Raw genomic sequence first — 56,346 nt, forward strand, 5'->3', positions numbered from 1 at the left:
AAACCCCCCACCGGATCTCCAGCGGTGGGGGGTTTCGCGACTGTGGACTCCTGGCGCACCCCTCCAGCGCCGGGATTCCGCCCCCGGTGGAAGAGTGGGCCGGGGACCTTCAAGAAATCTCAAAGGACCGTGACAGCGCGGCCGGTCGGCCGAATCCACGTGGAACCGCCCACCTCGCGCACGCCCACCTGGAACCATCCCGGTCATGGTCCACCCGGTGAAACCGCGGCGCGTCGCCCTGCTCCTCGGCGTGATCGCCTCCCTGATCGGCCTGGGCCTCCTGCTGTCGCGCACGCCTGCTGCGGAGTCCTCCGAACCTCCGCTGGGAAGCCCTCCCGCCGACCGCGGGAGCGCGGGCCCGGACTGGGTCGCCCAGCAGGTGCCGTGCACGCCGGGGCAGGGCTGGGAGTTCAGCACCAGAGGTCTCGAAGATCCGGTCTTCCCGCTGGTCGACGCCGTGCGGGGCGTCGCGGGGTGGGCGAGGGTGAACCCCGGTCACACCTTCGTCGTCGGACCGAACAGCACCTCGGAGGGCTACTACGAGTACACGGTCGACTTCTTGGACACCGCGGGGAGCGGGCAGTTCCGGGTCCTCCGAGGGCCGTTCGAGGGCACGCCGGTCGCGGTGGCGGACCACGAGGCCAACGCCACGGGTGACTGCGCCCCGGCTCGGAGGCTGGTCCGGCCCGACGGGACCGTGCTCCAGCTCTACCCCGTCCACTCCAGCGAGCCCTTCGCGTCGTTGACCCAGACGATCCGGGTCTACACGCCGGGAGGAATGCGCTACGAGGTGGAGATGCGCAACTTCGGCGCGAGCGCCTTGAACGGCACCATGACCCGGAAGTACAGCCGCGTCGGACCCGGCCGCGAGACCCTGCCGCTGGACGAGCGCCGGTTCGCCGAGGCGGGGATCGCGTTCGCCGAGGCGGTTCCTCACGCTCGCCCGACCTGACGACGTGGCACGATGACGGGCGTGACCGTGCCGAACGTCGAAGTGTCCGAGGTCCCCGTCGAGCTGCCCGAGGGCAAGGTGCTGCTCGACGTGCGCGAAGCCGACGAGTGGGAGGCCGGGCACGCGCCCGACGCCCTGCACATCCCGATGAGCGAGCTGGCAAGCAGGCTCGGGGAGCTGCCCGCCGACAGCGAGCTGTACGTGATCTGCCGCTCGGGCGGCCGGTCCGCCCGCGTCACCCAGTACCTCAACGCGAACGGCTGGGACGCCGTGAACGTCGACGGCGGCATGCAGCACTGGTCCGCCCAGGACCGCCCGCTCGTGGGCGGCGTCGGCGGCGCGGACCCCGAGGTCATCTGATCATGCAGCCGTTGCAGCCGATGCGCGTGGACTGGGTGGCGACCCCGCCTCCCGGTGCCTACCAGCGCAGGCTGCGGCGGTTCACGCCCCGCTACCAGGGGCCGCCGTCGTACCCCGTGCCGCCGAGGTGGGGTTTCCCGCTGCTCGCGTGGCGCTGGCCGACGTCGGTCATGGGCGACGCGGCGGTCCCCGTCTCGGTCGACCAGGTCCGCACCCGCGCCCGCGCCGCCGCGAACGCGCTGAGCCTCGCCGCCCTCACGGCCATCTGGGCCGCGGGCAGCGAGGTCTGGCGGTACGTGCTGCTCGCGCTCAGCCGGTACGGCGCCCTGTCACCCACCACCGTCGGCCTGTCCGACGCCATGGTCGTCTCGTCGGCCGTCGTGTCCTGGGTCGCGTCGGCGCTGGCCATCGTGCTCACGCTGCTGTGGCTGCGCCGGGCCAGGGACGCCGCGGCCGACGCGGCGGGCTACGCCCCGTCCCGCTCGGACCTGCACGTCATCATCGGCCTGGTGGTGCCCGGCGTGAACCTCGTCGTGCCCGGATCGGTCGCGGCCGAACTGGAGCACGCCGCCCTCCGCGAACCGGCCGACCGCCGCCCCAACCCGTCCAGGCTCCTGCGGATCTGGTGGGGCCTGTGGGTCATCACCGGCCTGTTCGTCGCCTTCACCCTGGTCTGGACGTTCCGCTCCAGCGTGCAGGCGCTGGCCGACGGCGTGCTGCTGCACGCGTTCGCCGACCTGCTCGCCGCCGCCGTCGCGATCACGACGATCCTGGTCGTCCGCCGCATCACCACGCTGCTGCTGCCGGTCGACCCGTCGGCGGTGCGGTTCATGCGCGTGGTCGGCGTCAAGGACGCGCCCGAACCGCCGCTGCGCGCCGAGCGCTACGCCGGTTCGGCCCGCTAGACCACCTCGTTCTCCCAGTCGTCGGGCGCCCACAGCACGTCCACCGGGACCATCCGCGAGTAGTGCCGGACCGCCCGCTCGACCGAGTCGTGCACCCCGAACATCGTCTTGCGCGTCTCCGGATCACGCCGGTACACGACGACGTCGGTCTCGTCGCCCTCGGTGATCCGCATGCCGAACGCGAACAGGGTGGCCTCATCGGTCACCAACGCGAAAAGGGTTGCCTCCATGAGGCCATCGTCCACTCGGGACATCCACTCGATCCGGTGAAGGAAAGTGGAAATCCCGCTTCTGGATTTCCCGTGGCCATACTCGGGTGATGCCGACGCGACCGCCGTTTCGCCGCCGCCGACTCGGGGCTCGACTCCAGGCGATGCGGGTCAGGGCGCGGATGACCCTCGACGACGCGGCGGCGGCCCTGGACAAGACGCGCAGCACCCTGCACCGCGTCGAGCAGGGCGAAACCCGCGCCGACATCCACCTGGTCCGCTCGATGATGGACCTCTACGACCAGTACGAACCCGACCTGGTCGAGCAGACCCGCCGCGCCGCGAAACCGGGCTGGTGGGTGTCGTACGGCTTGCAGGACACGGGGTACATCGACGTGGAAACCGAGGCATCGCACGTGCGGGAGTTCTGCCTGAGCTATGTCCCAGGTCTTCTCCAGACCGATGCGTACATGCGTGCCGTGTTCGAGGCACACCACCTCCAGCGCTCGGACCGGGAATTCGAGAACCAGGTCAAGGTGCGGCTGATCCGGCAGTTGCGGCTCACCGACTCGGAGGATTCGCTGGAACTGGTAGCACTGATCGATGAGGGGGTGCTGCGCAAGGAAGTCGGCGGAGTCAGCGTGATGCGCGGCCAGTTGCACCACCTACTGCTGGCAAGCCGGTTGGCTTCAGTGACCCTTCGGGTGTTGCCTGATCGCCTGGGCGCCCATCACGGCATGAACGGCGCGTTCATCGTGCTGGGGTTTCCCGAGTCAGATCCCGAGGTCCTCTACACCGAGTACGTCACCGGGTCACTGCACATCGAGGCAGACGCAGAGGTCAACGCTGCTAAACTTTTGTTCGAACACCTGCTATCCAAGGCGCTGGATCCCGACAAGTCGGTCGCGCTGATCGAACGGGTGCTTGCCGAGCGCTTCGGCCCCGAGTGAAAGAGGTGATCACAGTGTCTACTGTGGACTTCACCGGTGCGGTGTGGCGCAAGAGCAGTCGGAGCAGCGGTGCCAACAACAGCGCTTGTGTCGAAGTGACCTGGCGCAAGAGCAGCCGGAGCAACGGCGGCAACAACGGCAACTGCGTCGAGGTCGCGTTCACCGGTCCCATGGTCGCCGTTCGGGATTCCAAGAACATCGCTACTGGTGTCCTGGCGTTCCCCGAGTCCTCCTGGTCGGCGTTCCTCAAGCACATCTAGCGTCCAACTCGCGGATACCCCGCGGCCACCTCGGTCTGCCACGGTGGGTCCATGCGGGCACTCGTGGCGGCTGTCGTGATCGGTTTGCTGGTTCCCGGCGTCGCGGACGCCCACGGGCGTTCGTTCGACCTCCAGGCCCACCGGGGTGGGATCGGGTTGACCGTCGAGAGCACGTTGGCGGCGTTCGACAAGGCGCTTGGCGTCGGTGTGACGACGCTGGAGCTGGACATCCAGATCACCTCCGACGGCCGCGAAGTCGTGACGCACGACCGGAAGACCAACCCGGCGAAGTGCGTCGACACGGCGCCCGCCACGCCCGGTGACCCGGCGTTCCCGTACGCGGGCAAGTACGTGCGGGACCTGACGTTCGCGCAGGTCCGCACGCTCGACTGCGGGTCCCGCCGCTGGGAGCAGTACCCGGACCAGGAGCTGTCGCCCGGCGCGAGGATGCCGACGCTGCGGGAGGTCTTCGACCTCGCGCGCCGCCACCACGCGCGTGACATCCGCTTCAACATCGAGACCAAGGTCGAAGCCGCCGCACCGCAGGAAACCGCGCCGCGGGAGCAGTTCGTCCAGGTGGCCGCCCGCGAGATCCGGCGTTCCGGCTACCTGCGCAACGTCACCGTGCAGAGCTTCGACTGGGGCGCCCTGATGCGGATGCGCCAGGTGGAACCCCGCATCGCGCTGGTGGCCCTGACCCAGCCGGAGTTCCTGCGCCCCGGCTCGCCGTGGCTCGGCGGCCTCGACCTAGCCGATTTCGGCGGCAGTCCCGTCAAAGCCGTGAAGAGCTTCGGTGCCAGCGCTCTCTCGCCGGTCCACGGCAACCCGCAGGGCGGCAAGGTCGGCGACCCGGACTACGTCCCGTTCACCACGAAGGCCCTCGTCGACGAGGCCCACCGCGCCCACCTCGAGGTGATCCCGTGGACCGTCAACGACCCGGCGACGATGAACAAGCTGATCGACGACGGCGTGGACGGCCTGATCACCGACTACCCGGACCGCCTCCGCGAAGTCCTGTCCGATCGGGGCTTCAGGCTCCCGCGCCGGTACCCGTGAGCCGCAGCTCGTGCAGGCCGCGGATGACGAACTCCGCGCGCCTGCGCGGTTCGGCGGCCAGTTCCGCGCCGGGTAGCTTGCGCGCCAACGCGCTCAGCGCGGCCTCGACCTCGATGCGGGCCAGCGGCGCGCCGAGGCAGTAGTGGATGCCGGCGCCGAAACCCAGGTGCTGGTTGGGGAAGCGGCCGATGTCGAGCGTCTCGGGCTTGGCGAACACCAGCGGGTCGTGGGCGGCGGCGCCGAGCAGTGCGGCGATCTTGTCGCCCTCCCGCAACCGGTACCCGGCGATCTCGACGTCGGCGGTCGCGGTGCGCTCGAAGAGCTGCAACGGCGAGTCGAAGCGGATCAGCTCCTCGGCAGCGGTGGGCATCAGCGACGGGTCGGCGAGGAGCCTGCGCCACTGGTCGGGGTGGTGCATGAGGGCCAGGACGCCGTTGCCGACGACGTTCACGGTGGCCTCGTGGCCCGCCATGAGCAGCAGCACGGCGGTGGCGACCAGCTCGTCCTCGGTCAGCTTGCCGCCGTCGGTGTCGGTCACCGCGACGAGGTCGCTGACCAGGTCGGCGCCGGGGCTCCTGCGGCGCAGGGCGATCAGCTCGCGCAGGTAGGCGACGAACTCGGTGGACGCGCGTTCGGCGGCGTCCTTCCTGTCCTGCGGCAGGTCGAACTCGTACATCTTGACGATCGCGTTCGACCACGGCTGGAGCAGCGACCGCTCGGACGTGGGCACGCCCAGCAGTTCCGCGATCACCTCGACCGGCAGCGGCGCGGCGACGTGGGCCAGCAGGTCCGCCGAGCCCTCGTCCTCGACCTGCGCGCACAGCTCGTCGACCAGCCGGTCGGCCAGGTCGGCGATCCACGGTCTCAGCCGCTCCACGTGACCGCGGCCGAACGCGGCGGCGACCAGCCTGCGCAGCCTGCCGTGGGTCGGGGGCTCGTTCTCCAGCAGCGAGTTCCGGTGCAGGAGGTTGAACGAGGTGAACGCCTCGACGGGCTTCACGTCCGACCAGACGCGGCCGAGCGAGCGGTGGCGCAGCACGGCCGAACCGGCGGCGTGCGACACGGTGACCGCGATGCCCATGTCCTCGTGCCAGTGCACCTCGCCGCGCTCGCGCAGGGCGGCGAACACGGGGTAGGGGTCGGCGATGAACGCCGGGTCCCGCTGGTCGAATACGACACTGGTCACGACCGGAACGCTATGTCGTCGACCTGCGATAGTCCACGCGATGTGCTTGTCAGCTCAAATAGTTATCGTCCGGTTCACCTGCTACGAGTTGACCGCGAGCCGCAGGTCACGGACAGTTTCTCCTCGTGTCACCTCTCGTCGTCGCGCACCGCGGCGCCTCAGCGCACAGGGCCGAGCTCACGTTGGCGGCCTACGAACTAGCGATCGAGCAGGGTGCGGACGGGATCGAGTGCGACGTCCGGCTCACCGCCGACGGCCACCTGGTCTGCATCCACGACGACGTCGTGGACCGCACCTCCTCCGGCACCGGCCGGGTCAGCGAGATGACCCTGGCGCAACTGTCCGAACTGGACTTCGGGAGCTGGTACGACAACGAGCCGCAGCGCGTGCTGACGTTCGACGCGCTGCTCGACCTGGTGACGTCCTCGCGCCCGGACCTGAAGCTGTTCGTGGAGTCGAAGCACCCCGCGCGCTTCCCCGGCCGGATCGAGTGGAAGGTCGCCGCGACGCTGGGCAGGTACGGGCTGTCGAAGCCCGAGACCAAGGACGACGCGCGGGTGGTGATGATGTCGTTCTCCACGCTGGCCGTGCGCAAGCTGCGCGAGTACGCGCCGCGCCTGCCGACCGTGCAGCTCATCGAGAACATGGGGAAGCAGGGCCGGGACGGCTGGCTGCCGCCGTGGGCCGACTACGCGGGGCCCGGCGTGGACCTGGTGCGCGCCGATCCGGGTTACGTGGAGCGCTGCCGCGCCCAGGGGCACGACACGTACGTCTGGACGGTCGACGCGCCGGAGGACGTCGAGCTGTGCCGCGACCTCGGGGTGCGGTTCCTGGCCACGAACTCGCCCATCAAGACCCGTGAGCACCTCGCGGGCGAGGGGGAAAGCTCCGCCCAACTCGGATGAGCAGGTCGCGGTCGGATAACTTTGCGCACTGAACTGCGAGCGCGAGGAGGGCCAACGGTGGCCAAGCGGACGGCCGTGAAGAACGCTGCGAAGCCGACTGACGGGGTCAACCCCCGCCAGCCGTGCCCGTGCGGCTCCGGCAAGAGGTACAAGGCCTGCCACGGCTCCGAAGGCGGCCCCGGCGACGTGATGGTGTCCCGTCCGTTCGAGGGACTGGCCTCGGAGTGCGAGCTCATCGCGCTGCGCGAGTTCGTGCCCGCGGCGACGGTGAAGCTGCCGCTCGTCAAGGGCGACCGCGAGATCACCCTCGCCACGGTGCTGCCGATGGCGGCGGCCGGTCTGGTGCGCGGCGACGGCACGGCGTTCGTCGGCCTCCAGGTGCAGATCAGGTCCGGCGACATCAGCCGCGACCTGGCCCGCGCCATCCAGTGGGCCGAGGCCGCCGAGGTCGGTGAGGCGCTGTCCGTCGTCGGCCCCGACAACGGCGAGAACCCCGGCCGCCTCCAGGACATCCTGGACGTCGACGCCGAGCTGAGCCCCGAGCTGCACGACGACTTCGCCTGGTGGATGCCGCCGGACAACCAGCCCACCGGCGAGGTGGCGCTGTCGCTGGAGCGGGCGAACTCGGCGATCCTGCCGACCGCGCGCGTCGACGCCCCCGGCGTGAAGGCGGCCTACTGGGTCGACGCGGGCGACAAGGCGCACCTGCGCTGGGTCCGCCCGGAGGCCGAGGAGAAGCTGCTCAACGCGATGGCGCGCCTGCACGTGCGCGGCGAGCTGGACCTGGGCGAGGGCTCCCGCTACGCGGGCTCGTTCCGCGCGCACGGCCTGGTCGTGCCGGTGTGGGACCTGGACCGAGAGCTGCACTCCTCCGAGTGGGCCGGTCCCGCCGAGGCGCTGGGCAAGCGCCTGCTCGACGCGCTGGCCAGCGTGGAGGCCGAGCCGATCACCGACGCCGAGCGGCGGGCCCGCGAGGGTCTGCGCGGCCGTCAGATCACCCTTCGCTAGCCGACACCTCGGGGAGCGGTCCATGCTCCCCGAGGTTGTCCACAACGTTGTCCACAGGGGGTGTGGATAAGTGATCCTGCACATCACCAGCGTGGCCGAGTGGGCCACCAGCCGCGAGCGCGGCGAGGTCCGTCCGGACTCGCTCGCCACCGTCGGCTTCGTGCACTGCTCCGACCCCGGCAGCGTCCACCTGCCCGCGAACCTCCTCTTCGCGGGCCGCACGGACCTGCTGCTGCTGGTCGTCGACCCCGCCGGCCTGCCGGTGAAGTGGGAACCCGGCGAACCCGAGCACTCGACCGGCATCTGGTTCCCGCACGTCCACGGGCCGATCCCGGTGGATTCCGTGGTCCGCGTCCTCGACTTCGCGCCCGGCCCCGACGGCGAGTTCGTGCCGCCGACGTCGATCTGACGGTCCGAGGCAACCAAGGACGTTCCACACGCGTGCAGGTTGCGTGCCATTCGCCGACCCGTGCGTGATTTCCGACTTGCCCCGACACTGGCAACCGGTGCGGCTCCTCAGGCGTGTGCCTTCCGTTGGCAGTCGTGGGGGCTGTCGGGGAGGGGGGCGTGCGGTGTTCGCACCAGTGCACGTCGGGGTCGCGGGGCACGGCGTCGGAGTGACCGCCGAGTTCAGCGGAGAGAGAGCGGTGGTGGAGGACTTCGCTGAGTTCGTCCGTGTGTCGTTGCCCGGTCTGCTCCGGTACGGCCACGCGCTGACCGGCAACCCGCACGACGCGGCGGACCTCGTCCAGGGGGTGCTGGAGAAGGTCGGCTCCCGCTGGCAGTCCGTGCTCGGGAAAGGGCCCGACCCGCTCGCCTACGTGCGGCGGGCGATGGCCAACGGGCACGTCAGCCGGTGGCGGAGGCTGCGCAGGGAGAATCTCGTCGCGGACTTCCCCGACTCGCCCGCGCAGGCCGAGGTCGACCGGCTGGAGCACGAACCGCTGTGGCAGGCCATGCGCGAACTGCCGCCGAGGCAGCGCGCGGTCGTCGTCCTGCGGTTCTACGAGGGCCTGTCGGAAGCGGAGATCGCCGACTCGCTCGGGGTCACGAAGGGCACTGTCAAGAGCCAGAACAGCAAGGCGATGGCTACGTTGCGGACGAAGCTCGGGTGGCTCGTGGAAAGGAGGGAATGACCGTGGACCTCGACGACGAGCTGCGCAGGCTGTTCCAGGACCAGAGGTTGGACATCCCGGTCAAACCGGGTGCGGACGACGCCGTCGTGACCGGCGCGCGCCGGGTGCGGCGCAGGCGCAGGGCGCTGGCCAGTGCCGGCAGCGCGTTCGCGGTGGCCGCGCTGGTGGCGGGAGGTGTCGCGCTCGCCGGTCTCGGCGGGCCTACGTCCATGCCCCCCGCGGGCCCGGCCCCGTCCACGGTCACCAAGACCGTCTCGGTGGAGCCGAGCACCCCCGTGAGCGGCTCCGTCGGCTACGGGGTGCTCAAGCTGGGGATGGCCGAGGCGGACGCGGTCTCGACCGGGTTCCTCACCAGGGGGCCGGACGACTCGCTGGGCTGCCACACGTACTTCACCCAGGGGCACCCGGACGCGGTGGGCGCGGTGGTCATCAGCCCGACGGCGGGCGTCGTCCGGATCACCCTCCCGGACGACGCGAAGACGTCGATGGGCATCAGCGTCGGCGCGAGCGTGGCGGATCTGAAAGCGCGGTACCCCAAGGCCGTCGAACACGACTTCGGATTCACCGTCACCGCGAACGGCACGCCTTCATGGGTCTACGTCTTCCTCGTCGAGTCCGAAGCGGTGACGAGGATAAGAATGCAGCTCGACACGCGGGAATGCTTTCTCACCTGACGGGGCAACCGGTTTACCCCCTCGTGCGTGTACTGGACGTCCGACATCGCACGGGGGAGAAACATGAAGTTCGAACGCAAGTCCGCGACAATCATTTCAGGGGCCGCACTGGTGCTGGTCGCCGCGATCGGCGGTGGAATCGCGATCGGCGGGGGGAACGACAGCCCGGTCGCGGCGACCACCCCGGTCACGACGACCGCGAACACCACTGGCGCGTCGTCGTCCGTCCCACCGTCCAGGTCGGAGTCGACGCCCGCTCCGGTCACGCCCGCGGCGATCGAGACGGCGGCTCCGGTCGTGCAGGCCGTCAAGCACGATCAGGCGGGCAAGGCTGAGGCGACGGGCGAACTCCGACTGGGCATGAGCGAGGAGGAAGCCCTGGCGACCGGACTGCTCACGACCCGCGGGAGCGACGACTACCTGGGCTGCCACACCTACTCCACCACGACCTTCCCGGACACGGAGAGGGCCGTGGTGATCAGCCCGACGAGCGGGCTCGCGCGCATCACGCATCCCAGCTCGTACCGCACGCTCGAAGGGATCGGCGTCGGCTCGACCGCGGGCGACATCCGGGACACCTACGTCAAGGCGAGTGAGAACCGGCTCGGGTTCACCCTCTTCCCGTCCAACGAGTCGACGGGGTACTTCGTCTTCCTGCTCGGCGGCGAAGGCAGCCCGTTCCTCGACACCGACGTGGTCCAGCGGGTGCGGACGCAGCTCCTGGGCGCGGAGTGCTTCCTCGACTGACGCCCAACCGGCGCCCGCCCCGACCTCGGGACGGGCGCCGGCCGCAGGCGCTCAGGTGGGCGGGTGGAACGTCAGAGAGCCCCGCCCGCGGCGCGGGGAGCGTTGGAGTCGCCGTCCTCGCCGACGGACTCGCGGACGAGGAAGTTCTCCACGTGGAACAGGTTGCCCTCGGCGCGGTCGACCACGGTGAGCAGCGTGCTCATCGACGCGACCTCCTCGACCTGCTCCTTGAGGAACCACTGGAGGAACTGCTCACCGATGTAGTCGCCCTCGTCGCGGGCGGTCTTCGCCAGCACCACGATCTGCTCGGTGACGTCCTTCTCCTGCTGGAGCGCGAGCGCGACGGGCTCGCGGGCGGCGGCGAACTCGGTGCGGACGTCGTCCACGCCCGGAATGGTCACCGGGAGGCCGTTGTCCATCAGGTACTGCACGATCATCATGGCGTGGTTGCGCTCTTCGAGGGCCTGCTTGTAGAAGTGCGACGCCAGGCGGGGCAGGTCCGCGTTGTCGTACCAGACCGCGACGGCGATGTACTGCTGCGAGGCGGTGAACTCGTTGCGCACCTGGGCTTGCAGGAGGTCGTGGAACTTGTTGGTCTTCGTGCCGATTTTCTTCACGTTGAGAGCCATGCTGCGACGGTAACCCAATGGTGGTAAGAATGCATTGCAGGTAAGGCTACTGTTCGTTTGGCGAGGTTATCCAAACAAAGCTTAGGCAAACCTACGAATCACCTCGGACAAACGTTTGCGCGCGGTGTGGACCGAATGTCGCAATGCGATCCGCACCGCGCGCTGTGATGACGATCTCAGACCAGCGCGGCCCGGTCGATCGGGCACGACATGCAGCGCGGCCCACCGCGGCCGGACCCGAGTTCGGAGCCGCTGATCCGCAGCACCTCGACCCCCGCGTCCTCCAGTCGGGCGTTGGTCTCCACGTTCCGCTCGTACGCGACGACCAGGCCGGGCGCGACGGCGAGCGTGTTGTTCCCGTCGTCCCACTGCTCGCGCTCCGCGGTCACCGGGTCGAGACCGGTGTCGATCACCCGCAGCCGGTCGATGCCCATCGCCTCGGCCGCCGCCTCCAGGAACGGCACCGGGCCGTCCACGACCACGCCACCGCTGCCGTCGGCGCGGACCGGGAAGGCGGACAGCGTGTTGCGCACCGCCGGGTACATGACCACGGCGTCGCGGTCGACCATCGTGCACACGGTGTCCAGGTGCATGGTCGCGCGCTCCTGCACGATCGGCACGGCCAGCACGGTGTGCGCCAGGCCGTCGGCCAGCGCGGACCGGGCGAACGACTCCGCGCCCGCCGGGGTGGTCCGCTCGCCGACGCCGATCGCGAGCACGCCGGGCGCGAGCAGCAGCACGTCACCGCCCTCGACGGGCGCCGAGTGCGCGCCGTACGCGCGGCCGGTCTTGCGGAAGCGCGAGTGGTACGCGTAGATCAGGTCCGTCAGCGCCGTCTCGCGGTCGCGCGCGGGCAGCGCCAGCGACGTGATCGCGACCCGGTCGCCCACCCACACCGACGAGTCGCGGGTGAACAGCAGGTTCGGCAGCGGGTCGACCGCGAAGTCGATCGGGTGGTGCATCTTGCGCACCAGCGACGCGCCCTCGGCGGCGGGCAGCTCCTCGAACGTCATGCCGGTCATCAACGCCTGCGCCAGCGGCTCCGGGGCCAGGGTCGACAGGTGCGAGCGCAACGCGTCCGCCAGGTCGATGCCAAGGCGCCGCTCGTTGACCGCGCTGCGGATGCCCGCGATCCGCGCCCGCTGGTCGGTCAGCGCCTCCTCCAGCAGGTCCGACAGCAGCAGCACCTCGGCGCCGCGCGAGGTCAGCACCTCGGCGAACGCGTCGTGCTCCTCCTGCGCGCGGGCCAGCCACGGCACGCCGTCGAACAGCAACTGGTCGTTGTTGCGCGGCGTGAGCCTCTTGAGCTCGTTGCCGGGGCGGTGCAGCAGCACCGTGCGCAGCGGCCCGACCTCGCTCTCCACCCTGGGGGCGGGGTGCGGTGAACCGTCGATGGCTTCCGTCTCAGCGATGTGCGCAGTCACATTTCGGAGGGTAACCCGTTCGCGAAGAAATAATCTGCGCCAAGTGGCCCAGATTGCGTGAAGTCGATCGTAAGAACGCCTGCAAGTAGTGAATTGTTCAGCAGATCGGGGTTTGGGCAAGCGAATCGTTGTTCGAGTGCTAGGGCAGCCAGGACACGTGGCCGCGGAGCACCGAGTAACCGACGAAAGCCACCACGTCGAGGATCGTGTGCGCCAGGACCAGCACCCACAGCCGGTTCGTCCGCTGCCACACCCGGCCGAACACCAGACCCATCACCACGTTGCCGACGAAACCGCCGAACCCCTGGTACAGGTGGTACGAGCCGCGCAGGACCGAACTCGCCAGCAGCGCCTTGTTCTCCGACCAGCCGAACTGCCGGAACCGGGTCAGCAGGTAGCCGACGACCAGCGCCTCCTCGGCCCACGCGTTGCCCGCGGCCGCGAGGATCAGCACGACGGGCCGCCACCACGTGTCGTCCAGCGTCGACGGCTGCACGGCGAGGTTGAAGCCCAGGTTGTAGGAGACCAGGTAGAACACCAGGCCGGGGATGCCGATGACCGCGGCCAGCCCGAGGCTGCCCAGCGCGTCCGGCCCGATCCGGGTCCGGTCCAGGCCGATCATCCCGAGCTTGATGCCGCCGCGCCACAGCAGGTAGAGGCCGAGCCCGCCCCACGCGGCCAGTTGCAGCACGCTGAGGAGCTGCGCGAGCAGGTCCAGCAGGTCGAACCGCGCCTGCTGCACGTTCAGCGCGACCGACTGCTGGCTCAGCGGGATCGGTCGCAGCAGGCTGTCCAGCAGCCGGACCAGGCTCCGGAGCCCGGACAGGCCGAGGGTCACGCTGAAGACGATCAGCAGCTCGACCTGGTAGCCGCGGTGCTGCTCCTTCGGGAGCACTTCGGGGAACGCGGGGCGTTCGGGTGACAGCCAGTTCACCTGTGCAAGCTAGCCGCGTCCGCGTTCTCGTGCTGTCGTCGCAGGTCAGGCCGTGCCGGTCTGGGCCAGGAACGGGCAGCCGACCAGGCGGCGCAGCTCGACCGAGAGCTCCTTCGACGACTCGACCGGGCGGGAGAACGCGATCCGCACGTCGTGGTCCGTGTCCGCGGCCTCCACCCGCAGCCGCAACCCGAACCGGTCGAGGCCCAGCGGGCGGACGTGGCCACCGCGCAACTCCTCCGGCAGGTGCTTCGCGAGCATCGACACCACGTCCCGGTGCGACAGCTCCAGGTGCCGCAGCCAGTGGTCCTCGTGCGCGCAGAACGGGTCCGGCGTCGCCGCAGCGAACTGCTCGGGCCGCAGCGAACTCGTGCCCTCGGCGTCGGCGATCACCATGGACGCCGGGCTCAGCCGCAGCACCGTGGCGCCGTGACCGGCGTCCAGCAGGCGGGGGTCCGCCTTCTGGTCGGCGACCGCGAGCACCTCGTCCCGCGCCTCCTGGCCGTCCAGCGCCCGGAGCCAGCCGGTGATCCACAGCAGGCCGCGGACCGGTTCGCGCAACTGCACGGGCGCGTGGTCGGCGACCTCCAGCATCGCCGTCACCTCGGCGCGGGGCGCCTGCCACGCCGACGCGACCAGCGGGTGGTCGTCGGGCATCAGCAGCGTCGCGGTGCCGTTCGCGTGCACGTGGTGCAGCAGCGGGCTGATCCGCACGCCGTCGGTGGTGTCGCCCGCGGAGGGCAGCACGGCGGCTCGGCCGCCACGGGCGGCGATCGTGCGGGCGCGCTCGGCCGCGTGGGGGGCAGGCGGACGTCGGTGCTCGGTCACCGTTCACCTCCAAAAGTTAGGTGAGCCTAACTTGGAGTTGCCTGGAGACGGAAGACCTTCACCCGTCGTAACCTCTTCGTCGTCAGGCGGAGGTGGCCTGTGGCTGTGCCGAACAAGCCGTCCACCGAAGGTGCGGCCCGATACGACAAGTGGACCCGACGCTGCCTGGAACGCGCCAGTCGAAAGGCGCTGACCTGGTCCTTCATCGGCGTGCTCGCCTTCGTCGCCCAGTTGCTGCTCGTCTACCAGGTGGGCACGGCGTCGATCCTGCCCGTGTTCCTGCTGGTCGCGTCGGCCGTCGTCTTCGTCTTCATCCTCCGAAGACGTCCACCCGTTGGGATGATCCTCGGGAACGAGCCGTGGAACCAGGTCCAGGTCCGCTGGGAGGGCCGCTACCTCGTCGTCGCGGGCACCAGACCCGTCGTCCTCGCCGTCCAGGGCGTCGGCCCGCTCCTCCGCGGCCGGGTCCGCCGCCACCGCCGGGCTTGGCTGGTCGACCCGGACCAGGAGGGCCGCACGGTGGTCGCGTTCCGCGGGGTCCCGAAGCTCTTCCCGGCCAAGGTGCTGACACGGGTGTTTGGTTGATCATCTCGATGGGGTATCTGTAGAGGTGACATGAGCACCGCGGAGACGATCAGCGACGAGTGGACCGCGCGGTGCCTGGCGCGCGCGGACCACCGGGCCCTCGGCTACCTGTCCCTGGCGATCGGCACCGCCCTCCTCGTCGTCGCGCTGTGGATGGCGCTCGACTCCAAGTGGGTCCTGATCCTCTTCCCCCTGTGCGTGGAACTGGCCGTCCCCGGCCTGCGCCACTTCATCGACCGCCCCAAGGTCAAGCGCCTCGTCCGCGACCACACCTGGCACGCCGTCAACGCCCGCTTCGTCCCCGGCCGCGCCCGCATCGGCAGGCAGGCGTTCCTGGAGATCGCGGGCTCCGACCGCAGCTACCTCCGCGTCTCGGAGATGCCCGAGCGCGTCCGCGACCACGTCCGCACCACCGGCCGCCTGTGGATGGCGGGCCCGGACGACGGCGGCCGCACCGCCGTGATCACCGAACGGCACCTCTACCTGATCCTCGGCCGCATCGTGATCCGCTGAGGACTGAGGACCACGGAAAGGCAATCAGTGAACGAGATCGTGTTCCGCGTAGTCGACGACACGCTGACCGACACCCAGCTCGACGAGGCCCTGCACAAGCTGCTCGACGACCTCCTCGAACTCCACCTCGACGCCACCCGCCTGCGCACCGGCCAACCGCCCGTCGGCGCGGAGAAGGTCGAGGTCGGGATGGTGGTCGTGCAGGCCGTGACGGAGGCCGACGTCGCCAACCAGGTGGCCGAACGCGTCCGCGCGTGGTTCGCGGGCACCGGGGTGCAGCAGGTCGTCATCGAGGTCGGCGACACCTCCCTGGCGCTCGTCCAGGGCACCGACGACCAGCAGGAGCGGCTCGTCACGCACTTCAGCGGCGTGACCGCCCGCTGAGTCTCGCGCTGCACTTGCCCAATCCTTCCGCCACTTTGGGCCATGACTGAACTCCAGGCCCACGACCGCGGTGCGAACCCGCCGACGTGCTCGACCCCGAGCCGTCGGCGGGTCGGCCGCGGGGTCGCTACCGGCCGACCGCGATGCCCGACTGCTCGGCCCAGGTCGCCACGTCCTCCCTCCGCAGCGCTGTCGCCAGCAGGTCTGGGAAGCGGTCCGGGGTGCAGGCGAACGCGGGAGCGCCAAGGTCGGAGAGCTTCGCGGCCAGTTCGTGGTCGTAGGCGGGCGTGCCGCTGTCGGAGAGCGCGAGCAGCACGACGACGGTGACGCCGCCCGCGACCAGTTCCCGCACCCGGCGCTGGAGTTCGTGCGCCACGCCGCCCTCGTACAGGTCGCTGATCAGCACCAGGACGGTGTCCGTCGGTCTGCGCACCAGCGATTGGCCGTACGCGACGGCGCGGTTGATGTCCGTGCCGCCGCCCAACTGCGTGGAGAAGAGCAGGTCGACCGGGTCGTTCAGGGTCTCGGTCAGGTCGACTACCTCGGTGTCGAACACGACGAGCTTCGTGTCGATCGACTTCAGCGACGCCAGCGACGCGCCCATGACCGCCGAGTAGACGACCGAGTCGGCCATCGACCCCGACTGGTCGACCAGCAGGATCACGTCCCGCAGCGCCGCCGACCGGCTGCGGCGCTTGCGACCCGCCAGCGACTCCACGACGAGCGTGCGCTGATCCGGTTGGTAGTGCCGGAGGTTGGCCTTGATCGTGGTCGGCCAGTCCACGTCGGCGGGCCGAGGCCTGCGGGTGCGCTGCGAGTGGTCGACGGCCCCGTGCACCGCGGCCCTCAACCGGTCCGCCAGCCTGCGCTCGATGTCCTCGACCACCTTGCGCACCACCGCTCTCGCGGTCTCGCGGGTGCGGGCGGGGATCGCGGACGACAGCGACACCAGCGTGCCGACGAGACCCACGTCCGGCTCCACGCTGGACAGCAGTTCCGGCTCCAGCAGCAACTGGCGCAGGCCGAGCTTCTCCACCGCGTCCTTCTGCATCACCTGCACCACGGACGTCGGGAAGTACTTGCGGACGTCGCCCAGCCAGCGGTGCAGCACCGGTGCGCTGGACCCGAGCCCCGCGGTGCGCGTGCCGCCGTTCGGCGCGTCGCCGACGGTCCGCGCGCCCGCGCCGCCGCCGTACAGGCCGGTCAGCGCCGCGTCCCGCCGCTGGTCGTCCTCACCCAGCTCACCCATGCCCTCGGCGGCCGAGCCCAGCAGCAACCGCCACCGCCGCACCCGCTCCGCGTCCGTCGCCCCCGTCATGCGCCCCCGCCCCCTTCAACCGTGGTCCCGATCGTTCGCGGCACGCGTTTCACGCCGACACCCCCGCCAGCAGCGCACGGACGTGCGCCGCCAACCGTTCCGCCACGGCCTCGTCCCACTCGCCCGACACCACGCCCGAGGACGCCGACGAGCCCAGCACGCGGTCGCCCAGCAGCCTGCGCTCGGCCGGGCTGAAGTCGCTGATCGCCTTGCGCAACAACGGAAGCGCGTCGTCGAAGTCGGCGGGCGCCAGACCGGACAGCCACTCGTCGACCAGGTCGAACAGGCGGGCGTCCGCCGCCAGCAGCGACGCTGAACCCCGCAGGAAACCCGAGACGAACGCCGTCGCGCCGCTCGCCGTGCCGCCGTTCCACGACGTCGCCCGGTGCAGCCGGGCCGCCACCGCCGCGGTGTCCAGCTCACCCGCCTCCCACAGCAGGCGCGTCGCCCGCCCGGTCGGCAGGCCGTGCGCGTCCGGCATCCCCACCAGCGACCGCAGCGCTCGCCGCCACACCGCCTGGTGCTCCTCGTCGGCGGCCAGCCTGGCCGCGTCGTCCGCGCCGTTCACCGCGACCAGCGCGCGCTCGGCCGTCTCGTCGTCGACGCCCTTGCACGCCAACGGAAGGCCGACCGCGCCACGGGCCAGCAGGCCGTGCAGCGCGACCCGGAGCAGTTCGGGGTCCGTGCCGCGGACCGAGCCGTACCGCACGGTCGTCGCCAGGTCGGGCAGCGCGCCGAGCAGCTCCACGGCGTCCGTCGCGGCGGCCGCGCAGCGGTCCAGCGCGGACCGGGCCGCGAGCACCGCGATCGGCAGTTCGCAGCCCACCGCGGTGGACAGCACCTCGGCGGCGGGCGCCACCCGGTCCGCGTCCCGCGCCCGTTGGCACAGCACGCGATCCGCCGCGGCCTCCACCGTCGTGCCGTGCCGCGCGGCGCCGCCGAGCGCCACGGCGAAGCCCGGATCCCACCGGACCTGCCACATCTCGGCGAACGTGCCCAGGCTCGACGTCGTGTCCGGGCGGCCCCACGGCACACCCAGGACTTCCAGCCTGCGCAACAACTTCGACCGCTCCCGCTCGTTGTCCTTGCGCAGGTCCAGTCTGTACGGCTTGCCCTCCAGGCTCGGCGGGAACCTCAGCTTCCGCTGCCACCGGGCCACGTCCGCGGCCAGCGGCGACCGCGGCACGCCCTCGCCGACCTCGCCCAGCCGTTCGCCGATCACCAGCTTCTCGTGCACCAGCCTCAGCGGCACCTCGTCGCCGCCGCACAGCACGGCCAACGCGGCCTCGCTCACCTCCGACAGCCCCGGCGACGGCCTGCCGCGCAGCGCCGCGAGGGTGTCCGCCAGCCGCACCGCCTCGACCGCGCTCGCCGTCGACGCGGGCAGGTCTTCCGCCCGCAGCACCGACGCCGCCCGAGCGAACCAGCGCGGCACCGCGTCACCCCGCTCGGCGCACTCCCACAGGTGCGCGTACCAGCCGGGCGAGTCGACGCCCGCGCCGTAGCCCGACGACGACGCCAGCCGCCCGTGGCTCCACGGCACCCACGTGCCCGACACCTTGCGCTTCGGCAGGCCCTTCAGCAGCGCGGCGTCCGCCGTCGCGGGGGGCAGCGCCCCCAGCGCGGGCACGTGCCACGCCCCGCACACCACGACGACCGGCCCCTCGGTCTCCTTCAACGCCTTGCGCAGCGACTGCCGCATGTGCGCCTCGCGCCGCAGCGTCCGCTCGTCCACCTCGTCGGCGAACTCCTCGCGCAGCGCCGTCATCGCCTCCGCCACGGCACCGGCCAGCGCGCGCGGGTCGGCGCCCGCCGAGTGCTCGACCACGTCCTCCCACCACCGCTCGGGGTCGTCGAACCCGGCGGCTTCGGCCAGCACGCCCAGCGGGTCGACCACCGCCCGCGGCTCGGACGGCTCCGCACCGAGCGACGCGGCGGCGGGCAGGTCGAAGAACCGCGCGGGCACGGCGTTGGCGCGCGCCCACGTCAGCGCCCGCCACTCCGGCGAGAACTCCGCGAACGGCCAGAACGCGGCCGCCGACGGCTCCGCCTCGTCGTGCAGCAGCAGCGCCACCGGCGGGACCAGCGACGGCAGGTGCTCCAGCAGCGCGTCGCCCTCCGGCGGACCCTCGATCAGCACGACCTCGGGCCGCACGGCCTCCAGCGCGGCGGCGACCATGCGGGCCGAGCCGGGCCCGTGGTGCCGGATGCCGAGCAGCACCACCCGGTCCGGCAGTGCCCGGTCCCGTCCGACCGGGTCGCGAGGAGCCATCAGGCGCCGCTCACCGTGTAGCCGGACGTGTCCAGGTCCTGGCAGGCCCGGTACAGGTCGCGCCACTCGACGCGCTCCTTGATCACGGCCTCCAGGTACTCCTGCCACACCGCGCTGTCCGACACCCGGTCCTTCACCACCGCGCCGAGCAGGCCGGACGCCAGCTCGTCCGCGCCGAGCGAGCCGTCGCCGAAGTGACCGGCCTGCGCCATGCCGCCCGCGATCACCGAGATCGCCTCGGCCGTCGACAGGCTGCCGCTGGGCTTCTTGAGCTGCGTCCGCCCGTCCACCGTCGACCCGTTGCGCAGCTCGCGGAAGATCCGCACCACCCGGCGCACCTCGTCCAGCGCGGGTGGCTCGGTGGGCAGTTGCAGCGACCGGCCGAGCTGGGCGGCCCGCGCCGTCACGATCCGCACCTCGTCGTCCTCGGTCGCGGGCGGCGGCAGCACGACGGTGTTGAACCGGCGGGCCAGCGCCGACGACATCTGGTTCACGCCGCGGTCGCGGTCGTTCGCCGTCGCGATCACGGTGAAGCCCGGCACGGCTTGGACGTGCAGGTTCAGCTCCGGCACCGGCAGCGCCTTCTCGGACAGGATCGTGATGAACGAGTCCTGCACCTCCGCGGGCATCCGGCTCAGCTCCTCGACCCGCGCCACCGCGCCGGTCTGCATCGCCCGCAGCACCGGGCTCGGCACCAGCGCGGCCTCGCTCGGCCCCTCGGAGATCAGCCGCGCGTAGTTCCAGCCGTACCGCACCGACTCCTCGCTGGTGCCCGCCGTGCCCTGCACGACGAGCGTCGAGTCGCCGCTCACCGCCGCCGCCAGGTGCTCGGACAGCCACGACTTCGCGGTGCCCGGCACGCCGACCAGCAGCAGCGCCCGGTCCGTCACGAGCGTGCCGACGGCCACCTCCACCAGCCGCCTGCTGCCCACGTACTTCGGCGTGATCACCGTGCCGTCCGGCAGGGTGCCGCCCAGCACGTACGTCACCACCGCCTGCGGCGACATGCGCCACCGCGGCGGGCGGGGCCGGTCGTCCGCCGCGGCCAGCGCGGCCAGTTCGGCGGCGTACTGCTGTTCCGCGGCGGGCCGCAGCACGGTTTCGGTCGTCACTGGACGGGTTCCTTCCGGTCGAAAGCCTGACTGAGCCTCATGCGGAGCCGCAGCACCTCGAGTTCGATCGAGTGCTCCGGCCACCGCTCGGTGACGCGCGCCCAGTTCGCGCCGAGCACCTCCGCGTCGCCCCGCGCCAGCAGCACGGCGGGCGGGCGCCCGGCCCGCCACCTCGGGTCGCGCATCGCGGCGTAGCGGTCGAGCAGCGCCGCCGTCGACTCCGCCGACCACGGCGCGGGCAACTGCGAGCACGCGTGGTCGAGCAGGTCGTAGTTCCACTGGTGGGACACCGCGATCACCGTGCGCGCGGACAGCTCCGCGGGCAGCGACGCCAGCATCTCCAGTTGTTCCATGCCCGTCAGCGTCCGCGTCGCCGCGACCGCCCACGGGCTCGCGTCGACGGCCCGCGCCACCCGCTGCGCCACCCCGCGCAGCAGCGCCGCCGCCCACGGCCCCCGGCTCAGCACCTCGGCCGCGCCCTCGTCGTCGGTCGCCAGCCGGGCCGTCCAGTGCGCCGTCGGAACGCTCGCCGCGGCGGCCCGCAACCGGCCGGCGACGCCGACCTCGGACCCGTCGCGCAGCAGGTCCCGCGCCTCCTCCTGACCGGGCAGCGCCTCGGCCCACAGCTCGTCGGCCCGCACGTCGAACCCGCCGCCGACCAGGTGCAGACCCCGGTCCAGCCGCTCGGCCGCCCGCGCGGCCAGCGCCGACCCCGGCAGCAGCCGCAGCAGCCGCACCGCCTCGTCGTGCACGCCGATCGCCCGGTCGTCCAGCGCCGACTCCAGCAGCTCCTCGTCCTCGGGACCGAGCCCGGTCTCCAGCGCGCTCACCAGCGCCTGCCGGTCGACCGCCCGGCGCTGCGCCGCGAACTGCTCGACCAGGAACGCCCGCGTGCCCACCGGATCGGCCCGCCGAGCCCGCCGCAGCGCCGCCAGCCGCTGGGTGCCCGGCAGGTCGAGCACCTCGTCGAGGTCGACCAGGTCGGCCGACGCCCCAGAGCCGGTCGCCCACGCCCAGCCCGGCCGCGTCCCCGCCAGCCACCGGCCGCGCGACCCCAGCACGGCGGCCACCGCCGACCGCAGGCCGGGGTGGCTCGTGCCCAGCGCCAGCAGCTCCGGCAGCGACCGGTGCTCGGCCACCACCCCCGCCGCCCGCGCCTTGCCGCACCACTCGGTCAGCAGCACCTGGTCGTCCACCGCCGCGATCTGGGTGAACACCTCCCGAGCCGCCACGCCGACGACCCGCTCCTCCGTCCTCGGCGCGGGCTCGAGCCCGGCCACCTCGACGACCACCGGCAGCGCCGCGCCGAACGCGGCGAGCCCACCCGCCGCGCAGTCGTCCAGCAGCGCCTGCGGCTCCCCACCACCGCGGTGCGCGCCGACCAGCAGCGACCGCACCGCGTCCTCCCACGCCGCCTGAACGCTCACACCGCACGCCCCGGCGCGGCCACGGGCACGACCCGGCGCTCCCGGCCCACGAGCGTCCGACCGGTGCCGCGGGCGGGCACGCAGCGCCGCGACGGGACGGTCAGGAGGCCGCGGAGAACGTCGTCCCACACGGGCTGGCTGGTCACGGGGGTACCTCCGGTCGAGGGGTTCGGGTTGGTCACGCGACGACCTCCGGGGCCTTGCCGGGCTCCGCGACCGCGCCGAGGCGCAGGCCGTGGCCGTCCCAGACGCCCCAGGCGTCGAACGGTTCGCCGCCGGTCACGGCCAGCGCCCGGTCCAGGGCCACGTCGCCGCGCACCGGGAGACCACGACGGCCCGCGTCGACCAGGAAGCGGACGTCGGCGCTGGCCCGGACGGCGGCGCAGCCGAGCGGGTGCAGGCGCTGCCACGGGTCGGCGCGGAGGGCTGGTTCGAGGCCCGCCAGCGCGTCGCGCCACGTCGCGGGTACGGGGATCGCGTCCGCCGGGCGTTTGCCGACCAGTTCGCCCGCGGCCACGCGGCGCGGGGGGACACCGGGGTACGGGTGCAGCGTGCCCGTCACCTCGGAGCCGTGGGGGAGCAGCGGCGGCGGCTTCGCGCCGGTGCCGGAGTGCTTCACGCCGACGACCCACTCGGCCCGGTCCCTGGCCCAGATCCACTGCTGGACCGTGCGGAGCGGCCCGTCCTCGGTCTCCAGCCGCAGCAGCGCGACCCAGTGGTCCGACCAGGCGGGCGCCGACCGTGCCTGCTCCTCCGTCACGGAGAAGCCGAGCCGGGCCCGCACGACGTCGCTCAGCGGGCCTTCAGCGGTCTCGGAGAGCCGCGCCAGCAGGTGGAGGCCCCCGAGGCGATCCGCGGCGTCCACGGCCCACTGCGGGCCCCCTGCGGCCACGATGGCGTGCAGCTCGCCGATCGCCGTGGCGAGACCCTTCGCCTGGGCGTCGACCATCCGGGCGGTGATCGAGTGCCACCAGGCCGCGTCCCGCCCCGGCAGGCCCGCGATGCCGGAGCCCGCCAGGTCGCTCAGCCAGTCGCGCAACGCCAGCACGCCGCCGCGCACGGCCTCCTCGCGCTTGTGCGCCGTCTTCTCCTTGGCGCGCGCCCGCCGCTCCACGGCCTCCGGCGAGGTGTCGGCGGGCACCGCGACCGCGTGCCGCTTCGCCACCCACTCGGACACCCAGTCCGGCACCGCCTCCTCGACCGCGACCTCGCCGCGGGCGTGCAGGAGCTGCACCGCCACCGCGTGCTTGCACGGGAACTTCCGCGACGGGCACGAGCACTTCGTCGCCCGGTCGCCGAGGTCGACGCACACCCGGTACGGGTTCTTGCCGCTACCGGGGCACGAACCCCACAGGACCTGCGCGGTCCGACCGAGGCCCGCCCACCCCGCGGCCCCGGCCAACCGGGTGGCGCTGCTCGCCACCTGGCTGTCCGGCGCCAGCTCCAGCACTGCCTGCGCGTCCATGGTCGAGAAGTTATCGGCGAGCACCGACAAAAACAGGTCAATCCAGGTCGGGACCCCTTCGGGCCCAGGACCACGCGTACTTCGGGTCCTCGGTCGCCAGTGCGGCCTCACCCAGTTCCAGCGGGCGGAACGTGTCGACCATGACCGCCGTCTCGTCGAAGTACTCGACGCCCAGCGACGCCTCCACCGCGCCCGGCTGCGGCCCGTGCGTGCAGCCGGAGGGGTGCAGCGACAGCGACCCGATCCCGATGCCGGACCCCTTGCGGGCCTCGTAATCCCCGCCGACGTAGAACATCAGCTCGTCGGAGTCCACGTTGGCGTGGTTGTACGGCACCGGCACGGACAGCGGGTGGTAGTCGACCTTGCGCGGCACGAACGAGCACACCACGAAGTTCGGGCCCTCGAACGTCTGGTGCACCGGCGGCGGCTGGTGCACGCGCCCGGTGATCGGCTCGAAGTCGCGGATGTTGAACGCCCACGGGTACAGGCAGCCGTCCCAGCCGACCACGTCGAACGGGTGGTTCGCGTAGGTGAACCTGGTCAGGCCCGCGCGGTGCCGCACCAGCACGTCGACGTCCTCGCCGTCAACCAGCAGCGGCTCCACCGGGCCGCGCAGGTCGCGCTCGCAGAACGGCGAGTGCTCCAGGAACTGGCCCTTGCCGGACAGGTACCGCTTCGGCGGCCCGACGTGCCCGGTGGCCTCGAGGACCAGGATGTCCATCGGCTCGTCCGGAACCACCCGGTAGGTGCACGAAGTGGGGATCACGACGTAGTCGCCGTCGCCCACGGTGATCGCGCCGTAGATGGTCTCGACGGTCCCGCCGCCGCTGCGCACGTAGAGCAGCTCGTCGCCGGCGGCGTTGCGGTAGAGCGGGCTCGGCGCGGAAGCGACCACGAACCCGATCGTCACGTCGGGGTTGCCGAACAGCGTGCGCCTGCCGGTCACGGCGTCGGCGCCCCCGTCCGGCCAGGTCAGGTCCGGTGTCTTGAAGTGGCGCGGCTTGAGCGGCAGGTTCGGCGCGGTCGGCCCGCGGGTGTCCTCGACGGTCCGCGCGTCCACGATCGCGGTGGGCAGGAACCGGTGGTAGAGCAGTGCGGAGTCGGCGGAGAAGCCCTCCACGCCCATGAGCTCCTCCGCGTACAGCCCGCCCTCCGGATCGCGGAACTGGGTGTGGCGCTTTCGGGGGATCTCACCGACTTGGCGGTAGTACGCCATGATCACTCCGGGCGTTCGATAGTCGGACATCTTTGTTCATTGACCGATACGCCACTAGCGTGTCAGCCGTGTCAAGCGCCTTCGAACTCCGTGCGCCAGGTCCACGCGGTACTCCGCCCCTGCTGGCAAGGCTTGTCGACGATGCCGCGTTGTTCCCCCCGGGCAACGCGTCGATGCCCGACGCGGTGCGCGGGCACCTCGACGCGCGCGTCGGCGAGTGGGCGGGAGCGATCGGCCTGTTCCTGTGTCCAGCGTCACGTCTGGCTGAGTTGATCACCGAGTTGATCAAGGTCAAGCCGGTCAAGCCGATCGCCCTGTCGTTGGTCATCGACACCGGCCTCGGCGGTGTCCCCAAGGCCGTGTCGATCGTCGAGTCCCGCAGCGAGCTGCTCGCCCTGCGCATGGTCGAGATGCCCGCGCCGTCCGACGTGGACGAGGTGTGGCTCGAACGCGTGTCGGAGTTCGTGCCCGAGGACGTGATCCGCGTGGTCGAGCCGAGGCGCGGGGGCGCCGAGTGGCTCGACGGCGTGCGCCGCGTCATCGAGCACGGGAGCTGGCCCAAGCTGCGCTGCGGCGGCGTCAGCAAGGAGAACTTCCCCAGCGTCGACGAGGTCGCCGACTTCCTCGCCGTCGTCACCCACAGCGGGGTCGCCTTCAAGGCCACCGCCGGTCTGCACCACGCCGTGCGGCAGACCGACGAGGCCACCGGCGTCACCCACCACGGGTTCCTCAACCTGCTGGTCGCGACCGCCCGGTCCCTCTCGGGCGGCGACGTCCGGGAAGCGCTGGCCAGCACCGACGGCGCGGCCCTCGCGGCCGAGGCGAGCAAGCTGGCCGACCCGGCCGCGCACGCCGTCCGCGGCGTCTTCGCGTCCTACGGCTCGTGCTCGCTCGCGGACCCGATCGCCGACCTCGACGCGCTGGACCTGCTGTGACCTGGATCGACGACCCGGCCTTCACCGGCGACGAGCCGTTCGGCCCGCAGACGCTGCCGTACGGCGTCGTCGACGCGGGCGTCGCGGTGCGCGTGGGCGACCACGCCGTGCCGCTGCGCCCGCTCGCGGGCTTCCTCGGCGACCGGCTGGCCGACCTGGTCACCGCGCCAACGCTCGACCCGCTGCTGCGGGCCGGGCGGCCTGCGTGGAGCGAACTGCGCGCCCGGCTCGTGGAGATGGTCGCCCTGACGGCGGCCCCGCGCGGCGCGTCCCTCGTGCCGATCGACGGCGCCGTCCTGCCGTTCACGGTCGCCGACTACGTCGACTTCTACTCGTCGCGGCACCACGCGGAGAACGTCGGCAAGATCTTCCGACCGGACAACGCCGCCCTGCCGCCGAACTGGACGCACCTGCCGATCGGCTACCACGGCCGCGCGGGCACGGTCGTCGTGTCCGGCACGAACGTGGTCCGCCCGCACGGCCAGCGCCACGGCAAGCCGCACCCCGAGTTCGGGCCCAGCAGGCGGCTCGACGTCGAGGCCGAGGTCGGCTTCGTCTGCGGTGGCCCGGTCGCGTCCCGGCTGTCCACGTCCAGGGCGGTCGAGCACGTGTTCGGCGCGGTCCTGCTCAACGACTGGTCCGCCCGCGACGTCCAGGCCTGGGAGTACCAGCCGCTCGGCCCGTTCCTCGGCAAGTCCTTCGCCACCTCCGTCTCCGCGTGGATCACCCCGCTGGAGGCGTTCGCGGTCGCCAGGATCACCCCGCCGCCGCTGCCCAACCCGATCCACGACTACCTGGTCGAGGACCAGCCGTGGGGGCTCGACCTGAGCATCGAGGTCGAGTGGAACGGCACCGTCGTGTCCAGGCCCCCGTTCCGCGAGCAGTCGTGGACGTTCGCGCAGCAGCTCGCCCACCTGTCGGTCAACGGGGCCACCGTGCGGCCGGGCGACCTCATCGCGTCCGGCACGGTCTCCGGGCCCGAACGCGACGAGCGCGGCTCGTTCCTCGAACTGAGCTGGGGCGGCCAACACCCGGTCGCCCTGTCCGACGGCACCGAGCGGACCTTCCTGGAGGACGGCGACACGGTGCGCATCACCGCCACCGCCCCCGGCGAGGACGGCTCGCTCGTCGGCCTGGCCGAAGTGGTCGGCACGATCGAGCCCGCCGACGGGAAGTAGGGCACTTTGGTCAGACCGCAGTCGGACCCGCGGGGACGCCTCCCCGTGCCCACCACGGTGTCCAAGGAGAGCTCGCTGACCCTGGAACGGGGTCTGGCGCTGCTCCAGGCGGTCGCCGACGCGGAGACGGACGCGCCGAGCATCAGCGAACTCGCCGCCGCGATCGGCGCGAGCCGCGCCGCCGTCTACCGGCTGCTCGTACCGCTCCAGTCCAGGGGCCTGGTGCGGCGTGAAGGGTCGAAGGTGCGGCTGGGGCTGGGCGTGCTCAGGCTCGCGGCGAACGTGCTGCCGCAGTTGCGGATGGCCGCGCAGCCCGCGCTGCGCGAACTGGCCGACCAGGTCGGCGCGACCGCCCACCTCACCGTCGCCGACGGCAGCGAGGCCCAAGCGGTCGCCGTGGTCGAACCGTCGTGGACGGCGTTCCACGTCGCCTACCGCGTCGGCAGCAGGCACCCGGTCCACCGGGGCGCCGCGGGCAAGGCCATCGGCCTACCCCCGGACGTCCGCCAGTGGGTCCAGTCGACCGGCGAACTCCAACCGGGCGCGTACGGGGTCGCGTCGCCGGTGCGGGGAGTGCCCGGACTGCGGGCCAGCGTGGGCGTGGTGGCCCTGGAACGGCTCGACGGTGAGTCCATCGGCCCCCAGGTGCTGCGGGCCGCACAGGACGTCGCAGCGGCGTTGAAGTGACTGTGAGTCACCATTCCGGTTGCTCTGGGATATCTTTCGTGCTAGTAGACCCGTGAGACACTGATGGTGACGTGAGGAGTAGTTGTGACTGCGATGCCGGTACCGCACTTGTTCACCGTCGCCGAATATGCCGCCCTCGGTGAGATCGAGTCGGGCTACGCCGAATTGCAAGAAGGACATCTCCTCATGTCGCCTAGTCCGGCGGTGGACCACAACATCGCGTTCGGCGAGCTGTTCCTCCAGCTCGTCCCGCAGCTCCCCTCCGGTTTCCGGGCGATCCAGGACATCGATGTCGACCTTGAACTCGCGGAATCGGATCAGCCAGGGTTCGTTCGACGACCTGACCTGGTAGTCGTCCGGCGCGATGCGGTTCGCAGGGTCGCTGGTGGAAAGGGCTTGCTCAGGGCATCCGAGGTCGTGCTCGCTGTTGAGATCGTTTCGCCGGGGTCTCGACGAACGGATTACACGGTCAAACGGGCTGAGTACGCCGATGCCGGAATTCCGAACTACTGGATCATCGACTTGGAGCCACCCGTGTCGTTGGTCGCCTGCCACTTGGCAGGCGATTTCGGTTATCAGGACGCTTCTGCGGTGACCGGGGAATTCACCACCTCCGAGCCCTTCCCGCTCACCGTCCGCGTCGACCAGCTCGACTAGCCGAAGACCGCCGCCCACAGCGCGACGAGGGTGAACGCGGCGAACACGAAACCGGCCACCCGCTGGATCAGGTGCGTGGGGATGCGGCCCGCGATCTTCCGGCCGACGAGCACCGCGATCCCGGCGACGGCGGTCAGGGCCAGCCACGCGCCGAGGCCGACGGCGATCGGGGTGCCGTAGCGGGCGGTGAGACCCGCGGTCGCGAGCTGCGAGGCGTCGCCCCACTCGGCGGCGAACAGGACGCCGAACGACGTGAGCGCGGACCGCAGGAACGGGGTGGCGGCGGCTCCGGAGCGGGAGGCGTCGGTCTCGTCGTCGTCCGGCTTGGAGAAGCCCTCGCGGAGCAGCATGAACGCGCCGACGCCGAACAGGACCGCGACCACGGCGGCGACGAGCTGGTCGGGCAGCAGGGTGATGGCGCTGCCGAACGCGACGGCCACGACGCACTGCACGGCGAACGCGGAGACCACACCGACGAACACCGGCCAGGCGCGGTAGCGCGTCGTCAGCACGAGGGTGGCGACCATCGTCTTGTCCGGCAGCTCAGCCAGGAAGATGATGGCGAAGGTGGTCGCCAGGGCGATGAATGAGGTGGCCACGAGTCTCCAGTCCGCATCGGACCCGGACGGAGGCGCAACAGACCCCGACCGGGCGTGTTGCACTACCCGGCCGGAGGTCTCGTTCGCCCACACAAGGTGGGTGAGGGACCGGATCCCACGACTGGCGGATCAGTATGTCGATCACCTCGCCGCGCCACAGCCGTTGACGAGCGCTGGTGGCAGCGGGAACTACTCCCCTCTGGCACCACCCACGATACAGGTCGCATGCGCCACCGACGATGTCGACCACAGCACAGTCCTGGCCGGGCCGGGACCTAGGTCCTACCCGAACGGAGGACTGTCGCACCTGATCACGGCGGGTGCGGCGGACCTAGGTTCGAAGCGTGGAAGTACTGGATCTCGCGCGGTGGCAATTCGGCATCACCACCGTCTACCACTTCTTGATGGTGCCGCTGACGATTGGCCTCTCGCTGCTGGTGGCCTGCATGCAGACCGCCTGGGTGCGCACGGGCGACCGGCGCTACTACGCGATGACCAAGTTCTGGGGCAAGCTGCTGCTGATCAACTTCGCCATGGGCGTCGTGACCGGCATCGTGCAGGAGTTCCAGTTCGGGCTCACGTGGAGCGCGTACTCGCGGTTCGTGGGCGACGTGTTCGGCGCCCCGCTGGCGATGGAGGGCCTGGTCGCGTTCTTCGTCGAGTCGACCTTCCTCGGCCTGTGGATCTTCGGCTGGGACCGGCTGCCGAAGAAGGTCCACCTCGCCTGCGTGTGGGCGTTCTCGCTGGCCACCATCGCCTCCGCGTACTTCATCCTGGCCGCGAACTCGTGGATGCAGCACCCCGTCGGCGTCGAACTGGTCGACGGCCGCGCGCGCCTCACGTCGATCTGGGCCGTGCTGACCAACAACACCGTGCTGGCCGCGTTCCCGCACACGATCTTCGGCGCCTTCATGGTGGCCGCCGCGTTCCTGGTCGCCATCGCCGCCTGGCACCTGTGGCGCAAGTCCGACGAGGAGCCCGTGTGGCGCTCGTCGTTGAAGCTCGGCACGTGGGTCGGCGTGGTCGCGTTCGCGGGCGTCGCCGTCACCGGTGACTTCCAGGGCAAGCTGATGTTCGAGCAGCAGCCGATGAAGATGGCCGCCGCCGAAGCCCTGTGCCACACCGAACAACCGGCGAGCTTCTCGGTGTTCGCGATCGGCGACCTGACCCGCTCCGACTGCGAGAGCGTCAAGAACGTCACCGTCCCCGCGCTGCTGTCCTTCCTGGCGCACAACGACTTCACCAGCGAGGTCAAGGGCATCGACGAGCTCGTCCCGCTGTACCAGGAGAAGTACGGCACGAACTACCCGGTCGACCCGCAGCTCGGCGAGCTGTCCGGGAAGCCGATCGACTACGTGCCCGTGCTGCCCGTGACCTACTGGGGCTTCCGGCTGATGATCGGGTTCGGCGGCATCTCGGTGGCCACCGGCGTGCTCGCGCTGTGGCTCACCCGCGGCGGCCGGGTGCCGCGCGGCCGGTGGTTCCCGATCGCCGCGCTCGCGAGCGTCGCGACGCCGTTCCTGGCGAACAGCGCGGGCTGGATCTTCACCGAGATGGGCCGCCAGCCGTTCGTCGTCGTGCCCAACCCGTCCGGTGTGGACGGTGTCTGGATGTTCACCGCCAGAGCCGTGTCGTCGTCGACGGTGGGCGAGGTGCTCACGTCGCTGATCTCGTTGACGCTGGTCTACGGCGTGCTGGCGGTCGTCGAGGGGTTCCTGATCCGGCGCTACGTCCGGGCGGGCGTTGCGGGTGTGCTGCCACCCGCGCCACCGCCGGACGCCGAGAAGACCGACGCACTCGCCTTCGCCTACTGAGAGAGGGGACCGCCGTGGAAACGCTCTGGTTCTGCGTGATCGCCCTGCTCTGGCTGGGCTACTTCTTCCTGGAGGGCTTCGACTTCGGCGTCGGCATGCTCCTCCCCGTGCTGGGACGCGACGAGAAGGAACGTCGCGTCATGATCAACACCATCGGGCCGGTCTGGGACGGCAACGAGGTGTGGTTGATCGTCGCGATCGGTGCCACGTTCGCGGCGTTCCCCGGCTGGTACGCGTCGCTCATCAGCACGGTGTACCTGCCCGTGCTGGTGTTCCTGCTGGCGCTGATCGGCCGGGGAGTCGCTTTCGAATACCGCGGGAAGGTCGACTCGGCGCGCTGGCGCGCCCGGTGGGACAAGGCGATCGTGGTCTGCTCGTGGCTCGCGCCGCTGACCGTCGGGCTGCTGATCACGTCCACCGTGCTCGGCCTGCCCATCGACGCCGCGGGCAACCGGGTCGGCTCGCCGTTCGCGTCGCTGCGCTGGGACACCCTCCTCGGCGCCGCCGCGATCACCGGCTACGCCCTGGTGCACGGCGCGGTGTTCACCGCGCTGAAGACCGAGGGCGACATCCGGGTCCGGGCCCGCGCGCTGGCGCTGCGGATCGCCCCGTTCGCCCTGCTGCCGCTGCTGGTGCTGCTGCTCGTCGTGCAGGTGCGGTCCGGCTCGGTGTGGACGTGGGGCGCCGCGATCCTGGTCGCGCTGGCGGCGTTCGCGGCGATGGCCAGGCTCGCACTCGGCCGCGAGGGGCAGGCGTTCGCGCTGATGGGGCTGACCATCGTCGCCGCCATCACCGCGCTGTTCGGCGCGCTCTACCCGAACGTCCTGCCCTCCACCCTCGACCCGGCGTTCTCGCTGACGGTCGCGAACGCCGCCTCCAGCCCGTACACGCTCACGGTCATCACCTGGGTCGCCGCGTTCGGCACGCCCGCCGTGCTCGTCTACCAGGGGTGGACCTACTGGGTGTTCCGCAAGCGCATCGGCACCCGCCACATCCCGCCCGTGCACGTCCCGTCGTCGTGAAGGGGCCGCTCGGCGCGCTCCCCGCGCTATCCCGCTCGGCGAGGTGGGCGCTGGTCTGGTGCGCCGTGCTCGCCGCGGGCACCGCCGTCGCCACGGTCGTGCAGGCCGTGGCGCTCGCGACCGCCCTCACCGGCGGCTCGACGTGGGCGCTCCTGGCCTCGGCCGTCGTCGCGCGCGCCGTGCTGGCGTGGGTGACCGAGTCGGTCGCCGCCCGAGCCGCCGCGGGCGCGAAGGAGGAACTGCGGGCCGCGCTGCTCGACCGCTCGCTCGCACTGGGCCCGGACTGGATCACCGCCCGCGGCCCCGCCGAACTCGCCGTCCTCGCCACCAAGGGCCTCGACGCCCTCGACGCCTACTTCACCAGGTACCTGCCCGCACTGGTCACGACCGTCGTCGTCCCACCGCTCGTCGGCGCCTGGATCCTGCTCACCGACCCCACGTCCGCGCTGCTGATCGCCGCCACCATCCCGCTGATCCCGGTGTTCGCGATCCTCATCGGCCTGTTCACCCAACGGCAGGTCGCGCACGCCGCGGACGTCACCGAACGCCTCTCCGGCTACCTGCTGGAACTGGTCCGCGCCCTTCCGGTGCTGACCGCGTTCAAACGAGCCGCCGCCCAGGCCAAGGCCGTCCGCGACGTCGGCGACCGCCACCGCAGGGCCACGATGGGCACGCTGCGCGTCGCGTTCCTGTCGGCGCTGGTGCTGGAGATCGCCGCGTCGCTGTCGGTCGCACTGATCGCCGTCGGCATCGGCCTCAGACTGGTCTCCGGCGAACTGACCCTGCTCACCGGCCTGGTCGTCCTGATCCTCGCCCCGGAGTGCTACCTGCCGCTGAGAGCGGCGGGCGCGGCCCACCACGCCAGCGAGGACGGCCTCGAAGCCGTACGCCGGGTCGCGGAGATCACCGAGGAAACCCCAGTTCGGAAACCCTCGAACACCGCCCCTGGACCCACACAGCCCCCGCCCGCCACTGGGGGGCGTCCCAGCACCAGTCTATCGGCTTCACCCGGTCGGGAAGGGGATGTCGATCTTGCCTGTGGACAACTGTCAGACCTGTGGACAACCTGCGGCCAAACGGGTGATGTGGTCCTGGACGTCCGTGGCCTGCGCGTTCGCAGGCGGGACCGGGACGCGCCCGACGGCGTGAGCTTCACGGTCCGCGCGGGCGAGGTCCATCGGCTGGACGCGCCGAGCGGCGCGGGCAAGTCGACGACGATCGCGGTGCTGCTCGGTTTCGTTCGGCCGGACGCGGGGACGGTCCTGGTCTGCGGGAACGACCTGTCCACTGTGGATGCGGCGGCGTGGCGGCGGCACGTGGCCTGGGTGCCGCAGCGGCCCGCGTTCGCCGGGACCACGGTCGCCGACGAGCTGGAACTGGCGATCGGACGGCGGCCGGAACCGGCGGAACTGGCCGACGTCGCCGCCGACCACCTTTGTGACCGGCGGGTTAACGATCTGTCCACAGGCGAACGCCAGCGAGTAGCCGTGGCCAGGGCGCTGCTGAAGGTCCGCGCGGGGGCGCGGGTGCTGCTGCTCGACGAACCGACCGCGCACCTCGACCCGCCGACGGCGGCGCTGGTGATGGCCGCCGTCCACCGGGCCGCGGACGACGGGGTGGCGGTCGTGCTCGCCACGCACCGGGTGGTGGAGGCGGCGGACGAGCCGCGGCACCGGACGACCGTCCGAGCAGGAGCGGAGACGGCGGAGAACCGCACCAAGACGGGCAGGCTGCTGACCGCGCGAGCGCTTGCGGGCGCCTTGTTGGGCATCGCGGCACTGGGCAGCGGCGTGGCGCTGAGCGCGTTCGCCGCGTACCTGATCGCCCGCGCCGCCGAACAGCCGCCGATCCTGACGCTGTCGGTGCTCGTGGTCGGCGTCCGGACGTTCGCGCTGGCCAAGGGCGTGTTGCGCTACCTGGAACGGCTCGTGTCGCACGAGGCCGCGTTCCGGCTGGCGGGTGATCTGCGAACCAGGCTGTGGGAGGCGCTGGTCCGGCTCGGGCCCGCGCGGGTGCGGCGCGATACCCTCCAGCGGCTGGTCGACGACACGGACACGGTCCGCGACCTCGTGCCGCGCGTGCTGCTGCCGCCGATCGTGGCGGCAGGCGTCGGCGCGGGCGCGGTGGTGCTGTTCAGCCTGATCCTCCCCGCGGCCGGGGTGGCGCTGGCGGTCGCGCTGCTCGTCGGCGGACTGGCCGCGCCCGCGGTGGCGCTCGCGGTCGAACGGCGGGCCACCACCGTGCTCGCCACCGGCCGCCGACGACTCGGCGCGGACGTGTTCACCCTGCTCGACGCGGCGCCGGACCTCATCGCGTTCGGCGCGCACGAGCGCAAGCGCGCCGAGGTGGCGCGCCACGACGCCGAACTCGTCCGGCAGACCCGCAGGCAGGCGCTGGGCGCGGGGGCGGCCACCGCCGTCCTCCAGTTGACCACCGGTCTCGCCTCGCTGGTGTGCACGGTCCTCGCGGTCGGCACCGTCGACCCGCTGCTGGTCCCGGTGCTCGGACTCGTGCCGCTCGCGCTGGCCGAGGCGTTCGCCGGACTGCCCGCCGCCGCGCAGCAACGGGCCGCGCTGCGCCAGGCGCACCGGCGGCTGACCGAGGTGATCGACGGCGACGTCCAGCCCGAACGGGCGGACGGCATCGGCTGGCCGGGCGGCGAACCGGTGCTGGCGGACGTCGACCTCACCCTGCACGTGGGCTGGACGGCCGTCGTCGGACCGTCGGGCGCGGGCAAGTCGACGCTGTTCGCGCACCTGCTGGGGTTCCTCGGACGGCCCGCGGCGGCGGAGCGGATCGCGTGGTGCCCGCAGGAGCCGCAGCTCGTGTCCACGACCGTCCGGGAGAACCTGCGGATGGCCGACCCGCACGCCGACGACGACCGGCTGCGGGAAGCGCTGCTGCTCGCGGGCCTGCCGGAGTGGGTGGACCGGCTCGACACCCTCATCGGTAACGGTGTTTTGTCCGGTGGGGAGGCGCAACGGGTCGCGCTGGCCAGGACGTTGCTGCACGACGCCGACCTGGTGCTGCTCGACGAACCCACCGCGCACCTGGACGAGCCGACCGCGCGAGCGCTGCTCGACCGGCTGGAGGTCGCGCTGCGCGGCCGCACCGTCGTGCACATCACCCACCGGCCCGAGGAAGCGGCGCGAGCCGACCTGGTGCTGGACGTCGCCGACGGGCACGTGCGGGAGCGGGCCTACCGTTGAGCGTCGTGGACCCCAGGCAGGTGCTCGCCGCGTCGACCGAGATCACGTCAGCCGCGCTCGAGGGCGACGACCCCGACGCGGTGCTGCCGCTCGTCGTGCGCTCCGCCGCCGCGCTCACCGAAGCCGACCTCGGCCTGGCGATGCTCACGGCCGAGGACGGGCGGCTGGTCGTCGAGGCGTCCCACGGGTTCGGCTTCGACGGCGACCCCGTCGGCTCGGTGCTGTCCGCCCGCTCCGCCGCCGCCCGAGCCGCCAGGGGCGGGGTGCCGGTGGTCGCCGCCGACGTCACCACCGACCCGCGCACCGCGCCGTTCGTGCCCAAGTCGCTGCGCGGGTACGGGCCGTTCGCCGTGGCGCCGTTCGGCACCCGTGAACGCAAGATCGGCGCACTCGCCGTGTACCGCAAGCGCGGAGCGCCACCGTTCGAAGCGGACACCGTCGACCTGCTGGCCGCGTTCGCCGCGCAGGCCGGACTCGCCGTGGTGCTCGCCGAGGGGTCGACCGCGCGGCAGCGGGTGGCCGTCTACCAGGAGCGCGAACGGATCGCCCGCGACCTGCACGACGTGATCATCCAACGGCTGTACGCGACCGGCGTGCAGCTCGACCTGCTCGGACGACGGCTCGGCAAGCAACTGGACGCCCGCGAATCGGCCCGGCTCGTCGAGGCCGTCGACCAACTGGACGAGACGATCGCCGAGGTCAGGGCCACCGTCCGAGCCCTGCGCCGCGCCGAACCCGGCAAAGCCGCCGACCGCGACCTGGTGGACTCGGTGCGCGCCGAGGTGCGGATAGCGGGCGAACTCCTCGGCTTCGACCCCGTGCTGGACGTCGAAGGCGACCCGGACGACGTCCCCGCCGCACTCGCCGACCACGCCCGCGCCGCCCTGCGCGAAGCGCTGTCCAACGTGGTCCGGCACTCCGGCGCGCACTCGGTGGCGGTCGCCCTGCACCGCGAACCGGACCGGCTGCTGCTGCGGGTCGCCGACGACGGCTGCGGCATCCCCCGCGGCGTCGCCCGCCGAGGGCTGAGGCACCTGGAGGAACGGGCGTTCGCGGCAGGCGGGAAGTCCGAGGTGACGTCGTCACCGCGCACCGGGACGACGATCACGTGGCAGGTGCCGTTGTGACTGGTGGCCGGTAGTCATGGCGGGGCAGTGGCAGGACTGGTACCGCGTGAACGTTCCGATCGCCGATCGCCGCTACGTCGAACACCTGGCGGCAACGACCGTGAAGGAGGGCTGAGGGATGGGGCGTTCCTGGCGGGAGGTCAAGGCGGAGAAGGAGCGGCTGGACGTCGGGGCTGGGCGTGACGTGGTCGAGGTGCGGGCGGCGGCTCGTGCGCGGACCCACGCCTACGTCGTCGGCTTCCGCCTGTCGGTGCTCAGGGAGCGGGCCGGGGTGACCCAGACCGAGCTGGCCGTGCGCATGGGGGTGAGCCAGCCCCGGATCAGCCAACTGGAGAAGGGCGAGCTGGGTGCGCTGGAGGTCGACACGGTCGACCGGTACGTGGCCGCCCTCGGTGGCCGCCTCAAGATCGTGGCCGACTTCGACGACCACGAGGTGACCGTCTCCAGCAGTGAGGTCGACGGCCTCCGCGTCTAGCGCGACCTCCTCGCCACCCACGCGGCGGCCTGGGTGCGGCGTTCCATTCCCAGTTTGGCGAGCACGGACGTGACGTAGTTCTTCACGGTCTTCTCCGCCACGAACAGCCGTTCGGCGATCTGCCGGTTCGTCATGCCCTCGCCGATGAGGTCCAGCACGCGGCGTTCCTGGTCGGTGAACGACGCCAGCGCGTCGGTCTCGACCGGGCGGCGCATGCGGGCCAGTACGCGGGCCGTGGTGACCGGGTCGAGGAGGGAGCGGCCTGCGGCTACCTCGCGGACGGCGGTGACCAGGTCCTGGCCGCGGACCTGTTTCAGCAGGTAGCCGGAGGCGCCCGCCATGATCGCGCCCACCAGCGCCTCCTCGTCGTCGAACGCGGTGAGCACCAGGCAGCGCGGGCCGTCGGGGAGGGCGCGCAGGCGTTTGCAGAGTTCGACGCCGTTGCCGTCGGGTAGCTGGACGTCGACCACGGCCACGTCGGGCATCGCGGACGACGCCCTGGCGACCGCTTCGGCCACCCCTCCCGCTTCCGCGACGACCTGGATGTCGTCCTCGTCGTCCAGCATTTCGCGCAGACCTCTGCGCACCACCTCGTGGTCGTCCACTAGCAACACGCGCACCGGCACGAAACAACCGTACGGCGAATGCCGGTTCACGAGGGCCGCTCGTGTTGACACAGTTCAAGGATGGTCGTTCGCCCCATCGAGGAAGCCGACCGGATAGTGGTCGGGCGTTTGGTACTGGAGCTTCAACGCGCCCACACGGCGGTCGCGCACGGGGAGGTGTTCTTCCCCGCGAGCCTTCCGGGGTTCCTCGTGGAGCAGCAGGACCGCGTCCTGGGCCTGCTGACCTACACGACCAGCGGTCCGGTGCTGGAGATCGTCACCATCGACGCGCTCCGCCGGGGCCGCGGGGTGGGCAGTTCACTGGTCGACGCGACGGTGGTGCGCGCGCGGGAACTCGGGTGCTCGCGCATCCGGTTGACGACGACGAACGACAACCTGGACGCGATGCGCTTCTACCAGCGGCGCGGGTTCAAGCTGGCGGCGTTGCGGCCGGACGCGGTGCGCGAATCGCGCCGCCTCAAGCCGGAGATCCCCGTGGTCGGGGACTACGGCATCCCCATCACGGACGAGCTGGACCTGGAAAGACGCGTTTCGATCCGCTAGTTGTGCACAGGCTTTCCCCAAGGTTGTCCACAGGTTTGTGCACAACCTGTGGCTAACGTCTCGGTAACGGGCTGAAGACCTCGTCCCACGCCGCGGCGACCTGCCGCGCGCACGTCTCGGGCGCCACGCCGCCGACGCCGGTGCCGAGGCCGGGCATGGCGATGGTGCGCACGACGTCGCGCACCGGCCTGCCGTCCTCCAACCGCCCGTCCTGCCACAGGCGCAGCACGGCCCTCGCCGCGAGGTACGGGTGCACCGTGTCCTCCGGCAGCCGCTCGCCGGGGTGGCGAACGGTGGGGGCGCTGATCAGCCAATGCGGCTCGGGTTCGCCGGTGGACACCAGCATCGCCTCGCCGACGGGCAGTTCACCGCCGTGCAGCGCGAGCACGGCGCTGCGCACCTGCGCCTCCACGTCGGGGAACGCCCGCGCGTAGACGGCGTCGATGCCGCCGCGCATCCAGCCGTAGGAGTTGGCCGGGCTGACCACGGCCTCGGCGATGATGTCGAGAACGGAGCCCCGGTGCACCCGGATCCCCGCTCGACCTTCCGCCACCGAGAGCCAGGCCGTGGCCAAGGGCTCGTCGACGGCGCACAACACGATCTGGGGAGCTGCCGGAGTGTTGATCTCACCCTCCGCATCGGGGGACACGCGGACAAGCATTCCAGTTGCGGCACCCTCTTCGGAACCGGGTTGGGCACCGACCTGTCGCGTGATCCTCGACTCAACGTCGGTCACCGCAGGTCACCCTCGTATGGTTGGCCCGTGCCGCGCATCGCATATTTCGGGCCACAAGGGACGTTCACCGAACAGGCCGCCATCGGGTTCGTCCACCCCGGACGGGACGAACTCGTGCCGTACGAGACCGTGCCGCAAGCCCTCGCCGCCGTCCGCAGGAGCGAAGTGGACGCCGCCTGCGTGCCGGTGGAGAACTCCGTCGAGGGCGCCGTTCCCGCGACGATGGACGCGCTCGCCGAGGGCGAGCCGCTGGTCGCCGTCGCGGAGACCGTGCTGCCGGTGCGGTTCAGCGTCCTGGTCCGGCCGGGCACCGGGGTGGGGGCCGTGCGCACGGTCGCGAGCCACCCGCACGCACTCGCGCAGGTCCGGTACTGGCTGGAGGAGAACCTCCCCGAAGCCTCGGTCGTGTCGACGACGTCCACGGCCGCCGCGGCCGTCGCCGTCCAGCGCGGCGAGTTCGACGCCGCCGTGAGCGCCCCGGTCGCGGTCAACCACTACCCGCTGAGCGAGTTCGCGACGGACGTCGCCGACGTGGCGGACGCGAAGACCCGGTTCCTCTACCTGCGCCGCCCCGGCACGCTCCCCGAGCCGACCGGCTCCGACCGCACGTCCATGGTCGTGACGACCGCCGACCGGGTCGGCGCGCTGTCGGAGCTGCTCGTGGAGCTGGCGCTGCGCGGGATCAGCCTGACCAGGATCGAGTCCCGCCCCACCAAGGGCCGCCTCGGCGAGTACCGGTTCTACATCGACATGCTCGGCCACGTCGCCGAGCCGCGGGTGGGCGACGCCCTGGCCGCGCTGCACCGCCATTGCAGGCAGGTCCGGTTCCTCGGGTCCTACCCGCAGGCCGAACCGACCGTGAGCGGCGAACCGGTCGCCGCGAGCAACGAGGACTTCACCGCGGCCGCCGACTGGGTCGCCGCGGTGCGACGAGGGGTGGGCGCGTGAGGTTGATGCTGGTGCGGCACGGTGAGACCGCGTCCAACCTGAAGATGGCCCTCGACTCGCTGCCGCCGGGGCCCCCGCTGACCGACCTCGGCCAGGAGCAGGCGAACCTCCTCGCCGCCGCGCTGGCCGACGAGCCCGTGGTGGCCGTCTACGCCAGCACGGCGGTGCGGGCGCAGCAGACGGCGGCGCCCGTCGCGGCGGCGCACGGGATGGCCGTCCAGGTCGTCGAGGGGGTGCAGGAGATCTTCTGCGGCGAGCTCGAAGGCCGCTCGGACCGCGAGGCGTACGGGATCTTCGTCAAGACCGCCGCGGAGTGGGCGGAGGGGCGGCTCGACCTGACGCTGCCGGGCGGGGAGAACGGCCGTCAGGTGGTCGACCGCTGCCTCGCCACCATCGCGAGGATCACCGAAGGCGTCACCGAGGGCACGGTCGTGCTGGTCAGCCACGGCGGGGCCATCCGGTTGACGGGGCAGGCGCTCGCCCCGAACGTGACGGCGGGCCTGGCCGCGGGGGGTTTGCTGCCGAACACCGGCCGGGTCGTCCTGGAATCGGACGGCGACGGGTGGCGCTGCACCGCGTGGTCCGGTGTGGACATCCCGGTCGACTGAAACCTGTTAGCGCGGCTCACTATTTCCGCAGCCTCACGGGCAATTCGACGAGACCGTTGTAGACGTACGTCGGCAATGGCTGGAGTTCGGCGGCGGGCACGGCGAGTTCCATGTCCGGAAAATGCGCGAACAGGGCGGGCAGCGCGATTGATGCCTCCATTCGGGCTAGTGGCGCGCCGATGCAGTGGTGCACGCCGTGGCCGAACGCGAGGTGGTCCTTGTCCGTTCGGGTCAGGTCGAACTCGTCCGCGGTGCGGCCGTGCGCGACGGGGTCGCGGCCCGCGGCGCCGAACGCCAGCATGATCGGCTCACCGGCCCTGATCACGGTGTCGAAGCCGAGGTCGACGTCCTCGACGGCGTAGCGCAGCGGCAGGTGCTGCACCGGGCCCTCCGCGCGCAGCGTCTCCTCGATCACGTCGATCCAGGTCGCGTCGCCCGCCTTGACCAGCTTGAGCTGGTCGGGGTGGGTGAGCAGCGCGGTGACGGCCTTGCACAGCAGGTTCGCGGTGGTCCCGCTGCCCGCGCCGATCATCAGGAGCAGCGCCGTGTTGACCTCGTCCTCGGTCAACCGGTCCTCGCCGTAGCGGGCGTTGATCAGGTCGCTGGTCAGGTCGTCGCCCTTGACCATGTACTTCGTCGCGACCAGCGCGCCGAGGCACGACGTGAGGTCCATGAAGTCGCGGTCGTCCGTGGCCGGGCGGTTGATCGCCTGGATGCTGTGCACGGCCCGGCCGCGGAACGAGTCGGGTATGCCCACCAGGTCGCACAGCGCCTCGGCGGGCACGACGTCGGTGAACGCGCGACGCAGGTCCAGCACCTCACCGGGTCGGGCGCGGCTCATGTCCCGCACCAGCCTGCCCACGGTCGCGTGCACGCGCCCCCGCACGCCCTCGACGCGGCGCGGCGTGAACGCGCTGCCCATCATCGTGCGGAGCCGCTGGTGGTCGCCCCCGTAGGTGGTGAAGGCGTTCACCGTCGAGATGAACGAGCGCAGCGGCCAGTCGGTCGGCAGACCCGCGTAGGCGGGCCAGTGGCGCACCGGGTCGCGGGACACCCTGGGGTCCGCGCAGAGCCGCTTCACGACCTCGTGCCTCGTCACCGACCACGCGGACACACCGCCGGGGAGCATTACCCGCGTCGCCGGACCCTTGGCCCTGAGTCTGTCGTTCTCGGCGTGCAGGAATCGCCCGGAGGGGTCGATCGTCGTCTGGCGAAACTGCGGCTCCATGGTCACGGTCTCCGGTGTGATCGGTACGTGATCTGACGGAGCAGTATTATCGTGCATTGTGGAAAATCACCGTCAAGTGATCCCGCGAGTCGCGCTCTAATGGCGTTCTTGTTCCGAACGGGCTGATGAGAATAGCTGTCGAACCCCTGTTCACCGGCTAGCCCCAGCCCAGTTCGTGCAGGCGGGCGTCGTCGATGCCGAAGTGGTGGGCGATCTCGTGCACCACTGTGACGGCCACCTCGTTCACGACGTCGTCCTCGTCCTCGCAGAAGTCGAGGAGCGCGTCGCGGTAGATGAAGATCCGGTCCGGCAGCACGCCGCCGTAGTCCGAAGTCCGCTCGGTGAGCGCCACGCCGTGGTAGAGCCCGAGCAGCGTCGGCTCGTCCGGGTTGCGGTCCTCGATCAGCACGACGACGTTGTCCATCGCCGCCGCGAAGTCGGGCGGGATGAGGTCCAGCGCGTCGCCGACCAGTTCCTCGAACCGGTCGCGCGTCATCTCCACCGTCACGACGTCTTGGAGGTCGTCGTGACCGACGTGGTGCTGGTCGCCGACCCGCTCGGGTTCTGGCTCGACGACGGCGCGTTCGACCCCGACGGGACCTCGGAGTGCAGGGGGGCGCCGGTGGCCTCCGCCTGGCTGACGGCCGTGGTCTGGGGCGGGTTCGACGTGGTCAGGGGCGGCGCGTTCGGGTTGCGCACGGAACCGGCGAACGCCGTCAGCCCCGAGGCGTCCGCGGGGACGGCGCCGATCTTGCAGTTGACCTTGTGCGACCCGGCGGCCCAGCTCTCCGGCAGCCGGTTGTCCCAGGTCACGACCAGGCCCTTGCTCTTCAGGTCGGCCCCGCCGGAGTAGTCGGCCGCCATCGCGTCGCAGGTGGCGGGCAGCACCTCGTCCTGCTTCTCCGGCGCCGGGAAGTCCGCGCCGATCGTCGCGGCGAGGTCCACCACGCCGACGATCTCGAACGTGTGGGGCTGGGCGCAGTCGACCGGGTCGCCGACGGACTTGCCGTTCAGGCCGAGGCACACGCCGGGGTCGTACACGTCCGACTGGTCCTGCTTCTTCGCCGTGCCGAACGACGGCAGCAGCCCGCCCGCCGGTCCGACGACCTGGAGACCGCAGCGCAACGTGCGGAAACCGGCGTTCCACTCCTGCTCACCGGGGTTGAGCGGCCCGACGGTGTACTTCCCGAACGGGTCGAACTTGCCGGCCAGGTAGTCCAGCGACGGCTTGGTGCAGTGGTCGAGGCTGATCTTCGCCCAGTCGGTGGCCGCCGGGTACTTCGCTTCCTTCGCGTACTCGGCGGAGATGTCCACCTTCCCGGTGACCTCGAACAGGTGCTGGTTGCCGCAGTCGACCTTCTTGACGTCCGACAGGTCGGGTTTCGCCCAGTTCAGGCAGTCCGCGGCTTCCGACTCGTAAGCTGGGTTGACGGTCGGCTTCGCGGTGTCCCCACCTACCAGGCCACTGCCGCTGACCGGCCAGGATGTGAACGCGCTCAGCCCGAGGAGGAGGAACCCCCCCACGGACGCGCCGATCATGACCACCCGCGTACCGCGAATGTGGCCACCACGACGAAACCGCTGAGCGCTCGCTGACATCTACTCCATGATGCCTGTGCCGACCGAGAGGCCCTCGACGTGGGGGAGGAGTGTTGCTTTTCGGACACTCGTCACCCGTTCGGCGGCTGATCTCTGTACCGTCCCCGCCGGGAGTGGCTGATGACTGAGAACGACAGGTCCGGGACCTCTGGGACACCCGAGACCGGACAGAACGCACCGACACCGCAGAGCGGCGGGCCGAGTTCAGGCGCGCCCGCGGGGGGCTCGACGCCCCCGCCCTACGTGCCCGCGGCCGAGCAACCGCCGCAGCAGCCGTCGAACCCGCGAGGCCGGATCCGGCAGCAGGACGGGTCGACCAAGCCGCGTCCGCCGTCACTGGCCGAGCAGCGCGCCCGTGAGCAGGCCCAGCGGGACCTGGTCGCGGCCGACCAGGCCCGCGAGGCGGAGTACGCGCGGAAGAAGAAGGTCCGCAAGCGGCTGCTCATCGGCGGTGGCGTGACGGTCGGCGTGGTCGCGCTGGTCGCGATCGGGTACGCGGCGCTGAGCCCGGACGACGTGACCGCCACCTGCACGACCAGCGACGACGTGGTGGTCGCCGACGACAACAACTGCGACGAGAACTACGCCCGTTCGCACGGCGGGTACTCGTCCGGCGGCTTCATCTACATGCCGATCGTCGGCGGGGGCTACAGCCAGTACCGCTACAACTACGGCGGCACCGGTGTCGTCGGGCAGAAGATCTCCGGCGGTACGACGGTGAAGCCGCCGAAGGCGAGCATCTCGACCAGGTCGGGCACCAGCATCCAGCGCGGTGGGTTCGGCGTGTCCAGCGGTGGCAGCAAGAGCGGGGGGAGCTGAGTTGCGCCGAGGGACATCCCCGCCGCGGCCGAACTGGCAGCGGACGGTCTCGGAACAGGGTCTCGTGTTCGGGGCGCCCGCCAGGGGCGTGAACGGCGTCGAGCGCCCCTACTGGGACGAATCGGCGCACTACGTCTTCGAGATGAGCGACATCCTCTCGCTCGAAGCCGACGTGGAACTGCTGCACAGCATGTGCCTGGAAGCCGTGGACAACGTCGTGCTCACCGAGCGCTACCGCGACTTCGGCATCCAGGAGTGGGTCTGGCCCGCCATCGCGGAGTCGTGGAAGCGGCGCGACCCGCACGTCTACGGGCGGTTCGACCTGCGCTACGACGGGTCGGGTCCGGCCAAGATGCTGGAGTACAACGCGGACACCCCCACCTCGCTGCTGGAGGCGGCGGTGCTCCAGTGGTACTGGAAGACCGAGGTGTTCCCGGACGACGACCAGTGGAACTCGATCCACGAGAAGCTGGTCGAGCGCTGGGGTGAGATCGGCGCGCTGCTGCCGTCGAACGAGCTGCACTTCACCTGGTCGTCGGCGGACACGTCCGGTGAGGACCACATCACGCTCGCCTACCTCCAGGAGACCGCGGCCGAGGCGGGCATGAACACCGTCGGCCTGTCCATCGAGGACATCGGCTGGGACACGCTGCTCAAGAGGTTCGTCGACCTCGAAGAGGAGCGGATGAGCACCGTGGTGAAGCTCTACCCGTGGGAGTGGGTGGTCGACGAGCAGTTCGGCCGCCACGCGGTGGAGAGCCTGCCCGGCACGCTGTGGGTCGAGCCGCTGTGGAAGATGCTGCTGTCGAACAAGGCGCTGCTCGCGGTGCTGTGGGAGATGTACCCCGGCCACCCGAACCTGCTGCCCGCCTACCTCGACGATCCGGGGCTGCTCACGGAGTACGTGCGCAAGCCGCGGCTGGGCCGCGAGGGCTCGAACATCCAGATCGTCGCTCCCGGCTACGAGACCCAGACCGGCGGGGTCTACGGCAAGGAGGGCTTCGTCTACCAGTTGTTCGACCCCCTGCCCGAGTTCGACGGCTACCGGCCCGCTCTGGGCGCGTGGGTCGTCGGCGACCAGGCCGCGGGCCTGGGCATCCGCGAAACCACCGGTCTCGTGACCGATGACGGCGCGGCCTTCGTTCCCCACCGGATTGTCGAATGAAGCACCAGCACATGGAGGACCAGTGATCACCCAACTCGCGTTGGACCCCGGATTCGGTTCGACGATCGGTCGGGGCATCGGCGCGATCGCGCTGTACGCCGTCGTCGGCCTGATCCTGATGGTCGTGGGTTTCTACGCCATCGACTTCACGACGCCCGGCCAGCTCAGCGGTCTGGTCCGCACGGGCAAGCCGAACGCCGTCATCGTGACCGCCGCGGGCCTGTTCAGCATGGCGCTGATCATCGTCGTCGCGATCTACAGCTCCGAGGGCAAGCTGACCGAGGGCCTGCTCTACTCGTTGATCTTCGGCTTCGTCGGGATCATCGTCCAGGTGCTCGCCGTCCGCCTGCTGGAGTGGGTGACGCGCCTGGACATCGGCAGGCTCATCGAGTCCGAGAAGTTCGCCCCGGCGAGCGTCGTCGTGGCCAGCGCGCACGTGGCGCTGGGCCTCGTGGTGGCCGTCGCCATCAGCTAGTGGATATCCGGGCGAGATCACGAGGGGTGGAGGACTACCCTTACCCCTCGTGATCGACCTGAAGGCAGTGCGCGAGAACCCCGAAGCCGTCCGTGCGTCGCAGCGAGCGCGCGGTGAGGACGAGTCCGTGGTCGACGCGCTGCTGTCCGCGGACGAGCGCCGACGGGCCGCCATCTCCAGGGCGGACGCGCTGCGGGCCGAGCAGAAGCTGTTCGGCAAGCAGGTCGGCAGGGCCAAGGGCGAGGAGCGCGACGCGCTGCTGGCCAAGGGCAAGGAGATGGCCGCCGAGGTGAAGGCCGCGGAAGCCGAGCAGCACACCGCCGAGGCGGAGCTGACCGAGCTGCACCGCGCCATCCCGAACATCGTGCACCCGGACGCCCCCGAGGGCGGCGAGGACGACTACGTCGTGCTCAAGCACGTCGGCGAGCCCCGCGCGTTCGACTTCGAGCCGCAGGACCACCTCGACCTCGGCGTGAAGCTCGGCGCGATCGACACCGAGCGCGGCGCGAAGGTCGCGGGCTCGCGCTTCTACTTCCTCACCGGCGTCGGCGCGCAGCTCGAGCTGGCGCTGCTGAACATGGCCGCGTCGCTGGCCACCGAGAACGGCTTCACCCTGATGATCACGCCCACCCTGGTGCGGCCGGAGATCATGGCGGGCACCGGCTTCCTCGGTGAGCACGCCAGCGAGGTGTACCGCCTCCGCGACGACGACCTGTACCTGGTCGGCACGTCGGAGGTGCCGCTCGCCGGCTACCACGCGGACGAGATCCTGGACGGCGAGCGCCGCTACGCGGGCTGGTCGTCGTGCTACCGCCGCGAAGCGGGCAGCTACGGCAAGGACACCCGCGGCATCATCCGCGTGCACCAGTTCAACAAGGTCGAGATGTTCTCCTACGTGCGCCCCGAGGACGCCGAGGCGGAGCACGCGCGCCTGCTGGGCTGGGAAGAGGAGATGCTGGCCCGCGTCGAGGTCCCGTACCGGGTCATCGACACGGCGGCGGGCGACCTGGGCACCAGCGCGGCCCGCAAGTTCGACTGCGAGGCCTGGGTGCCGTCGCAGCAGGCCTACCGCGAGCTGACGTCGACGTCGAACTGCACGACGTTCCAGGCGCGGCGGCTCAACATCCGGTACCGCGACGAGAACGGCAAGTCGCAGATCACAGCGACGCTGAACGGCACCCTGGCGACGACCCGCTGGATCGTCGCCATCCTGGAGAACCACCAGCAGGCGGACGGTTCCGTGCGCGTGCCCGAGGCGCTGCGCCCGTACCTCGGCGGTCGCGAGGTCCTGGAGCCGGTCGCCGCCCGCTGACGACCGATGAGTTCCGGGTCGCGCGGAGGTCAGAGCAGGTAGGACCGATGCCGACACCCGGAGGACCAGCATGGCGAAGCTCATCTACTCGATGATCACCTCGCTCGACGGCTACGCCGAGGCCGCGGAGGGCGGCCTCGGCACCGGAGCCGACGACGAGGAGGTGCACACCTTCGTCAACGACCTGTTCCGCCCCGTCGGCACGTACCTGTACGGGCGGCGGATGTACGAGACGATGGTCTTCTGGGAGACCGCGCACACCGCGCCCGACGCGCCGCCGCACATCCTCCAGTACGCCCGCGACTGGCAGGCCGCGGAGAAGGTCGTGTACTCCACGACGCTGGAGTCGGTGACCAGCGCGAAGACCAGGATCGAGCGGACCTTCGACCCGGACGCGGTGCGCCTGCTCAAGGCCGAGGCCGAGGCGGACCTCACCGTCGACGGCCCGACCCTCGCCGCACAGGCCATCGCGGCGGGCCTGGTGGACGAGTACCACCTGTTCACCACCACGAGCGTGGTCGGCGGCGGCAAGCGGTTCTTCCCCGACGGCGTGCGCCTCGACCTCGACCTGGTCGAGGAGCGCGCCTTCGCGAGCGGGCTGGTCTACACGTACTACCGGACCCGCTGAGCCGGTGGCGGCACCCGCCTAGTCGAGGTGCGCCACCGCGAGGTCCGCCACGTGCTTCGCGATCTCCAGCGAGCCCGTCGCGGCGGGTGACGGCGCGTTGAGCACGTGCACCTGGCGCGGCGCGCTCTCGATCAGGAAGTCGTCCACCAGCGAGCCGTCCCGCAGCATCGCCTGTGCGCGCACGCCCGCCTCGGCCTTGACCAGGTCGGCCTCCTGGACGGCGGGCACCAGCCTGGCCAGGCTCGCGGCGAAGCGCTTGCGCGAGAAGGAGCGGAGCACCTCCTCCAGACCTGTCCTGGCGAACTTGCGGGCCAGCTTCCAGGTGCCGGGGAACCTGGCCACGTCGACGAGGTCGCTCGGCGAGACGTCGCGCCAGCGGTAGCCCTCGCGGCGCAGGGCCAGCACGGCGTTCGGGCCCGCGTGGACGCTGCCGTCCAGCATCCGGGTCAGGTGCACGCCGAGGAACGGCAGCGTGGGGTCCGGCACCGGGTAGATCAGGCCCCGCACCAGGTCGCGGCGGTCCGGGCGCAGCTCGAAGTACTCGCCGCGGAACGGCACGATCGTCGCGGCCGGGGTGAGGCCCGCCAGCTTCGCGACCCGGTCGCTGTGCAGGCCCGCGCAGTTCACCAGCGCTTCGGCCCGCACGACGCCCTGCGGGGTCGCGACCTCGACGCCGCCACCGGCCAGTGCCCGGCGGATGGCCAGCGCGGGGCTGTTCAGGCGCAGGTCGGCACCGTGGGCCTCCAGCTTCCTGATCAGCGCGGAGCACACGGCGGGGAAGTCGATGATGCCGGTGCTCTCCACCCGCAGCGCGGCCACGCAGGCCACCTCCGGCTCGTACTCGCGGGCCTCGGCCGCGGAGATCAGCTTGGCGGGCACGCCGTTGGCCTCCGCCCGCTCGGCGAGCGCCATCAGCCTCGGCAGCTCCTCCTCGGCCGTCGCCACGACGAGCTTGCCGCAGACCTCGAACGGCACGCCGTTCTCACGGGCGAAGTCGATGATCGAGGCGTTGCCCGCCACCGACATCCGCGCCTTGAGCGATCCGGGCTTGTAGTAGAGCCCCGCGTGCACCACATTGCTGTTGTGGCCGGTCTGGTGGGCGGCCCAGTGCGACTCCTTCTCCAGAACGGTCACCTGGTTGCCGCGGTCGGCGAGCTCGGCGGCGGTCGCCAGTCCGACGATCCCCCCACCGATCACCACGATGTGCTGCACGTCTCGCCCTCTCGTTCGTGTGACCCCGAGGTTACGGGGGTGACCGGGGGTGCAGGTCAGGCACCTATAGACTCACCCGCGGTCGAATACTGGGAGTGGCATGTCCGACACCATCGCTTTGGGTCAACCCACCGTCGGCGCGGAAGAGCTCGCGGCCGTCGCCGCGGTCTTCGAGACAGGCTGGCTCTCCGGGGCCGGACCGACCTGCGCGAAGTTCGAAGAGCGGTTCGCCGAGGTCGCCGGGGCCGAGCACGTGCTCGCCACGAACAACTGCGGCGCGGCGCTGCACCTGGCCCTCGAGGTCGCAGGCGTCCAGCCGGGTGACGAGGTCATCGTCGGCGACTACACGTTCCCGGCGACCGGTCACTCGGTGATGTGGGCAGGCGCGAAGCCCGTCTTCGCCGACGTGCGCCCGGACATCTGGAGCGTCGACCCGGCCGCCGTCGAGGCGGCCATCACGCCGAAGACCGTCGGCATCCTCGCCGTCGACGTGTTCGGCCAGCCCGCCGACTACGACGAGCTGCGCGCCATCGCCGACAAGCACGGCCTGTTCCTCATCGAGGACGGCGCCTGCTCATCCGGCGCGAGCTACAAGGGCAGGCCCGCGGGCGGGCTCGCCGACGCGGCCACCTTCAGCTTCCACGGCCGCAAGGGCATCACCGCCGGTGAAGGCGGTGCGCTGACCACGAACAACGCGGAGTGGGCCGCCAAGGCCCGCAAGCTGCACACCTACGGCATCGAGCCCGCGCTCAGCCGCGAGGGCGCGCGCGAGCTGCCCGTGCCGTCGTTCGACGTCGCCGGCTACAACTACCGGATGTCGGACGTCATGGCGGGCATCATGCTCGCCCAGCTCGACCGGCTCCCGACGCTGCTCGCGAACCGCGCCCGCGCGGCCAAGGGCTACCAGGAGCTGCTCGACGGCGTCGACGGCCTGACCCTGCCGGTCGAGCTGCCCGACCGGGTCCACCCGTGGCAGTCCTACGTGGTGACCCTCGACCCGTCCGTCGACCGCGGCGAGGTCGCCATCCGCCTGCGCGAGCGCGGAGTGCAGTGCAACTTCGGCACGTACGCCTCGCACGTCCAGCCGGTCTACGGCCAGACCACGCCGTGCCCGGTGTCGGCGGACCTGTTCCGCAGGCACCTGGCGATCCCGATGCACGCCAACCTGACCGACGACCAGGTGGAGCGAGTCGCCAAGACGCTCCGCGAGGTGCTCAGCGAAGTCCGCTGAGCGTTCACCCAGCACGTACCCGAGAGCCTCGACCACAGGAGTCACCCCGCATGTCCTCGTCCCAGCGCACGGTCTTCGTCACCGGTGGAGCCGGATTCATCGGCATGCACGTCGTGCCGATGCTGCTCGAACGCGACTACAAGGTCCGCATCTTCGACAACATGTTCCGCGGTGACCGCGACAAGGTCGCCGAGCTGGTCGCGACCGGCAACGTCGAGCTGATCGACCAGGACGTCCGCTACGGCGGCGCGGTGCAGAACGCGATGAAGGGCTGCGAGAGCGTCATCCACCTCGCCGCGGTCTCCATCAACAAGAGCGTCTCGGACCCGTACGAGAGCGTCGACATCAACATGGTCGGCAACCACAACGTGTTCGCCGCCGCCGCCGACCAGGGTGTGCGCAGGCTCGTGTACGCGTCGTCCGCCTCGGTCTACGGCGACCCGAAGAAGCTGCCGATGCACGAGGACGACGAGCTGGCGCCGCTCACGCCGTACTGCATCGCCAAGCGCTCCGGTGAGGACCTGCTCGGCTTCTACGAGCGCACCAAGGGCCTGTCCTGGGTCGGCCTGCGCTTCTTCAACGTCTACGGCCCCGGCCAGAAGACCACCGCGTACTACACCTCGGTGATCAACCACTTCGTGAACCGCCTGCGCCAGGGCCTGCCGCCGGTCATCGACGGCAAGGGCGAGCAGTCGATGGACTTCATCCACGTGACGGACATCGCCCGCTCGGTCGTCGCGGCGCTGGAGTCGGAGAAGGCCAACGTGCCGGTCAACATCGGCACCGGCATCGACACCACGGTCGCGGACCTGGCCAAGATCCTGATCAACGCCGTCGGCGTGGACGTCGAGCCGACGTTCAACCCGCGCGACGTGCTCGTGTCCCGCCGCGCGGCGGACATCACCCGTGCCAAGGAGGTGCTCGGCTGGGAGCCCACCATCTCGGTCGAGGACGGCATGAACGAGCTCGTCAAGCTCACCGCCACCACCTGACCCAGCGGACCTGCGGACGCGGCCCCGAGCAGGGGCCGCGTCGTCCGCGAACGGCCGAGGGGGTCGCCGGGTGCGCATCGCGGTAGTGAACAACTTCTTCCCGCCGAGGGTCGGGGGCAGCGCGCACCTCGCCTCGGCGCTCGCCGAGAGGTTCGTCCGGCAGGGGCACGAGGTGGTGCTCCTCACCGCCGCGTACCACGACGCGCCCGCCGAAGAGGTCGTCCGGGGCTACCGCGTGCACCGGCTGCCCGCGTTCGGCATGCCGCAGCTCGGCCTGTCGATCGACTTCGACATCACCTTCACCACCCGGCCGAGCAATCTGCGCCGGGTGTTCCGCGTCCTCGATGAGTTCCGGCCGGACGTCATCCACCAGCACGGCCAGTTCCTCGACCTGAGCTGGCTGACCGGCTGGTACGCCCGCAAGCGCGGGATCCCCGTGCTGCTGTCGGTGCACACGAGGCTGGAGAGCCGGAACAGGGCCTACTCGCTGCTGTTCCGCGCGCTCGACCGGTTCCTCGTCCGGCCGCTGATCGGGTTGGCCCGTCCCCGCTTCGTGATCATGGACGAGCTCGCGGCCACCTACTGCGCGGCGCGGTACGGCGCGGGCGAGGAGCGCTTCGAGCACATCCCGGTCGCGGTCGACCCCGAGTGGTGCGCGCAGCCGCCGACCAGGGACGTGCGGGCCGAGCTGGGCATCGGGACCGGGCCGCTGGTCGTGTCGCTGGGGCACGTGATCCCGCTGCGCGACCGGACGGCACTGGTCGACGCGATGCCGGGCGTGCTCGCCGAACACCCCGACACCAAGGTGCTCGTCGTCGGCCACCAGTACTACGACGCGTACCTGCGCCGGGCGGAACGGCTCGGGGTGGCGCACGCGTTCCTCAGCACCGGCGCCGTGCCAAGGGCGGACGTGCCCTCCTACCTGGCCGCTGCCGACGTCGTCGCCCACGACCTCCAGGGCATAGGCTGTGGCACAGCGAGCCTGGAGGCGATGGCCGCCGGTAGGGCGACCATCTGCGCCGTGCGCGAGACCAACTTCCCCGGTGTCGAGCTGCGCAACTGGGACAACGCCGTGCTGGTCCGGCCGGACCACACCGAGGACCTCGTCACCGCGCTGAACAGGTTGCTGGCCGACCCCGAGGAGCGGAGGCGGATCGCGTGCAGGCAGCGCGCCGTGGTGCTGGACGGGTTCACGCTGGACACGGTGACCCGCAAGCACCTCGACGTGTTCGAGTTGATGTCCGCTTCGACCCCGGCAGGGAAGCACTGAATGTTCTTCGACGACGAGCGCAGCAACCGGCTCCGGCCGCACATCCTGACCGAGCTGGTCGGCCAGTTCATGAACGACCAGGAGCGGGCGAAGCTGTTCGGCCTTCCCGAGACGACCCGCATCCGCGAGCGCGCGAAGGTGATCAGCCCGGACCGCCTCAAGATCGGTGACCACTGCTGGATCGGCGAGGGCGCCGTGCTCGACGCCAGCGGCGGCATGGAGATCGGCGAGCACACCAGCATCGGGCTCAACTGCCTGGTCTTCACGCACTCGAGCTGGCTCGCGAACATGATGCTGGAGAACCACTCGGGCACCGACCTGATCGAGCGCAAGCCGGTCCGCATCGGCAAGGGCTGCTTCATCGGCGGCAACAGCGTGATCATGCCCGGCGTGACGATCGGCGACTTCGCCACCGTGCAGCCGCTGTCGGTCGTGGCCAAGGACGTGCCCGAGCGCAGCCTGGTCGCGGGCAACCCGGCCAGGGTGTTCCAGCGCTACGACGACGAGTACATCCAGGGCGAGGCCGAGCGGGTGCGCGCGGAGAACAAGCGCCGCCGCGAGCTGGCCGAGGAACGCGGCGAGACCGTCGTCTGGGGAGCGCCCGCGGGCGAGTTCGACAAGCCCTGACCCGTCACGCGGGTGCCGTCAGGCGCACGGCACCCGCGTGGCGGTCCGCTAGACGATCGCGGCGTCGAGCGCGTTCTTCAGCACCAGCGACGACGTGGCGTCCAGCGCCAGCGACCCGTTGAACGCGATGGAGCCGGTGCTGAACACCCAGCCGCCGCCCGGCCGGGTGAACTGGATCATCTCGGCGCCGTTGTCCCCGCCGCTGTTCTGCCCGACGGCGATGAGCTGGGCGCCGGGAGGGGACGGCACCGGCCTGCGGTCGACCTCCCACCCGCTGGCCGCCAGGTTGTACGACTGCGCGCCGAAGGTGTCGTTGTTCACCAGCCCGCTGCCGGCGAGGAACGGGTGCGCGGTGTTCGCCACCCGGTACGGGGCGAACGTCATGAACTCCGACCCGTCCCAGTCCGACCCGAGCACGGCCGAGGTCGGCTGCCCCAGGTTCGCGAACCACATCGGCTCGCGCAGCCCGCTCGTCGTGCGGAAGACCACCGAGTCGCCGTTCGCCGACCAGGACACCTTCTCGAACATCGTGTTCCCGCCGGTGGCGATCACGTGCCCGCCCGCGCCGAGGTAGGTGTTCACCCGGTCCTTCATCGTCTGCGACCAGTACTCCGCGTGGCTGCCGAGCACCAGCGCCTTGTACTGCCCGAGCCAGGTGCCGTCGGCGTCCAGGTCACCGTCCTGGTAGCAGTCGAACGAGTACCCCTTGGTGACCAGCCAGCGCAGCAGCAGTTGGTCCGAGTAGAACGTGTGGCTGAGGTTCGCCCGGTCGTCGGTCCACACGCTGTCGCTCGGCCGCAGCGACGCGATCGTCCGCTGCACCCCGGACTGGCCCGCGCTGCTGTACGCGTTGTGGCCCGCCCAGGTGTTGTAGGCGTTGTAGGTGTTGGTCGGCAGCATGACCGCGATCGGCGACGACGGCGCGGTCGGCTTCACCGCGAACGGGATGTCGAACCGGAGGTGCTGCACGCCGTTCAGCACCCCGCGCAGCCTGCACACGTACACCCCGGACCGCCACGTCGCCGGGATGGTGAGCGAGAAGTCCGGGGTCCAGCCGCAGCCGGTCGCCCGGTAGCCGCCGGGCAGCGGCTGGAGGCGGCCGGGCTGGCTGACCGGGCCCCACACGACGGTGCCCGGCGACTGCCCGCTCACGGCCAGCCGCTCGATGGTCGCCTCGACCGTGGTGAACGTGCTGGAGACCGGGAAGCCCTGGGTGTAGCCGGGGCGCGGGCTCAGGTCGTTCGCGTACCCCTGGAGCGCGGCCGTCGACTCGACGGAGAACCCGGCGCCGATCTGGAGCGGCGCGCCGACGTTGACCCAGGCGCCCGTCCAGTCACCGTTGATGGTCTCCGAGTTGACCAGCCGGAACCAGTTCAGCTTGTCGTCGTAGCCGGGTGTGGTCGCGGTGTCCAGCCACACCAGGTAGACCGTGCCCGCGGTGTTGGAGAACCAGGACTTGTTGGCGTCGTCGGAGAACCCGCTGCCGATCACCCATGGTTGACCGCCGTTGGTCCACGCGCCGACGCCGTTGGTGCCGTCGCCCGCCAGGTAGCGCCACCAGTACAGGAGGTTCCCGCCCTGCGCGATGCCGAAGATCACGCCGTTCGGGTCGGCGAACACCGCGTAGTACTGCTTCCAGCCGCCGCTGATCACGGCGGCGCTGTTGGCGTGCCAGGCGCCCGCCCCGTTGGTGCCGTTGCCCGCCAGGTAGCGGAACCAGTGCAGGTTGCCGCTGGTGTCGATGGCGTAGAAGACGCCGTTCCACCCGCCGAAGATCCGCGGGTACGCCTGGAGCCCGGTGCGGATCACCGACCCGCTCGCCGCGTGCCAGGTCCCCGCCCCGGTGTTCGGATCGGTGAGCTGGTACTTGTACCAGCGCATGGACCCGTCCTCGCCGATCGCGAAGAGCTGGCCGTCCGCGGCGGCCAGCACGGTCTTGAACTGCTGCCACCCGCTGCCGATCGCGAGCCCGCCGCCGTTGCTCCACGACGCCGCGCCGGTCTGCCAACCCGAGTGCCGGTACCACAGCAGGACCCCGTCGGCCTGGATCGCGTAGACGATCCCGGTACCCCCCGGTACGAGCCGGACGAAGCGTTGATTTTGGTCGTATGCCACGGTGAACCCCTCCCCTTGATACGTGGGATGTATCGCCAAGGGGACGTTTGCTGTGACATGGATCACCTGAATGGCGCAGGGGGTGTGCTCCGTGACGGAGCACACCCCCTGCGATCTCGCTGCTGGTCAGACGCCCGCGGGGGCGGCCTTCCTGTTCTCGAACACCTGCGCCACCACGCGGTGGGACGGCAGGATCGCGTCGCGCTCCTCGTCCGCGTCGACCGTTCCGGCCAGGATGTCCAGGAACCGGTCGAGCTGGGCGGCGAGCGGCTCGCGCGCCGAGACCAGCTCGGGGATCTCGATGATCGACTGCTGGCGGTAGCCGCGGCCGTCCGGCGTCGCGGCGTCGTTCGACACGTGCCGGTAGATGGTCACGTCCCGGCGCAGCAGGTCGGCCTCGATCAGCCGGTCCAGCTCGGTGATCACCAGCGACCGGACCTTGCGCTGGCCGACCCGGCTCGCGGACACCGTCGCCAGGCCGCCGCCGTCGAACCGCAGCACGGTCTCGGCGATGTCCTCGGCGTCGTCGACCGACGTCGGGTGGAAGTAGCCGAAGCTGCCCTGCACGCTGACCGGGTCGACCCCGCCGAACGTGCGGATCGCCAGGTCGACGTCGTGCACCAGGAGGTCCCACGAGACGCCGGTGCGGATCCGCGGCGCGTACGGCGAGTGCCGCGTGGCCGCCACGTGCACCGGGCTGTCGACCAGCGACAGCGCCGTCAGCACGGCCGGGTTGTAGCGCTCCAGCAGACCGCACATCAACGGGATGCCGCGCTCGGCGGAGATCCGGACGACCTCCTCGCTGGCGGCCAGGCCGTCGCACACCGGCTTCTCGACCAGCAGCGGCTTGTCCTGCGCCAGCACGTCCAGCGCCAGGCCGTGGTGGAACTCGGTCGCCGAGGCGAGCACGACCGCGTCGACGTCGGACAGGTCGCCGATCTCCGGCGACCAGGAGGCGTTGAACCGGTCCGCGACCGAACGCCCGACCTCCTCGCGCGGCTCGGCCACGCGGACCAGGTCGCAGCGGTCGGACTGGGACAGCACGCGGGCGTGCAGCGAGCCCATCGTGCCGGTCCCGACGAGCAGGATCCGAGGACGTGCGGTCACGCGCCCAACACCTCCCGGATGGTGCCGACGATGGTGGCGAGCTCGTCGTCGGTCAGACCCGCGTGCACGGGGATCGACAGGCACTGCTCGGTGACGCGCTTGGCCACCGGCGTCTCGGACGCGATGACGTTCGGGTTGTCCTGGTAGCAGGCGTAGTCCGTGACCAGCTTCGGGTAGTAGATCCCGTTGCCGATGCCGCGCTCGGTCAGCTTGGCCGAGAACTCGTCGCGGGTGAGCGCCGCGTCCGCGGTCAGCAGCACGGTGTACTGGTGCCACACGTGCGAACGGCCCGCCAGCTCGGTCGGCGTGACCAGGCCGGGCACGCCCGCGAGGCCCTCGGACAGGGTCGCGGCGTTCGCCTTGCGCTTCGCGGTGATCTGCTCGATCTTCGCGAGCTGCGGGATGGCGACCGCGGCCTGGAGGTCGGTGAGGCGGTAGTTGTGGCCCGCCATCACGTACTCGTAGCGCTGCCTCATGCCCTGGTTGCGCAGGATCCGCAGCTTCTCGTTGACGGCGTCGTCATCGGTCGTGATGATGCCGCCCTCGCCGGTGGTGATGTTCTTCGTCGCGTAGAACGAGAAGCAGCCGAGGCCGAAGCTGCCCGCCGGACGCCCGTCGAACTTCGCGCCGTGGGCCTGCGCCGCGTCCTCGACGAGCGCGAGGCCGCGCTCCTCGGCGAGCGGGGCGATCTTGCCCATGTCGGCGGTCTGCCCGTACAGGTGGACCGGCATGAGGACCTTGGTCCGGGGCCCGATGGCGTCCGCCATCGCGTCCGGGTCCACGCAGAAGTCGTCCTCGCGGATGTCCGCGAAACGCGCGGTGGCGCCCGCCTCCAGGATCGCGTTGAGGGTCGCGATGAAGGTGAACGGCGAGGTCACGACCTCATCACCCGGTCGCAGGTCCAGCGCCTGGATCGCGGCCACCAGCGCCGTGGTGCCGTTGTTCAC

59 protein-coding genes (1 of these 59 running past the window's edge) are annotated in these 56,346 nt (G+C 71.2%); 36 read left to right on the forward strand and 23 right to left on the reverse strand.

The window, feature by feature from the left end:
- The first annotated feature begins 205 nt into the window (after positions 1 to 205).
- The 3 genes from NZH93_RS35305 to NZH93_RS35315 are packed head-to-tail and all read left to right on the forward strand — an operon-like array spanning position 206 to position 2,217.
- Positions 206 to 952: a hypothetical protein gene (locus NZH93_RS35305; RefSeq protein WP_259627626.1), complete on the forward strand. Its 747-nt coding sequence runs from the start codon at positions 206 to 208 to the stop codon at positions 950 to 952.
- Between the two features lie 12 nt (positions 953 to 964).
- Positions 965 to 1,312: a rhodanese-like domain-containing protein gene (locus NZH93_RS35310; RefSeq protein WP_259627627.1), complete on the forward strand. Its 348-nt coding sequence runs from the start codon at positions 965 to 967 to the stop codon at positions 1,310 to 1,312.
- Positions 1,313 to 1,314: 2 nt separating this feature from the next.
- Positions 1,315 to 2,217 (forward strand): DUF4328 domain-containing protein, encoded by a 903-nt coding sequence (locus NZH93_RS35315; protein WP_259627628.1) that lies wholly within the window; start codon positions 1,315 to 1,317, stop codon positions 2,215 to 2,217.
- Here the strand turns inward: NZH93_RS35315 and NZH93_RS35320 are convergent.
- On the reverse strand, positions 2,214 to 2,447 hold the full coding sequence (locus NZH93_RS35320) for a hypothetical protein (RefSeq protein ID WP_259627629.1): 234 nt from the start codon (positions 2,445 to 2,447) through the stop codon (positions 2,214 to 2,216). The two genes, NZH93_RS35315 and NZH93_RS35320, sit on opposite strands and share 4 nt — an antisense overlap.
- A 161-nt stretch (positions 2,448 to 2,608) precedes the next feature.
- Here NZH93_RS35320 and NZH93_RS35325 point away from each other — a divergent pair, with 161 nt between their 5' ends.
- The 3 genes from NZH93_RS35325 to NZH93_RS35335 are packed head-to-tail and all read left to right on the forward strand — an operon-like array spanning position 2,609 to position 4,692.
- On the forward strand, positions 2,609 to 3,376 hold the full coding sequence (locus NZH93_RS35325) for a DUF5753 domain-containing protein (protein WP_372506965.1): 768 nt from the start codon (positions 2,609 to 2,611) through the stop codon (positions 3,374 to 3,376).
- 14 nt (positions 3,377 to 3,390) lie between these two features.
- Positions 3,391 to 3,636, forward strand: a complete 246-nt coding sequence (locus NZH93_RS35330; RefSeq protein WP_259627631.1) for a DUF397 domain-containing protein — start codon at positions 3,391 to 3,393, stop codon at positions 3,634 to 3,636.
- Positions 3,637 to 3,687: 51 nt separating this feature from the next.
- Positions 3,688 to 4,692: a glycerophosphodiester phosphodiesterase family protein gene (locus NZH93_RS35335; RefSeq protein WP_259627632.1), complete on the forward strand. Its 1,005-nt coding sequence runs from the start codon at positions 3,688 to 3,690 to the stop codon at positions 4,690 to 4,692.
- Here NZH93_RS35335 and NZH93_RS35340 read toward each other — a convergent pair.
- On the reverse strand, positions 4,667 to 5,878 hold the full coding sequence (locus NZH93_RS35340) for a cytochrome P450 (protein WP_259627633.1): 1,212 nt from the start codon (positions 5,876 to 5,878) through the stop codon (positions 4,667 to 4,669). The two genes, NZH93_RS35335 and NZH93_RS35340, sit on opposite strands and share 26 nt — an antisense overlap.
- 125 nt (positions 5,879 to 6,003) lie before the next feature.
- On the opposite strand from NZH93_RS35340, the gene NZH93_RS35345 reads away from it, so the two are divergent.
- The 6 genes from NZH93_RS35345 (at position 6,004) to NZH93_RS35370 (ending at position 10,348) form a co-directional block, all read left to right on the forward strand.
- Positions 6,004 to 6,783: a glycerophosphodiester phosphodiesterase gene (locus tag NZH93_RS35345; RefSeq protein WP_259627634.1), complete on the forward strand. Its 780-nt coding sequence runs from the start codon at positions 6,004 to 6,006 to the stop codon at positions 6,781 to 6,783.
- 57 nt (positions 6,784 to 6,840) lie between these two features.
- Positions 6,841 to 7,791 carry a DUF5926 family protein gene (locus tag NZH93_RS35350; protein WP_259627635.1) on the forward strand — a complete coding sequence of 317 codons (951 nt, stop codon included), beginning with the start codon at positions 6,841 to 6,843 and terminating at the stop codon, positions 7,789 to 7,791.
- A gap of 70 nt (positions 7,792 to 7,861) precedes the next feature.
- Positions 7,862 to 8,200, forward strand: coding sequence for a DUF952 domain-containing protein (locus NZH93_RS35355; protein WP_259627636.1), 339 nt, complete (start codon positions 7,862 to 7,864; stop codon positions 8,198 to 8,200).
- A 208-nt stretch (positions 8,201 to 8,408) separates the two neighbouring features.
- Positions 8,409 to 8,927: a SigE family RNA polymerase sigma factor gene (locus tag NZH93_RS35360; protein ID WP_259627711.1), complete on the forward strand. Its 519-nt coding sequence runs from the start codon at positions 8,409 to 8,411 to the stop codon at positions 8,925 to 8,927.
- Positions 8,924 to 9,601 (forward strand): hypothetical protein, encoded by a 678-nt coding sequence (locus NZH93_RS35365; protein ID WP_259627637.1) that lies wholly within the window; start codon positions 8,924 to 8,926, stop codon positions 9,599 to 9,601. The genes NZH93_RS35360 and NZH93_RS35365 overlap by 4 nt, the downstream gene beginning before the upstream one ends.
- A 63-nt stretch (positions 9,602 to 9,664) precedes the next feature.
- Entirely contained in the window at positions 9,665 to 10,348 is a 684-nt protein-coding gene (locus NZH93_RS35370; RefSeq protein ID WP_259627638.1) for a hypothetical protein, read from the forward strand.
- Positions 10,349 to 10,419: 71 nt separating this feature from the next.
- On the opposite strand, the gene NZH93_RS35375 is transcribed toward NZH93_RS35370, so the two are convergent.
- From NZH93_RS35375 to NZH93_RS35390, 4 genes are all read right to left on the reverse strand, one after another.
- The gene (locus tag NZH93_RS35375; protein WP_259627639.1) at positions 10,420 to 10,977 is read right to left on the reverse strand and encodes a ferritin; all 558 of its coding nucleotides are present in this window, start codon (positions 10,975 to 10,977) and stop codon (positions 10,420 to 10,422) included.
- Between the two features lie 176 nt (positions 10,978 to 11,153).
- Positions 11,154 to 12,401, reverse strand: coding sequence for an arginine deiminase (locus NZH93_RS35380; protein ID WP_259627640.1), 1,248 nt, complete (start codon positions 12,399 to 12,401; stop codon positions 11,154 to 11,156).
- Positions 12,402 to 12,540: 139 nt separating this feature from the next.
- Positions 12,541 to 13,335, reverse strand: coding sequence for a CPBP family intramembrane glutamic endopeptidase (locus NZH93_RS35385; RefSeq protein ID WP_259627641.1), 795 nt, complete (start codon positions 13,333 to 13,335; stop codon positions 12,541 to 12,543).
- 45 nt (positions 13,336 to 13,380) lie between these two features.
- On the reverse strand, positions 13,381 to 14,163 hold the full coding sequence (locus NZH93_RS35390) for a DUF2470 domain-containing protein (protein WP_259627642.1): 783 nt from the start codon (positions 14,161 to 14,163) through the stop codon (positions 13,381 to 13,383).
- 99 nt (positions 14,164 to 14,262) lie between these two features.
- Between NZH93_RS35390 and NZH93_RS35395 the strand changes: the two genes are divergently transcribed.
- The 3 genes from NZH93_RS35395 to NZH93_RS35405 are packed head-to-tail and all read left to right on the forward strand — an operon-like array spanning position 14,263 to position 15,645.
- Positions 14,263 to 14,748: a hypothetical protein gene (locus tag NZH93_RS35395; RefSeq protein WP_259627720.1), complete on the forward strand. Its 486-nt coding sequence runs from the start codon at positions 14,263 to 14,265 to the stop codon at positions 14,746 to 14,748.
- 30 nt (positions 14,749 to 14,778) lie between these two features.
- The gene (locus tag NZH93_RS35400; RefSeq protein WP_259627643.1) at positions 14,779 to 15,261 is read left to right on the forward strand and encodes a hypothetical protein; all 483 of its coding nucleotides are present in this window, start codon (positions 14,779 to 14,781) and stop codon (positions 15,259 to 15,261) included.
- Positions 15,262 to 15,288: 27 nt separating this feature from the next.
- The gene (locus NZH93_RS35405) at positions 15,289 to 15,645 is read left to right on the forward strand and encodes a hypothetical protein (RefSeq protein WP_259627644.1); all 357 of its coding nucleotides are present in this window, start codon (positions 15,289 to 15,291) and stop codon (positions 15,643 to 15,645) included.
- Between the two features lie 127 nt (positions 15,646 to 15,772).
- Here the strand turns inward: NZH93_RS35405 and NZH93_RS35410 are convergent, their stop codons facing one another.
- From NZH93_RS35410 to NZH93_RS35440, 7 genes are read right to left on the reverse strand one after another with little or no spacing between them, the layout of a single operon-like run.
- Positions 15,773 to 16,963 (reverse strand): VWA domain-containing protein, encoded by a 1,191-nt coding sequence (locus NZH93_RS35410; RefSeq protein WP_259627645.1) that lies wholly within the window; start codon positions 16,961 to 16,963, stop codon positions 15,773 to 15,775.
- A 49-nt stretch (positions 16,964 to 17,012) separates the two neighbouring features.
- Positions 17,013 to 19,235: a DUF5682 family protein gene (locus NZH93_RS35415; protein WP_259627646.1), complete on the reverse strand. Its 2,223-nt coding sequence runs from the start codon at positions 19,233 to 19,235 to the stop codon at positions 17,013 to 17,015.
- Positions 19,235 to 20,347, reverse strand: coding sequence for an ATP-binding protein (locus tag NZH93_RS35420; protein WP_259627647.1), 1,113 nt, complete (start codon positions 20,345 to 20,347; stop codon positions 19,235 to 19,237). The genes NZH93_RS35415 and NZH93_RS35420 overlap by 1 nt, the downstream gene beginning before the upstream one ends.
- A complete protein-coding gene (locus tag NZH93_RS35425) occupies positions 20,344 to 21,774 on the reverse strand; it encodes a DUF5691 domain-containing protein (protein ID WP_259627648.1) in 1,431 nt (476 codons plus the stop codon). Before NZH93_RS35425 ends, NZH93_RS35420 begins: the two co-directional genes overlap by 4 nt.
- On the reverse strand, positions 21,771 to 21,920 hold the full coding sequence (locus tag NZH93_RS35430; protein WP_259627649.1) for a hypothetical protein: 150 nt from the start codon (positions 21,918 to 21,920) through the stop codon (positions 21,771 to 21,773). The genes NZH93_RS35425 and NZH93_RS35430 overlap by 4 nt, the downstream gene beginning before the upstream one ends.
- A gap of 32 nt (positions 21,921 to 21,952) precedes the next feature.
- Positions 21,953 to 23,239, reverse strand: coding sequence for an SWIM zinc finger family protein (locus NZH93_RS35435; protein ID WP_259627650.1), 1,287 nt, complete (start codon positions 23,237 to 23,239; stop codon positions 21,953 to 21,955).
- A 37-nt stretch (positions 23,240 to 23,276) separates the two neighbouring features.
- Complete coding sequence (locus NZH93_RS35440) at positions 23,277 to 24,455, reverse strand: homogentisate 1,2-dioxygenase (protein ID WP_259627712.1); 1,179 nt, start codon at positions 24,453 to 24,455, stop codon at positions 23,277 to 23,279.
- 68 nt (positions 24,456 to 24,523) lie between these two features.
- Here NZH93_RS35440 and NZH93_RS35445 point away from each other — a divergent pair, with 68 nt between their 5' ends.
- The 4 genes from NZH93_RS35445 to NZH93_RS35460 all read left to right on the forward strand — a co-directional run bounded on the left by NZH93_RS35445 (position 24,524) and on the right by NZH93_RS35460 (position 27,912).
- Positions 24,524 to 25,390, forward strand: coding sequence for a hypothetical protein (locus tag NZH93_RS35445; RefSeq protein WP_308214278.1), 867 nt, complete (start codon positions 24,524 to 24,526; stop codon positions 25,388 to 25,390).
- Positions 25,387 to 26,568, forward strand: a complete 1,182-nt coding sequence (locus NZH93_RS35450; RefSeq protein WP_259627651.1) for a fumarylacetoacetate hydrolase family protein — start codon at positions 25,387 to 25,389, stop codon at positions 26,566 to 26,568. The genes NZH93_RS35445 and NZH93_RS35450 overlap by 4 nt, the downstream gene beginning before the upstream one ends.
- Positions 26,569 to 26,625: 57 nt before the next feature.
- Positions 26,626 to 27,255, forward strand: a complete 630-nt coding sequence (locus tag NZH93_RS35455) for an IclR family transcriptional regulator (protein WP_259627714.1) — start codon at positions 26,626 to 26,628, stop codon at positions 27,253 to 27,255.
- Positions 27,256 to 27,348: 93 nt separating this feature from the next.
- Complete coding sequence (locus NZH93_RS35460; RefSeq protein WP_259627715.1) at positions 27,349 to 27,912, forward strand: Uma2 family endonuclease; 564 nt, start codon at positions 27,349 to 27,351, stop codon at positions 27,910 to 27,912.
- Here NZH93_RS35460 and NZH93_RS35465 read toward each other — a convergent pair.
- A complete protein-coding gene (locus NZH93_RS35465) occupies positions 27,909 to 28,511 on the reverse strand; it encodes a TMEM165/GDT1 family protein (protein WP_259627652.1) in 603 nt (200 codons plus the stop codon). The two genes, NZH93_RS35460 and NZH93_RS35465, sit on opposite strands and share 4 nt — an antisense overlap.
- Positions 28,512 to 28,855: 344 nt before the next feature.
- On the opposite strand from NZH93_RS35465, the gene NZH93_RS35470 reads away from it, so the two are divergent.
- The 5 genes from NZH93_RS35470 (at position 28,856) to NZH93_RS35490 (ending at position 36,158) form a co-directional block, all read left to right on the forward strand.
- Entirely contained in the window at positions 28,856 to 30,325 is a 1,470-nt protein-coding gene (locus NZH93_RS35470) for a cytochrome ubiquinol oxidase subunit I (protein ID WP_259627653.1), read from the forward strand.
- Positions 30,326 to 30,339: 14 nt separating this feature from the next.
- Positions 30,340 to 31,347 (forward strand): cytochrome d ubiquinol oxidase subunit II, encoded by a 1,008-nt coding sequence (cydB, locus tag NZH93_RS35475; protein ID WP_259627654.1) that lies wholly within the window; start codon positions 30,340 to 30,342, stop codon positions 31,345 to 31,347.
- Positions 31,344 to 34,556: a thiol reductant ABC exporter subunit CydD gene (cydD, locus tag NZH93_RS35480; protein ID WP_259627655.1), complete on the forward strand. Its 3,213-nt coding sequence runs from the start codon at positions 31,344 to 31,346 to the stop codon at positions 34,554 to 34,556. The genes cydB and cydD overlap by 4 nt, the downstream gene beginning before the upstream one ends.
- 5 nt (positions 34,557 to 34,561) lie before the next feature.
- Complete coding sequence (locus NZH93_RS35485) at positions 34,562 to 35,683, forward strand: GAF domain-containing sensor histidine kinase (RefSeq protein ID WP_372506966.1); 1,122 nt, start codon at positions 34,562 to 34,564, stop codon at positions 35,681 to 35,683.
- 118 nt (positions 35,684 to 35,801) lie between these two features.
- The gene (locus NZH93_RS35490; protein ID WP_259627657.1) at positions 35,802 to 36,158 is read left to right on the forward strand and encodes a helix-turn-helix domain-containing protein; all 357 of its coding nucleotides are present in this window, start codon (positions 35,802 to 35,804) and stop codon (positions 36,156 to 36,158) included.
- On the opposite strand, the gene NZH93_RS35495 is transcribed toward NZH93_RS35490, so the two are convergent.
- Positions 36,155 to 36,784: a response regulator gene (locus NZH93_RS35495; RefSeq protein WP_259627658.1), complete on the reverse strand. Its 630-nt coding sequence runs from the start codon at positions 36,782 to 36,784 to the stop codon at positions 36,155 to 36,157. The two genes, NZH93_RS35490 and NZH93_RS35495, sit on opposite strands and share 4 nt — an antisense overlap.
- 60 nt (positions 36,785 to 36,844) lie before the next feature.
- Between NZH93_RS35495 and NZH93_RS35500 the strand changes: the two genes are divergently transcribed.
- A complete protein-coding gene (locus tag NZH93_RS35500; RefSeq protein ID WP_259627659.1) occupies positions 36,845 to 37,327 on the forward strand; it encodes a GNAT family N-acetyltransferase in 483 nt (160 codons plus the stop codon).
- 52 nt (positions 37,328 to 37,379) lie between these two features.
- On the opposite strand, the gene NZH93_RS35505 is transcribed toward NZH93_RS35500, so the two are convergent.
- Positions 37,380 to 37,976, reverse strand: coding sequence for a macro domain-containing protein (locus tag NZH93_RS35505; RefSeq protein WP_259627660.1), 597 nt, complete (start codon positions 37,974 to 37,976; stop codon positions 37,380 to 37,382).
- A gap of 114 nt (positions 37,977 to 38,090) precedes the next feature.
- On the opposite strand from NZH93_RS35505, the gene pheA reads away from it, so the two are divergent.
- On the forward strand, positions 38,091 to 39,011 hold the full coding sequence (gene pheA / locus NZH93_RS35510; protein WP_259627661.1) for a prephenate dehydratase: 921 nt from the start codon (positions 38,091 to 38,093) through the stop codon (positions 39,009 to 39,011).
- On the forward strand, positions 39,008 to 39,619 hold the full coding sequence (locus tag NZH93_RS35515; RefSeq protein WP_259627662.1) for a histidine phosphatase family protein: 612 nt from the start codon (positions 39,008 to 39,010) through the stop codon (positions 39,617 to 39,619). The genes pheA and NZH93_RS35515 overlap by 4 nt, the downstream gene beginning before the upstream one ends.
- A gap of 19 nt (positions 39,620 to 39,638) precedes the next feature.
- On the opposite strand, the gene NZH93_RS35520 is transcribed toward NZH93_RS35515, so the two are convergent.
- The 3 genes from NZH93_RS35520 to NZH93_RS35530 form a co-directional block, all read right to left on the reverse strand.
- Positions 39,639 to 40,847, reverse strand: coding sequence for a cytochrome P450 family protein (locus tag NZH93_RS35520; RefSeq protein WP_259627663.1), 1,209 nt, complete (start codon positions 40,845 to 40,847; stop codon positions 39,639 to 39,641).
- 157 nt (positions 40,848 to 41,004) lie between these two features.
- Positions 41,005 to 41,355, reverse strand: a complete 351-nt coding sequence (locus NZH93_RS35525) for a metallopeptidase family protein (protein WP_259627664.1) — start codon at positions 41,353 to 41,355, stop codon at positions 41,005 to 41,007.
- On the reverse strand, positions 41,352 to 42,386 hold the full coding sequence (locus NZH93_RS35530) for a septum formation family protein (RefSeq protein WP_259627665.1): 1,035 nt from the start codon (positions 42,384 to 42,386) through the stop codon (positions 41,352 to 41,354). The genes NZH93_RS35525 and NZH93_RS35530 overlap by 4 nt, the downstream gene beginning before the upstream one ends.
- 180 nt (positions 42,387 to 42,566) lie before the next feature.
- On the opposite strand from NZH93_RS35530, the gene NZH93_RS35535 reads away from it, so the two are divergent.
- From NZH93_RS35535 to NZH93_RS35555, 5 genes are all read left to right on the forward strand, one after another.
- Positions 42,567 to 43,265, forward strand: a complete 699-nt coding sequence (locus NZH93_RS35535; RefSeq protein ID WP_308214279.1) for a cell envelope integrity TolA family protein — start codon at positions 42,567 to 42,569, stop codon at positions 43,263 to 43,265.
- A 1-nt stretch (position 43,266) separates the two neighbouring features.
- Entirely contained in the window at positions 43,267 to 44,430 is a 1,164-nt protein-coding gene (locus tag NZH93_RS35540) for a glutathionylspermidine synthase family protein (RefSeq protein ID WP_259627666.1), read from the forward strand.
- Between the two features lie 22 nt (positions 44,431 to 44,452).
- Positions 44,453 to 44,905, forward strand: a complete 453-nt coding sequence (locus NZH93_RS35545; RefSeq protein WP_259627667.1) for a DUF350 domain-containing protein — start codon at positions 44,453 to 44,455, stop codon at positions 44,903 to 44,905.
- A gap of 49 nt (positions 44,906 to 44,954) precedes the next feature.
- A complete protein-coding gene (gene serS / locus NZH93_RS35550; protein WP_259627668.1) occupies positions 44,955 to 46,217 on the forward strand; it encodes a serine--tRNA ligase in 1,263 nt (420 codons plus the stop codon).
- A 70-nt stretch (positions 46,218 to 46,287) separates the two neighbouring features.
- Positions 46,288 to 46,845: a dihydrofolate reductase family protein gene (locus NZH93_RS35555; RefSeq protein ID WP_259627669.1), complete on the forward strand. Its 558-nt coding sequence runs from the start codon at positions 46,288 to 46,290 to the stop codon at positions 46,843 to 46,845.
- A gap of 18 nt (positions 46,846 to 46,863) precedes the next feature.
- Here the strand turns inward: NZH93_RS35555 and lhgD are convergent, their stop codons facing one another.
- Positions 46,864 to 48,057 (reverse strand): L-2-hydroxyglutarate dehydrogenase, encoded by a 1,194-nt coding sequence (lhgD, locus tag NZH93_RS35560; RefSeq protein WP_259627670.1) that lies wholly within the window; start codon positions 48,055 to 48,057, stop codon positions 46,864 to 46,866.
- A gap of 100 nt (positions 48,058 to 48,157) precedes the next feature.
- Between lhgD and NZH93_RS35565 the strand changes: the two genes are divergently transcribed.
- From NZH93_RS35565 to NZH93_RS35580, 4 genes are all read left to right on the forward strand, one after another.
- Positions 48,158 to 49,288, forward strand: coding sequence for a DegT/DnrJ/EryC1/StrS family aminotransferase (locus tag NZH93_RS35565; protein WP_259627671.1), 1,131 nt, complete (start codon positions 48,158 to 48,160; stop codon positions 49,286 to 49,288).
- 50 nt (positions 49,289 to 49,338) lie between these two features.
- Positions 49,339 to 50,280, forward strand: coding sequence for an NAD-dependent epimerase/dehydratase family protein (locus NZH93_RS35570; protein WP_259627672.1), 942 nt, complete (start codon positions 49,339 to 49,341; stop codon positions 50,278 to 50,280).
- A 70-nt stretch (positions 50,281 to 50,350) separates the two neighbouring features.
- Positions 50,351 to 51,550 (forward strand): glycosyltransferase family 4 protein, encoded by a 1,200-nt coding sequence (locus NZH93_RS35575; protein ID WP_259627673.1) that lies wholly within the window; start codon positions 50,351 to 50,353, stop codon positions 51,548 to 51,550.
- The gene (locus tag NZH93_RS35580) at positions 51,551 to 52,177 is read left to right on the forward strand and encodes an acyltransferase (protein ID WP_259627674.1); all 627 of its coding nucleotides are present in this window, start codon (positions 51,551 to 51,553) and stop codon (positions 52,175 to 52,177) included.
- A 48-nt stretch (positions 52,178 to 52,225) separates the two neighbouring features.
- Here NZH93_RS35580 and NZH93_RS35585 read toward each other — a convergent pair whose 3' ends face one another.
- The 3 genes from NZH93_RS35585 to NZH93_RS35595 all read right to left on the reverse strand — a co-directional run.
- Complete coding sequence (locus NZH93_RS35585) at positions 52,226 to 54,292, reverse strand: N,N-dimethylformamidase beta subunit family domain-containing protein (RefSeq protein WP_259627675.1); 2,067 nt, start codon at positions 54,290 to 54,292, stop codon at positions 52,226 to 52,228.
- 126 nt (positions 54,293 to 54,418) lie between these two features.
- Positions 54,419 to 55,399 carry a Gfo/Idh/MocA family protein gene (locus NZH93_RS35590; protein ID WP_259627676.1) on the reverse strand — a complete coding sequence of 327 codons (981 nt, stop codon included), beginning with the start codon at positions 55,397 to 55,399 and terminating at the stop codon, positions 54,419 to 54,421.
- On the reverse strand, positions 55,396 to 56,346 hold the 3' portion of the coding sequence (locus NZH93_RS35595) for a DegT/DnrJ/EryC1/StrS family aminotransferase (RefSeq protein WP_259627677.1). Its footprint extends 147 nt past the window's final position; the window shows 951 of its 1,098 coding nt (coding positions 148–1,098); its start codon lies off the right edge, out of view — the gene reads right to left on this strand; its stop codon occupies positions 55,396 to 55,398. The genes NZH93_RS35590 and NZH93_RS35595 overlap by 4 nt, the downstream gene beginning before the upstream one ends.

Origin of the sequence: Umezawaea endophytica, assembly GCF_025061645.1 — a bacterium.
GTDB lineage: Bacteria > Actinomycetota > Actinomycetes > Mycobacteriales > Pseudonocardiaceae > Umezawaea > Umezawaea endophytica.

Bases quoted from the DNA above. Each gene is read 5' to 3' on its own strand.
- NZH93_RS35305 (WP_259627626.1), top strand. From the start codon at position 206: ATGGTCCACCCGGTGAAACCGCGGCGCGTCGCCCTGCTCCTCGGCGTG.
- NZH93_RS35310 (WP_259627627.1), top strand. From the start codon at position 965: ATGACGGGCGTGACCGTGCCGAACGTCGAAGTGTCCGAGGTCCCCGTC.
- NZH93_RS35315 (WP_259627628.1), top strand. From the start codon at position 1,315: ATGCAGCCGTTGCAGCCGATGCGCGTGGACTGGGTGGCGACCCCGCCT.
- NZH93_RS35320 (WP_259627629.1), bottom strand. From the start codon at position 2,447: ATGGAGGCAACCCTTTTCGCGTTGGTGACCGATGAGGCCACCCTGTTC.
- NZH93_RS35325 (WP_372506965.1), top strand. From the start codon at position 2,609: ATGACCCTCGACGACGCGGCGGCGGCCCTGGACAAGACGCGCAGCACC.
- NZH93_RS35335 (WP_259627632.1), top strand. From the start codon at position 3,688: ATGCGGGCACTCGTGGCGGCTGTCGTGATCGGTTTGCTGGTTCCCGGC.
- NZH93_RS35365 (WP_259627637.1), top strand. From the start codon at position 8,924: ATGACCGTGGACCTCGACGACGAGCTGCGCAGGCTGTTCCAGGACCAG.
- NZH93_RS35370 (WP_259627638.1), top strand. From the start codon at position 9,665: ATGAAGTTCGAACGCAAGTCCGCGACAATCATTTCAGGGGCCGCACTG.
- NZH93_RS35375 (WP_259627639.1), bottom strand. From the start codon at position 10,977: ATGGCTCTCAACGTGAAGAAAATCGGCACGAAGACCAACAAGTTCCAC.
- NZH93_RS35400 (WP_259627643.1), top strand. From the start codon at position 14,779: ATGAGCACCGCGGAGACGATCAGCGACGAGTGGACCGCGCGGTGCCTG.
- NZH93_RS35410 (WP_259627645.1), bottom strand. From the start codon at position 16,963: ATGACGGGGGCGACGGACGCGGAGCGGGTGCGGCGGTGGCGGTTGCTG.
- NZH93_RS35415 (WP_259627646.1), bottom strand. From the start codon at position 19,235: ATGGCTCCTCGCGACCCGGTCGGACGGGACCGGGCACTGCCGGACCGG.
- NZH93_RS35435 (WP_259627650.1), bottom strand. From the start codon at position 23,239: ATGGACGCGCAGGCAGTGCTGGAGCTGGCGCCGGACAGCCAGGTGGCG.
- NZH93_RS35440 (WP_259627712.1), bottom strand. From the start codon at position 24,455: ATGGCGTACTACCGCCAAGTCGGTGAGATCCCCCGAAAGCGCCACACC.
- NZH93_RS35460 (WP_259627715.1), top strand. From the start codon at position 27,349: ATGCCGGTACCGCACTTGTTCACCGTCGCCGAATATGCCGCCCTCGGT.
- NZH93_RS35490 (WP_259627657.1), top strand. From the start codon at position 35,802: ATGGGGCGTTCCTGGCGGGAGGTCAAGGCGGAGAAGGAGCGGCTGGAC.
- NZH93_RS35500 (WP_259627659.1), top strand. From the start codon at position 36,845: ATGGTCGTTCGCCCCATCGAGGAAGCCGACCGGATAGTGGTCGGGCGT.
- NZH93_RS35520 (WP_259627663.1), bottom strand. From the start codon at position 40,847: ATGGAGCCGCAGTTTCGCCAGACGACGATCGACCCCTCCGGGCGATTC.
- NZH93_RS35530 (WP_259627665.1), bottom strand. From the start codon at position 42,386: ATGATCGGCGCGTCCGTGGGGGGGTTCCTCCTCCTCGGGCTGAGCGCG.
- NZH93_RS35535 (WP_308214279.1), top strand. From the start codon at position 42,567: ATGACTGAGAACGACAGGTCCGGGACCTCTGGGACACCCGAGACCGGA.
- NZH93_RS35555 (WP_259627669.1), top strand. From the start codon at position 46,288: ATGGCGAAGCTCATCTACTCGATGATCACCTCGCTCGACGGCTACGCC.
- NZH93_RS35565 (WP_259627671.1), top strand. From the start codon at position 48,158: ATGTCCGACACCATCGCTTTGGGTCAACCCACCGTCGGCGCGGAAGAG.
- NZH93_RS35570 (WP_259627672.1), top strand. From the start codon at position 49,339: ATGTCCTCGTCCCAGCGCACGGTCTTCGTCACCGGTGGAGCCGGATTC.
- NZH93_RS35580 (WP_259627674.1), top strand. From the start codon at position 51,551: ATGTTCTTCGACGACGAGCGCAGCAACCGGCTCCGGCCGCACATCCTG.